Annotated in this window: 53 protein-coding genes (2 of these 53 cut by a window edge); 32 read left to right on the plus strand and 21 right to left on the minus strand. The window is 65.9% G+C overall.

What is annotated here, in order from left to right; translation table 11 throughout:
• Nucleotides 1–1,382: the 5' portion of a M14 family zinc carboxypeptidase gene (locus tag Rhe02_RS12180; RefSeq protein ID WP_373320623.1), read on the minus strand. The gene continues 526 nt to the left of window position 1, outside the view; the window shows 1,382 of its 1,908 coding nt (coding positions 1–1,382); its start codon is at nt 1,380–1,382; its stop codon lies off the left edge, out of view.
• 120 nt (nt 1,383–1,502) lie between these two features.
• Here Rhe02_RS12180 and Rhe02_RS12185 point away from each other — a divergent pair, with 120 nt between their 5' ends.
• The 8 genes from Rhe02_RS12185 to Rhe02_RS12220 all read left to right on the plus strand — a co-directional run bounded on the left by Rhe02_RS12185 (nt 1,503) and on the right by Rhe02_RS12220 (nt 10,071).
• On the plus strand, nt 1,503–3,083 hold the full coding sequence (locus Rhe02_RS12185; RefSeq protein WP_203908265.1) for an FAD-dependent oxidoreductase: 1,581 nt from the start codon (nt 1,503–1,505) through the stop codon (nt 3,081–3,083).
• A gap of 78 nt (nt 3,084–3,161) precedes the next feature.
• Complete coding sequence (locus Rhe02_RS12190) at nt 3,162–3,548, plus strand: hypothetical protein (protein WP_203908266.1); 387 nt, start codon at nt 3,162–3,164, stop codon at nt 3,546–3,548.
• A complete protein-coding gene (locus Rhe02_RS12195) occupies nt 3,545–4,672 on the plus strand; it encodes a hypothetical protein (protein WP_203908267.1) in 1,128 nt (375 codons plus the stop codon). The genes Rhe02_RS12190 and Rhe02_RS12195 overlap by 4 nt, the downstream gene beginning before the upstream one ends.
• The gene (locus Rhe02_RS12200; RefSeq protein WP_203908268.1) at nt 4,673–5,395 is read left to right on the plus strand and encodes a DUF3152 domain-containing protein; all 723 of its coding nucleotides are present in this window, start codon (nt 4,673–4,675) and stop codon (nt 5,393–5,395) included.
• A gap of 15 nt (nt 5,396–5,410) precedes the next feature.
• Nucleotides 5,411–6,949: a glutamine-hydrolyzing GMP synthase gene (gene guaA, locus Rhe02_RS12205; RefSeq protein WP_203908269.1), complete on the plus strand. Its 1,539-nt coding sequence runs from the start codon at nt 5,411–5,413 to the stop codon at nt 6,947–6,949.
• 61 nt (nt 6,950–7,010) lie between these two features.
• Complete coding sequence (locus Rhe02_RS12210; protein ID WP_203908270.1) at nt 7,011–7,958, plus strand: NUDIX hydrolase; 948 nt, start codon at nt 7,011–7,013, stop codon at nt 7,956–7,958.
• 37 nt (nt 7,959–7,995) lie between these two features.
• Complete coding sequence (locus Rhe02_RS12215) at nt 7,996–8,937, plus strand: NUDIX hydrolase (RefSeq protein ID WP_203908271.1); 942 nt, start codon at nt 7,996–7,998, stop codon at nt 8,935–8,937.
• Nucleotides 8,938–9,213: 276 nt separating this feature from the next.
• Nucleotides 9,214–10,071 carry a CDP-alcohol phosphatidyltransferase family protein gene (locus Rhe02_RS12220; RefSeq protein ID WP_239123698.1) on the plus strand — a complete coding sequence of 286 codons (858 nt, stop codon included), beginning with the start codon at nt 9,214–9,216 and terminating at the stop codon, nt 10,069–10,071.
• Between the two features lie 64 nt (nt 10,072–10,135).
• Here Rhe02_RS12220 and Rhe02_RS12225 read toward each other — a convergent pair whose 3' ends face one another.
• Genes Rhe02_RS12225 through Rhe02_RS12235 form a run of 3 tightly spaced genes read right to left on the minus strand, consistent with a single transcriptional unit; the run spans nt 10,136 to nt 12,977 of the window.
• Complete coding sequence (locus tag Rhe02_RS12225) at nt 10,136–11,377, minus strand: phosphatidylserine decarboxylase (RefSeq protein WP_203908273.1); 1,242 nt, start codon at nt 11,375–11,377, stop codon at nt 10,136–10,138.
• Between the two features lie 17 nt (nt 11,378–11,394).
• On the minus strand, nt 11,395–11,646 hold the full coding sequence (locus Rhe02_RS12230) for a hypothetical protein (protein ID WP_203908274.1): 252 nt from the start codon (nt 11,644–11,646) through the stop codon (nt 11,395–11,397).
• Nucleotides 11,643–12,977, minus strand: a complete 1,335-nt coding sequence (locus Rhe02_RS12235) for a PspC domain-containing protein (protein WP_203908275.1) — start codon at nt 12,975–12,977, stop codon at nt 11,643–11,645. Before Rhe02_RS12235 ends, Rhe02_RS12230 begins: the two co-directional genes overlap by 4 nt.
• 133 nt (nt 12,978–13,110) lie before the next feature.
• On the opposite strand from Rhe02_RS12235, the gene Rhe02_RS12240 reads away from it, so the two are divergent.
• From Rhe02_RS12240 to Rhe02_RS12275, 8 genes are all read left to right on the plus strand, one after another.
• Nucleotides 13,111–14,346 carry an ATP-binding protein gene (locus Rhe02_RS12240; RefSeq protein WP_203908276.1) on the plus strand — a complete coding sequence of 412 codons (1,236 nt, stop codon included), beginning with the start codon at nt 13,111–13,113 and terminating at the stop codon, nt 14,344–14,346.
• Nucleotides 14,339–14,983 carry a response regulator gene (locus Rhe02_RS12245; protein WP_203908277.1) on the plus strand — a complete coding sequence of 215 codons (645 nt, stop codon included), beginning with the start codon at nt 14,339–14,341 and terminating at the stop codon, nt 14,981–14,983. Before Rhe02_RS12240 ends, Rhe02_RS12245 begins: the two co-directional genes overlap by 8 nt.
• Before the next feature lie 248 nt (nt 14,984–15,231).
• On the plus strand, nt 15,232–16,875 hold the full coding sequence (locus tag Rhe02_RS12250; RefSeq protein WP_203908278.1) for a peptide ABC transporter substrate-binding protein: 1,644 nt from the start codon (nt 15,232–15,234) through the stop codon (nt 16,873–16,875).
• A gap of 113 nt (nt 16,876–16,988) precedes the next feature.
• Nucleotides 16,989–18,029: an ABC transporter permease gene (locus tag Rhe02_RS12255; protein WP_203908279.1), complete on the plus strand. Its 1,041-nt coding sequence runs from the start codon at nt 16,989–16,991 to the stop codon at nt 18,027–18,029.
• On the plus strand, nt 18,022–18,993 hold the full coding sequence (locus tag Rhe02_RS12260) for an ABC transporter permease (protein ID WP_203908280.1): 972 nt from the start codon (nt 18,022–18,024) through the stop codon (nt 18,991–18,993). The genes Rhe02_RS12255 and Rhe02_RS12260 overlap by 8 nt, the downstream gene beginning before the upstream one ends.
• 6 nt (nt 18,994–18,999) lie before the next feature.
• A complete protein-coding gene (locus tag Rhe02_RS12265; protein WP_203908281.1) occupies nt 19,000–20,037 on the plus strand; it encodes an ABC transporter ATP-binding protein in 1,038 nt (345 codons plus the stop codon).
• A complete protein-coding gene (locus Rhe02_RS12270; RefSeq protein WP_203908282.1) occupies nt 20,030–21,040 on the plus strand; it encodes an ABC transporter ATP-binding protein in 1,011 nt (336 codons plus the stop codon). Before Rhe02_RS12265 ends, Rhe02_RS12270 begins: the two co-directional genes overlap by 8 nt.
• Nucleotides 21,041–21,124: 84 nt before the next feature.
• On the plus strand, nt 21,125–24,130 hold the full coding sequence (locus Rhe02_RS12275) for an AfsR/SARP family transcriptional regulator (RefSeq protein ID WP_203908283.1): 3,006 nt from the start codon (nt 21,125–21,127) through the stop codon (nt 24,128–24,130).
• A 15-nt stretch (nt 24,131–24,145) separates the two neighbouring features.
• Here Rhe02_RS12275 and Rhe02_RS12280 read toward each other — a convergent pair whose 3' ends face one another.
• Together Rhe02_RS12280 and Rhe02_RS12285 are read right to left on the minus strand one after the other, a co-directional pair.
• Nucleotides 24,146–24,442: a chorismate mutase gene (locus Rhe02_RS12280; protein ID WP_203908284.1), complete on the minus strand. Its 297-nt coding sequence runs from the start codon at nt 24,440–24,442 to the stop codon at nt 24,146–24,148.
• Between the two features lie 196 nt (nt 24,443–24,638).
• Complete coding sequence (locus Rhe02_RS12285) at nt 24,639–26,480, minus strand: bifunctional metallophosphatase/5'-nucleotidase (RefSeq protein WP_203908285.1); 1,842 nt, start codon at nt 26,478–26,480, stop codon at nt 24,639–24,641.
• An 89-nt stretch (nt 26,481–26,569) separates the two neighbouring features.
• Here Rhe02_RS12285 and pcrA point away from each other — a divergent pair, with 89 nt between their 5' ends.
• Nucleotides 26,570–28,843 (plus strand): DNA helicase PcrA, encoded by a 2,274-nt coding sequence (gene pcrA / locus Rhe02_RS12290; RefSeq protein ID WP_203908286.1) that lies wholly within the window; start codon nt 26,570–26,572, stop codon nt 28,841–28,843.
• Nucleotides 28,844–28,983: 140 nt separating this feature from the next.
• Here pcrA and Rhe02_RS50510 read toward each other — a convergent pair whose 3' ends face one another.
• Nucleotides 28,984–29,766 (minus strand): M23 family metallopeptidase, encoded by a 783-nt coding sequence (locus Rhe02_RS50510; RefSeq protein ID WP_275412609.1) that lies wholly within the window; start codon nt 29,764–29,766, stop codon nt 28,984–28,986.
• A gap of 232 nt (nt 29,767–29,998) precedes the next feature.
• Nucleotides 29,999–30,706, minus strand: a complete 708-nt coding sequence (locus Rhe02_RS12300; protein WP_239123700.1) for a M23 family metallopeptidase — start codon at nt 30,704–30,706, stop codon at nt 29,999–30,001.
• Between the two features lie 297 nt (nt 30,707–31,003).
• Between Rhe02_RS12300 and icmB the strand changes: the two genes are divergently transcribed.
• From icmB to sucD, 3 genes are all read left to right on the plus strand, one after another.
• Nucleotides 31,004–31,405, plus strand: a complete 402-nt coding sequence (icmB, locus tag Rhe02_RS12305) for a coenzyme B12-dependent isobutyryl CoA mutase small subunit (RefSeq protein ID WP_203908287.1) — start codon at nt 31,004–31,006, stop codon at nt 31,403–31,405.
• A gap of 323 nt (nt 31,406–31,728) precedes the next feature.
• A complete protein-coding gene (sucC, locus tag Rhe02_RS12310; RefSeq protein WP_203908335.1) occupies nt 31,729–32,901 on the plus strand; it encodes an ADP-forming succinate--CoA ligase subunit beta in 1,173 nt (390 codons plus the stop codon).
• Nucleotides 32,902–32,908: 7 nt separating this feature from the next.
• Complete coding sequence (gene sucD, locus Rhe02_RS12315) at nt 32,909–33,790, plus strand: succinate--CoA ligase subunit alpha (RefSeq protein ID WP_203908288.1); 882 nt, start codon at nt 32,909–32,911, stop codon at nt 33,788–33,790.
• A gap of 57 nt (nt 33,791–33,847) precedes the next feature.
• Here the strand turns inward: sucD and Rhe02_RS12320 are convergent, their stop codons facing one another.
• Nucleotides 33,848–34,156, minus strand: coding sequence for a hypothetical protein (locus Rhe02_RS12320; RefSeq protein ID WP_203908289.1), 309 nt, complete (start codon nt 34,154–34,156; stop codon nt 33,848–33,850).
• A gap of 7 nt (nt 34,157–34,163) precedes the next feature.
• The gene (locus Rhe02_RS12325) at nt 34,164–34,412 is read right to left on the minus strand and encodes a hypothetical protein (protein WP_239123702.1); all 249 of its coding nucleotides are present in this window, start codon (nt 34,410–34,412) and stop codon (nt 34,164–34,166) included.
• 80 nt (nt 34,413–34,492) lie between these two features.
• On the opposite strand from Rhe02_RS12325, the gene Rhe02_RS12330 reads away from it, so the two are divergent.
• Entirely contained in the window at nt 34,493–35,797 is a 1,305-nt protein-coding gene (locus Rhe02_RS12330; RefSeq protein WP_203908290.1) for a cell division protein PerM, read from the plus strand.
• 50 nt (nt 35,798–35,847) lie between these two features.
• Here Rhe02_RS12330 and Rhe02_RS12335 read toward each other — a convergent pair whose 3' ends face one another.
• Both Rhe02_RS12335 and Rhe02_RS12340 read right to left on the minus strand, forming a co-directional pair.
• The gene (locus Rhe02_RS12335; protein WP_203908291.1) at nt 35,848–36,081 is read right to left on the minus strand and encodes a DUF4190 domain-containing protein; all 234 of its coding nucleotides are present in this window, start codon (nt 36,079–36,081) and stop codon (nt 35,848–35,850) included.
• 196 nt (nt 36,082–36,277) lie between these two features.
• A complete protein-coding gene (locus Rhe02_RS12340) occupies nt 36,278–37,294 on the minus strand; it encodes a DUF4190 domain-containing protein (RefSeq protein WP_203908292.1) in 1,017 nt (338 codons plus the stop codon).
• 102 nt (nt 37,295–37,396) lie between these two features.
• Here Rhe02_RS12340 and purN point away from each other — a divergent pair, with 102 nt between their 5' ends.
• Together purN and purH are read left to right on the plus strand one after the other, a co-directional pair.
• Entirely contained in the window at nt 37,397–38,002 is a 606-nt protein-coding gene (purN, locus tag Rhe02_RS12345) for a phosphoribosylglycinamide formyltransferase (RefSeq protein WP_203908293.1), read from the plus strand.
• Entirely contained in the window at nt 37,966–39,537 is a 1,572-nt protein-coding gene (gene purH / locus Rhe02_RS12350; protein ID WP_203908294.1) for a bifunctional phosphoribosylaminoimidazolecarboxamide formyltransferase/IMP cyclohydrolase, read from the plus strand. The genes purN and purH overlap by 37 nt, the downstream gene beginning before the upstream one ends.
• Before the next feature lie 87 nt (nt 39,538–39,624).
• Here purH and Rhe02_RS12355 read toward each other — a convergent pair whose 3' ends face one another.
• From Rhe02_RS12355 to Rhe02_RS12375, 5 genes are all read right to left on the minus strand, one after another.
• Nucleotides 39,625–40,635 (minus strand): ABC transporter ATP-binding protein, encoded by a 1,011-nt coding sequence (locus Rhe02_RS12355; protein ID WP_203908295.1) that lies wholly within the window; start codon nt 40,633–40,635, stop codon nt 39,625–39,627.
• Complete coding sequence (locus tag Rhe02_RS12360) at nt 40,619–41,647, minus strand: ABC transporter ATP-binding protein (protein WP_203908296.1); 1,029 nt, start codon at nt 41,645–41,647, stop codon at nt 40,619–40,621. Before Rhe02_RS12360 ends, Rhe02_RS12355 begins: the two co-directional genes overlap by 17 nt.
• Before the next feature lie 6 nt (nt 41,648–41,653).
• Nucleotides 41,654–42,625, minus strand: a complete 972-nt coding sequence (locus tag Rhe02_RS12365; RefSeq protein WP_203908297.1) for an ABC transporter permease — start codon at nt 42,623–42,625, stop codon at nt 41,654–41,656.
• 51 nt (nt 42,626–42,676) lie between these two features.
• Nucleotides 42,677–43,600, minus strand: a complete 924-nt coding sequence (locus tag Rhe02_RS12370) for an ABC transporter permease (protein WP_203908298.1) — start codon at nt 43,598–43,600, stop codon at nt 42,677–42,679.
• Nucleotides 43,601–43,761: 161 nt separating this feature from the next.
• A complete protein-coding gene (locus Rhe02_RS12375) occupies nt 43,762–45,381 on the minus strand; it encodes a peptide ABC transporter substrate-binding protein (RefSeq protein ID WP_203908299.1) in 1,620 nt (539 codons plus the stop codon).
• 429 nt (nt 45,382–45,810) lie between these two features.
• Between Rhe02_RS12375 and Rhe02_RS12380 the strand changes: the two genes are divergently transcribed.
• From Rhe02_RS12380 to Rhe02_RS12405, 6 genes are all read left to right on the plus strand, one after another.
• Nucleotides 45,811–46,683, plus strand: a complete 873-nt coding sequence (locus Rhe02_RS12380) for a bifunctional methylenetetrahydrofolate dehydrogenase/methenyltetrahydrofolate cyclohydrolase (RefSeq protein WP_203908300.1) — start codon at nt 45,811–45,813, stop codon at nt 46,681–46,683.
• A gap of 111 nt (nt 46,684–46,794) precedes the next feature.
• Nucleotides 46,795–47,745, plus strand: coding sequence for a malate dehydrogenase (gene mdh, locus Rhe02_RS12385; protein ID WP_203908301.1), 951 nt, complete (start codon nt 46,795–46,797; stop codon nt 47,743–47,745).
• A gap of 79 nt (nt 47,746–47,824) precedes the next feature.
• Nucleotides 47,825–48,100 carry a CopG family ribbon-helix-helix protein gene (locus tag Rhe02_RS12390; protein WP_203908302.1) on the plus strand — a complete coding sequence of 92 codons (276 nt, stop codon included), beginning with the start codon at nt 47,825–47,827 and terminating at the stop codon, nt 48,098–48,100.
• The gene (locus tag Rhe02_RS12395) at nt 48,087–48,509 is read left to right on the plus strand and encodes a type II toxin-antitoxin system VapC family toxin (RefSeq protein ID WP_203908303.1); all 423 of its coding nucleotides are present in this window, start codon (nt 48,087–48,089) and stop codon (nt 48,507–48,509) included. Before Rhe02_RS12390 ends, Rhe02_RS12395 begins: the two co-directional genes overlap by 14 nt.
• An 11-nt stretch (nt 48,510–48,520) precedes the next feature.
• Nucleotides 48,521–49,195, plus strand: coding sequence for a uracil-DNA glycosylase (gene ung / locus Rhe02_RS12400; protein ID WP_373320625.1), 675 nt, complete (start codon nt 48,521–48,523; stop codon nt 49,193–49,195).
• 42 nt (nt 49,196–49,237) lie between these two features.
• Nucleotides 49,238–50,218 carry a YncE family protein gene (locus Rhe02_RS12405; protein ID WP_203908304.1) on the plus strand — a complete coding sequence of 327 codons (981 nt, stop codon included), beginning with the start codon at nt 49,238–49,240 and terminating at the stop codon, nt 50,216–50,218.
• On the opposite strand, the gene Rhe02_RS12410 is transcribed toward Rhe02_RS12405, so the two are convergent.
• Nucleotides 50,215–50,973, minus strand: coding sequence for an MBL fold metallo-hydrolase (locus Rhe02_RS12410; protein ID WP_203908305.1), 759 nt, complete (start codon nt 50,971–50,973; stop codon nt 50,215–50,217). The two genes, Rhe02_RS12405 and Rhe02_RS12410, sit on opposite strands and share 4 nt — an antisense overlap.
• Before the next feature lie 64 nt (nt 50,974–51,037).
• Here Rhe02_RS12410 and Rhe02_RS12415 point away from each other — a divergent pair, with 64 nt between their 5' ends.
• Entirely contained in the window at nt 51,038–51,502 is a 465-nt protein-coding gene (locus Rhe02_RS12415) for a hypothetical protein (protein ID WP_203908306.1), read from the plus strand.
• A 117-nt stretch (nt 51,503–51,619) separates the two neighbouring features.
• Here the strand turns inward: Rhe02_RS12415 and Rhe02_RS12420 are convergent, their stop codons facing one another.
• Nucleotides 51,620–52,192 carry a hypothetical protein gene (locus tag Rhe02_RS12420; protein WP_203908307.1) on the minus strand — a complete coding sequence of 191 codons (573 nt, stop codon included), beginning with the start codon at nt 52,190–52,192 and terminating at the stop codon, nt 51,620–51,622.
• A gap of 68 nt (nt 52,193–52,260) precedes the next feature.
• The gene (locus Rhe02_RS12425; RefSeq protein WP_203908308.1) at nt 52,261–53,478 is read right to left on the minus strand and encodes an NADP-dependent isocitrate dehydrogenase; all 1,218 of its coding nucleotides are present in this window, start codon (nt 53,476–53,478) and stop codon (nt 52,261–52,263) included.
• A 129-nt stretch (nt 53,479–53,607) separates the two neighbouring features.
• On the opposite strand from Rhe02_RS12425, the gene Rhe02_RS12430 reads away from it, so the two are divergent.
• On the plus strand, nt 53,608–54,084 hold the full coding sequence (locus tag Rhe02_RS12430; protein WP_239123704.1) for a SigE family RNA polymerase sigma factor: 477 nt from the start codon (nt 53,608–53,610) through the stop codon (nt 54,082–54,084).
• The gene (locus Rhe02_RS12435; protein ID WP_203908309.1) at nt 54,081–55,229 is read left to right on the plus strand and encodes a hypothetical protein; all 1,149 of its coding nucleotides are present in this window, start codon (nt 54,081–54,083) and stop codon (nt 55,227–55,229) included. The genes Rhe02_RS12430 and Rhe02_RS12435 overlap by 4 nt, the downstream gene beginning before the upstream one ends.
• On the opposite strand, the gene Rhe02_RS12440 is transcribed toward Rhe02_RS12435, so the two are convergent.
• On the minus strand, nt 55,216–55,683 hold the 3' portion of the coding sequence (locus Rhe02_RS12440) for a CysS/YqeB C-terminal domain-containing protein (RefSeq protein WP_203908310.1). 726 nt of this gene lie beyond the right edge of the window; the window shows 468 of its 1,194 coding nt (coding positions 727–1,194); its start codon lies beyond the right edge, outside the window — the gene reads right to left on this strand; its stop codon occupies nt 55,216–55,218. The two genes, Rhe02_RS12435 and Rhe02_RS12440, sit on opposite strands and share 14 nt — an antisense overlap.

Raw genomic sequence — 55,683 nt, forward strand, 5'->3', positions numbered from 1 at the left:
CCACCCGTGGCGCTGTTGTTGAGCGTGACCGCGGTGCCGACCGCGGTCGTCTGGTTGCCCGGGTTGGCGACAACGGGTGCCCCTGGGGCGCCGCAGTATTGGGCTTCCTTGCCGATCGCGCGGTAGGGACAGTCCGCGTACTCGGACAGGATCAGCACCGCGGTCTTGTTCCGTGAGGTCTGCGCGGGGATCACCTCGTCGGGCGGGTAGAAGCCGCCGCCACCCGAAGCCGGGTACATCTCGAAGGTGTAGGTCCAGATCTGCTGGTTGCCCCACAGCCAGTCGGTGATGTCGCCATCGGTGATGTAAAGGTCGCTGCCCTGCATCGGGGTGTAGCCGTTGGTGTTGGCCATCTGGATGCCGATGGTGCGGAAGGTGGCCTCCTGGTCGGCGTTCAGGCCCGGCGCGGTGTTCGCCGTGGTGTAGCCGTAGGGCCAGAGCACCAACTCCGAGTAGGTGTGGAAGTCGATATTCGCTTTGATCTGCTGGACGCCGCCGATGCGCCGGCTGAGTACGAAGTCGCGGACGACCGCGGTCTCGGGCGCGGAGAAGGCGGACGGGCCGCGGTAGGTCTCCGAAGAGGTGCTGCCGCTGGAACCGCCGCAGCAGCCCCAGTTGTAGCCGAAGTTGCGGTTCAGATCTGTGCCCACATTGGACGATCCGGAGTTGGGCTGACGGTTCTTGCGCCACGATCGGTAGGAGCCGGTCGCGATGTCGTACTCGCCGCCGTCCGGGTTGAGGTCGGGCAGGATCCAGATCTCGCGGCTGTCCACGACGTTGCGCACGCGGGAGTCGGTGGCGTACTGGCCGGTGAAGGTGTTGAGCAGGTAAAGGGCCATCTCCACGGTCAGGTGCTCGCGGGCGTGGAGGTGGGCGTTGAGCAGGATTTCCGGCTCGTTCTCGTCGGTGGCGACGTTGTCCGAAATCTTGATCGCGTAGATGGCGCGGCCTTGGTAGGACTGCCCAATGGTGGAGACGCGCACCAGGTTCGGGAAGGCTGCGGCCACATTGTTGATCTCGGTGACCATCTCGGCGAAGTTGTGGTAGGCCGAGTCGGCCGAGGGGAAGTCCTGAATGCTGATGTCACCGGTGGTGGCCGCCGGCGGGATCAGTTCCAGGCCGAAGCCGAGCTTCTCGATGGCCCGCGCTTCGGTGCGCGTGGCGCTCACGTAGATCTTGCCGTGCTCGATGGAATCGATGGCTGCACCCGTACGGGCCACCGCGTTGCGATCGGCAAACGTCTTCGGCCCGATGATCATGTACTGGGCGGCGGTGTCGGTGCCGCCGTCCGGTGCGTCAGGCGCCCCCGTGGCCGGACCGTTCAGAACCATCGCCGCCCCGATGGCTATGACGGACACGAAAATCGCGACTTGTCGTCGCATTGAGACCTCCCTATTGGTGAAGCGAGTCCTCACCAGGGGATCACGAAGCTTTAGGTCATATCAATACATCAATTTTCAGCGATGGTTGCGCTAGGGTTACCAGCTGGTAATAATCACGACATGCGGTTTGACGTGGTCGTCATCGGTTCGGGGTTCGGTGGGAGTGTGGCCGCGCTCCGGCTGGCCGAGAAGGGCTATTCGGTCGCGGTGCTCGAGGCCGGGCAGCGGTTCGAGGACAAGGATTTCCCCAAAACCAGCTGGCGGGTACGCAAGTTCCTGTGGGCCCCCGCGCTGGGGTGCTACGGCATCCAGCGCATCGCCCTGCTTCGCTCCTCCACCAAGGGTGCCAGCGTCCTGGTCCTGTCCGGGGCCGGGGTGGGCGGCGGCTCGCTCGTCTATGCCAACACCCTGTACCGGCCATTGCCCGCCTTCTACGACGATCCACAGTGGAGGGACATAGCGGACTGGCGCGCCGAATTGGCTCCGCACTATGACACCGCGGAACGAATGCTCGGTGTCGTCACCTACAACCGGACCACTCCCATGGACGAGGCCATGCGCAAGGTGGCCGAGCGGATGGGAGTCGGGGAGAGCTTCCACCCCACGCCGGTCGGCGTCTTCCTTGGCACACCGGGTGTCCGCGTCGAGGACCCGTACTTCGACGGCGCCGGCCCGGCCCGCAGCGGTTGCCTGCACTGCGGCAGCTGCATGACCGGTTGCCGGCACAACGCCAAGAACACCCTGGTGAAGAACTACCTCTACTTCGCCGAAAAGCTTGGCGTGCAAGTGTTCGCGCGCACCGAGGTGACGTCGGTCAAACCGCAGGGGGCGGGTTATCGGGTGACCGCGAAACGTGGCCGGGTCTTCGAGGCCGACCAGGTGGTCTTCGCCGCAGGAGCCCTTGGTACACAACGTCTTCTGCACAAGATGAAGGCCTCGGGCGATCTTCCGAGGCTCTCCAGGAGGCTCGGCATGCTCACCCGCACCAACTCCGAGTCGTTGCTCGGCGCGACGGTGCTCCCGCGTGAGGCACGACGCCGCAAGCTCGACTACACCGAGGGCGTGGCGATCACGAGCTCGTTCCATCCCGACGAGCGGACCCACATCGAGCCGGTTCGCTACGGCAAGGGATCCAACTCGATGGGGCTGCTGCAGTCGGCGCTGACCGACGGGGGCAAAGGCCGCTTCGGGCGGTGGCTCAAAGCCATGTTCAGCTGGCCTTTTGTCTACCTTCGGGCGATCTCGGTCAGGCGCTGGTCGGAGCGGACCATCATCGCGCTGGTCATGCAGTCGCACGACACCTCCCTCAACGTGCACTACAAGCGGGGCCGGCTGCGCTCGGCGCAGGGGCATGGCGCACCGAACCCGACCTGGATTCCGGAGGGCAACACGGCCGCCCGGCTGCTGGCCGAGGAGATCGGCGGCGTCCCGGGCGGATCCTTGCCGGAGATGGCCGACATCCCGGTCACCGCGCACATTCTCGGCGGGGCGGTCATCGGGGCCGACCCTGAATCGGGCGTGGTCGACCAGTACCACCGCGTCTACGGTCATCCCGGCCTGCACGTCGTCGATGGCGCCGCGGTGTGCGCGAACCTGGGCGTGAATCCGTCGCTAACCATTGCGGCACAGGCAGAACGGGCCTTCTCCCACTGGCCGGCCAAGGGTCAACCCGATCCCCGGCCGAGCCTGCCGGTCAGCTGAGCGCGCAGACCTGTGGCTCAAACATGAAACTGGCCTGATCTTTACCTGAATTTGACTTTTGAGCCTCAGCCTGTGGGCATGTCCTCGCCGAAGGGAAACGTCGTTTTCGTCCTGCTGCTGGTGCAGGCGGCAACGATCTTATTGGCCACCGTAGGCGAGCTGCTCTTCATGAGCGGCCTGTTCTTCTACGCGCTCGTGCCGCTCGCGCGGGCCGTCCTGCTGATCACTTTCGGCTCGCTCGCCCTGCGCGGCCACCGTGGCGCGCTCATCGGGCTGGTGGTGCTGGAAGCGTTGTCGTTGCTGGGGTTTGTGCTCAGTGTCGGGGTGGGCCTGCTGCCCACGCTTGACTTCACGCCCACCCTCACCGGGCTGTTCACCACCGGCTTCCTGCCCATAGTGGTGATCGTGTACTGCGCGCAGATGCTGACCAGGCCCAAATCCAAGACGGTGGGGGTGGCCGCATGAAGACCCTCTTGGTGGGGATAGCACCGGAGCACGCGGCGGCCTTCGTAGCCGGGTTGCTCGCTCTCGTGATCGTGCCACTTCTCAAGGGCGGATCCCGTTCCACAGTGGACAGATGGGCGGCCGCGCTGCTGGGCTATTCGGCCGCGGTGCACCTCTTCCTTCCGCTGGGTCACCGCGACGGCGCGCTCCTCACGGCCGGGATGCTCGCCAGCGGGATCCTCTTCGCGGCGCTGACCTGGCGGGCCCACCTCGGCCGGGGATGGCGCATCGGCACCGCGATCCTGGCACCGGTCACCGTTCTCGCCTACCTGATCAATGGCGAGGACGCGGACCAGGTCGGCATCCTCACCGCGCTACTGGAGCTGACCGCTTTCGGGCTCGCGGTCGCGACGACCCGCCGGGTGGGCCGGGTCTTCGGGGCGATCGGGACGATATTCGCCGTCTTCTTGGCGGGCGCGGTGATCTGGGTCGAGTCCTTCGTCGCGCACCAGGCCGGGTCGACCGATGCGCAATCCCCGTCGGTGGGGCACAGCCACGAAGGTCAGCATGAGCATCTGGCACGCGCTCAGGCCGGTGTCATCATGCGCCCACTGACCGGCGACCATCATGCGACGGCGGAACAGACGGCGGCCGCGATCGCCCTGGCGAACGCGACCAAGGCGGCGGTGGCTCGGTATAGCAAGCTTTCCGCGGCTTTGGCCGCTGGCTACAAGTACCCGCTCGGATCCCGGACGGGCATGGATGTGCACATGGAAAATCCGGAGTACAAAAAGGACGGTCGGGCGGTCGATCCGGAACGCCCTGAGATGCTCGTCTATGCGATCGACGGCGGCAAGGCCACCCTCCTCGGCGTGGTTTACGTGATGGAGAAGGCCGGCGAGCCCGGGGTGGCGCCGGGCGGCCCGATCACGCGATGGCACGCGCACAATCTATGCGTCTCGCTGCTTCCGCCCGGGATAGGAATCGTCACCCCGTATGGCGGTTGCCCCTCTTTCTCCGTAACGATCACGATCGCGGAGATGATGCACGTCTGGATCGTGGAGAACAAGGACGGCCCCTACGCCGAGGGCTTGGATAAGAAGTGGGTGAGCGACTACCACGCGGCGCACGGTATCGTCCTGTAAATGCGTGTCCCCCTCGTGTTGTTGGCCTGCTTGGCGCTTGCGGCGTGCTCCCCGGGCAAGGGGGAGCCGGTCGCGTTCCCATCGGCATCGTCGACCGCTTCGGTCTCGGCGTCACCAGCGCCCGCGCCGTCGCCTTCGCCCATGCCGCCGGCCACTAGCCGCCCTCCGGTCAAAGCCAACGGCACGGGCGTCTTCACCCGCACAGCGGCGGGCGGGACAGGGGTGTTCGGGACGGCCGGGAGCTTGAAGAAATACTGCGTTCAGGTCGAGGAGGCCATCGACTTCTCGCCCGACGAGTTCGCGTCGGTGATCGATGTGGTGCTGGCCGGGGACAAGAGCTGGATAGCCAGCAAGAAGTGGATGTTCCAGCGGGTGCCCAGCTGCGATGGCGCCAATCTGCGCATCAAACTTGCCATACCCAAGACGGTGGACCGGCTCTGCGCGCCGGTGGCGCAGACCGTGGGCAAGTTCTCCTGCCGCAACGGCAGCAACATTTACATCAACCTTGACCGCTGGACGCTGGGCGTGAAACATTTCCCCGACCTTGGCGTCTATCGGCAGATGGTGATCAACCATGAGGTGGGCCATTTCCTCGGCCACTCTCACGTGGCGTGCGGAGGCGCGGGCCAGCTGGCCCCGGTGATGCAGCGCCAGAGCGACACCTTGGACGGCTGTGTGCTCAACCCCTATCCGTACCCAGATGGGGTCCATTACCTCGGCTGAAATATCCTTTGACCTATGACCACGCCGCGTCCAGTCCTTGTCGTTGACTTCGGAGCGCAGTACGCGCAGCTGATCGCCCGCCGGGTACGCGAGGCGCGGGTCTACTCCGAAATCGTCCCGCATTCGATGCCCGTCGACGAGATGATGGCCCGCAACCCGGCCGCCATCATCCTTTCCGGCGGGCCGTCAAGCGTTTACGAGCCCGGAGCGCCGCAGGTCGATTCCAAGCTCTTCGACGCGGGAACGCCGGTCTTCGGGATCTGCTACGGCTTCCAGGCAATGGCCGCGGCGCTGGGCGGCACGGTGGCGCACACGGGTTCCCGCGAGTTCGGCGGCACCGCGCTGGCCACGGTGGCCCAGGGCGGTCTGCTCTTCGCCGGGCTGCCCGACGCGCAGAATGTGTGGATGAGCCACGGCGACTGTGTAACCGTTGCGCCGGCTGGATTCACGGTCACCGCTTCCTCGGCCGGGGCGCCGGTGGCCGCTTTCGAGCATGTCGCCCAGGGCTTCGCCGGGGTTCAGTTCCATCCCGAGGTGGCGCACACCCCCTACGGTCAGCGATTGCTGGAGCGCTTCCTCTACGACGTGGCCAAGATTGAGCCCACCTGGACCATGGGGAACATCATCGATGACCAGGTCGAGGCGATTCGCGCGCAGGTCGGGTCCGCGTCGGTGATCTGTGGCCTGTCCGGCGGGGTCGATTCCGCGGTCGCCGCCGCGCTCGTGCACAAGGCCGTGGGCGACCAGCTGACCTGTGTCTTTGTCGATCATGGGCTGCTTCGCGCCGGTGAGGCGGAACAGGTTGAGCGCGACTATGTCGCCGCCACCGGCATCAAGCTCAAGGTGGTGGAGTGCTCCGATCGCTTCCTTGGCGCGCTCGCGGGGGTGACCGATCCGGAGGAGAAGCGCAAGATAATCGGCCGCGAATTCATCCGCGTCTTTGAACAATCCGTGCCTTCCGACGTCCGATTCCTTGTGCAGGGAACGCTTTACCCGGACGTGGTGGAGTCCGGCGGCGGCACCGGCACCGCGAACATCAAGAGCCATCACAACGTTGGCGGGCTTCCGTCCGACATGCAATTCGAGCTTGTCGAACCGTTGCGCACTCTTTTCAAAGACGAAGTTCGCTCTCTTGGTACGGCGCTCGGCCTGCCCCCGGCGATGGTGTGGCGTCACCCGTTCCCGGGCCCGGGTCTGGCCATCCGCATCATCGGTGAGGTGAATCGAGCCAACCTTTCCATCCTGCGGGCCGCCGACCTCATCGCGCGGGAGGAGCTGACAGCGTCCGGGTTGGACGGTGAGGTCTGGCAGTTCCCCGTGGTGCTCCTGGCCGACGTGCGTTCGGTGGGGGTTCAGGGCGACGGGCGCACCTACGGTCATCCCATCGTGTTGCGCCCGGTGTCCAGCGAGGACGCGATGACCGCCGACTGGTCACGCCTTCCCTATGAGCTCATCGCCCGGATTTCGACCCGAATCACCAATGAGGTCAAGGATGTGAACCGGGTCGTCCTCGACGTGACGTCCAAACCCCCTGGCACTATTGAGTGGGAGTGAACGGCATTCATGAAATCGGACATCTTGCCCTGATCTTCCCGGTCGGGGAGAATGATGATCTGTGACCGCGATCGAGCCTGGAGAAGCACTGCGGCGCATCGCGGCGTACGCAGTGATCAACGACGAGTCGCAGCAGGTGCTGCTGGTCCGAGCTTCTCCCCTCTCGGCAACGCCGGGGGTGTGGTCGCTTCCGGGCGGTGCGGTGGCGCACGGGGAACATCCGAATGAGACCGTCGTGCGTGAGACGGCGGCCGAAACCGGTCTGAGCGTTGCCGTCACGGGCCTCAAAGACGTGCTGGCCGACATGCGCGCGCTGCCCAGGCGCGGCCTGACCATCCACACCGACCGCGTGATCTACACCGCGCGCGTGCGCGGCGGAGCGTTGCGGGATCGGGTCGATCAGCCCACCGATCTGGTGCGCTGGGTCGACCTGGCGCAGGCCCGCGGGCTTCCCCTGCGCCCTTTCACCGCGAAAGCGCTGGGGCTTCCCGCGGTCGCCGAGCAGACGCCCGACGAGGTTCCCGAGTTCCCCTCGTTTCACGCCGCGCCCGGGCCTGACGGGCTGCATCGCGCACAGCGTTTCGCCGCCTATGCGGTGGCGGTCGATGGCCGCCAGCGCATCCTGCTCACCCGGGTCGCGCCCAACTACCCGGGCGCCGGCCGGTGGCACCTACCCGGCGGGGGCACCGACTACGGCGAGCAGCCGGGGGCGGCGCTGATCCGTGAGCTGGTCGAAGAGACCGGTCAACGGGGCCGGTTGATCGAGCTGCTCGGCGTGGCGAGCCATCGCGACCCGGCCTCGCTGGGGCCTGAGGGCTATCCGATCGACTGGCACGGTGTGCGGGCGTTCTACCGGGTCAAGGTCGATCGCGCCACCCGGCCGAAGGTCCACGACCGGGGCGGCTCCACCTCCGAAGCACGCTGGGTATCCGCGCAGGAAGTGGCCTCTTTCGGTCCCGATGAGGTGACTGAGGTCACCGCCGAGGCGATCAGGGCTGCCTTCCCGTAGACCTGCTCGCCTAGCTAAGGGTCAGTAGCCTTGCAGTGTGGAGAAACGTCGCCGGATAGGCGCCTACGGTGTCGCACGGGATGAGACGGGCCGTGTGCTGCTTGTCCGGTCCTCGCCGAGATCGAACAATCCCGGTCGATGGGCTCTGCCCGGTGGCGGGCTCGATCACGGCGAAGATCCCAACGTGGGTGTGGTACGCGAGTTCCGCGAGGAGACCGGCCTGGAGGTGGCCATCGCCGGCCTGCACGACGTCTTCTCCGACGTCGTCGAGTTTCCGTGGCGCGGCGTCCAGCTGCACCACGATCGGATCATCTTCGATGTGAAGGTGGTCGGCGGCGAGCTGCTCGCCGAGACCGACGGCACCACCGATCTGCCCGCCTGGATAGCCGAGGCCGACCTGCCCAACCTGAATCTGAATCCCTTTGTGGCCAAGGTTTTGGGAGTGTCCAAAGCGGAGCTTGGCGATGACGAGCGCCCCGTCCGTCCAGATGAGAACAACGAGGTCGGCGTCAAAGGTCAGGCGCTGTCGGGCGAGAAGCGGGTCACCCGCTTCGGCGCCTACGGGGTGGTGACCGATGCGAGCGGCCGGGTCCTTCTCTCGCTTGTCTCGCAGGGTTACCCCAGCGGGGGCAACTGGCATCTGCCCGGCGGTGGCACCGATTTCGGCGAACAGCCCGCGGAGGGCCTGCTTCGCGAGATCTACGAGGAGACCGGCCAGTCGGGCGAGGTCACCGGGTTGATCCGGGTGGGCGCGAGACACAATCCGGCCGCGATGGGGCCTGAGGGGGAGCCGTGGGACTGGTACACGGTCCGGGCGGTGTTCCAGGTTCACATTCCCGAGCCATCCGAGCCACGGGTGACCGAGGAGGCCGGCGGCTCGACCGCCGACGCGCGATGGTTCACGCGCACCGAGCTGACCTCGATCAAGCTGAGTGACCTGGCCCGTCGTGAATTGCTTCACATCGATCTACCAGGCTAGTCGGGTAGACTGCGGAAGTCCGGTCAGTTTCCTCTTAATGAGTTATGCGCGTAGTGTCCGCTTCTTGGCTATCGCCAAGGCACATGTTCTTGTGCGATGGTGTAGCCGCAAGAGCCGGACGGTCCGCTGAGGCGGCGGAAAGGAACCGAACCGGTCATGGAGGGACGACACGTGCCGAGAGCCATTTGGCGTCGGCGTCGATCGACGGACAGCCCGCGACCCGCGGGACGGCAGTGGACTGGCCGGCTCCGGGCCGGCGGCACCAAGGCACGGCAGATGTTGCTGGTGCCGGTCGGGCGGCTTCGCCGCCCCAACCACGGTCTCGTCGACACGCCACATGCTCTTCCCGGTCTAGACGCCGCCGAGATGCGCGAAATCGAGGCGGCCGCGACCTCACCAGAGAGTTCGCCGGCCACGCCGAGCACCATCCCATTGCTTCCCGGCGAGCGCACCATGTCGCGCCGCATCAAGTTCGGCCTGGTCCAGGCGTGCACCTTGAGCAGCCTGTTCCTCGGCATGACCGCGATCTTCCTGGCCGTGACCGGCACCGACCCCCGGGTCGGCGCCCTGTGCCTGCTCGCCTGCATCACCTTCGACGGCCTCGACGGCGCCCTCGCCCGTAAGTTCGGCGTGGCCAGCCCGTTTGGTGTCCAGATGGACTCGCTGGGCGATATGACCTCGTTCGGCATCGCCGCTCCGGTGGTGATCTATTCGGCGCTCGCAGGCAAGGTGGCGACGCCGATGCTGGTCCTCGCCTGCGCCATGGTGGCGGCCTGTGCCGCCATCCGGTTGGCCCGCTTCAACGTGTCGCCGAAAGACGGCCGGTTCTTCTGCGGAGTGCCAACCACTATGGCCGCGACGGTGCTCGCCATCAGCGTGCTCATCGGCCTCTCCCTGCCGCCGGCCATGATGGTCGTCGGCGTGGTGCTGCTGGCCGTGGCGATGGTCTCCAGCTTCCCCTACGCGAAGCTGGCCAAGGTCTTCCGCCTGCCGCTGTGGCTGCTGATCGTCCCGGTGCTGGGCATCGTGGCAAACCTCCAGCTCACCTTCGGCCTCATCGTGCTGGCCTACCTGGTAAGCGGCCCAATCCTCTGGGCCCGCGCCAAAGCAACCCGCCAGCAGATCGCTGTGTAGCTGAGCGCGCGCTAAAGCTGAAGCAACGTGGGCAGGCCGCCTTAGGCGACCTGCCCACGGCTTTTTAGATCCAGCGGGCGATTACGGTGGAGCCGCCTACTACCTTGTCGCCGGGGGCGACGGTGGCTTCGGCGCGGTCGGCGGGGAGGTAGACGTCGGTTCGGGAGCCGAAGCGGATGAGCCCGAAGCGTTCGCCCTTGGCCAGCAGCGCGCCGATCGGGGCGCGTTGCACGATGCGCCGGGCGATCAGCCCGGTCCGCTGGGCGACCACGACGCGGTGATTCTCCGGGGTGTCCAGGACGGTGTAAGCGGCGACGTTGTGCTCGGCCGCGGCGGTCATCGCGTTGGCGTAACCGCCGTCCTCCACGAAGTAGTCGACGACCTTGCCGGCCACCGGCGACCGGTTGACGTGCACGTCCAGTACCGAAAGGAAGACCGCGATACGCAGGAACTCCTCGTCGGCGAAGCGCTCGTCGTGGAGCCTTTCGACGCTTAGCACCTTGCCGTCGCTGGCGGCGACCACGGCGCTCGGATCGGCCGGGATCTCCCGCTCGGGATCGCGGAAGAACGCGGCCACGGGCGCGGCGAGCAGGGCCGGTACCAGCCAAGCCCTAGATCTTGGGCGCACCAACTTGAGTAGAGCGGCTGCACCCAGGGTGATCCCGGCCGCGGCCACGCCGTTGGAGTCGATGTTCATGGTGCCGAACAGCGGCACGCTGGAGGGCCGGAACGCGGGGGAGAGCTTGGCCGCGGTGGCCGGGTCGGCCTCGGAGAAGCGCAGGCGGTGAATCCGCAGCGGGGGAGTATTGCGAAGCACCAGGTCCGAGCCGACGCCCTGGCGGGCGGCTATCCGGTCGAGTTCGTCGGTGGCGCCGCGGGCCAGACCGGGCAGCGCCACGGCCGCGATGACCAGCAGACCGCCCTCGGCGACCACCTTGCTCAACTGGTCGACCGTGCCCCGGGCCTCCTCGCCCGAGCCCACTACCGGCTCGGCGACGATGACTATCTCGGCCGGCTCAGCCTCGGACAGATCGGTGACGACCTTGACCCGCTCCCGGATGAAGCTGCCCATGGTGGCGACCTGAGTCGCGACCGCGTTATCGGCGGCGACCACGGTCAGCCGGTCGCCGGGCATCATGGCGTCGAGCGCCTCGGTGAGCACCAGCGAGTCGGCTCCCGCGCCGACCAGCACAGCCGACTTAGGACCGGCGTGCCGGGCCAGCTCCGCAGTAAGCGCGCGGGCGGCCCGGTCACCGATGCTGATCTGGCCTAGCGGACCAAGGGGCGTGTTGGAAAGCTGACTCATTCCGCCAGCATATGCCGCTAGGGTCTGGGGTTCTCGTCGACCTCAACCGGGTCTTGGACGGGTGGGATTTCCGTGGGGTTCTGCTTGCGGTGTGGGAACAGGGCCGTGATCGCGATGACCCCGCCGAGCACCACCACGCCCGCGGCCACCAGAAGGCCCATGTCGGGCAGCTTCACATCGAAGGCACGGTTGGCGAGAAACGCCACGGCGATGAGGACGAACAGCATTCCAAAGGCGAGGGACAGGGCGTCGGTGCGATGCGCTTTCATCTCGTTACCTCCGCGTGGCCGAACTTCACGTCCAGGTTCAGCCGCAGGGTGCCCCCACCTGGGCCGTCAGATCCTTCGTTGTTTTCGGTGCGGTCCACTCCGGCGCCGCTGATGTTGTAGCCGAAGACGGTGGCGTCGCCGAGGCTGACGTCGGTGTCCACCACTACATCCACCTTCTCCGGCAGGATGACCCGCAGCTCGCCGAAGCTGATGTCCGCTTGGACAACGACGTCGTGACCGGCGAAGTCGACGTTGCTCAGGTCCAGCGTCGCCTCGCCGAAGCGGTGCTCGTAGGAGTCGGAGATCTCTTGCGTGGTCAACGGCACCCAGCTGACCGTGCCCGGCCGTCCGAAGCGCTCCCGGTCGTGCTCGTCGGCCGCGATCGGCAACATGAGACTCAGGACGATGCCGAGGATGATGAAGCCTCTGGCCCGGCCGAACCAGGCGCCGACGATGAGACCCAAGCCGGTCACGATGAGGGCGGCTGTCACGTAGTTCTCGAAGGGCATCGAGGCGTCGTACATGAGGTCGGCGATCGCCATCAGGCCGATGACCACCAGACCAAGGCCAAAGATCAACCGGCCCAGCCGGGAGGGCTCACGCTTTGGTCTGGCCACCCTTATCTGGGGTACCTGGATAGGCGCGCTCGCATACGGCCCGTGCGGAGCGAACGGGGGCTGATATCCGCCCTGCACCACGGGAATGCTGGCCGTGGCCGCCTGGGATGCGCCCGGATCCGATGGTGGCCTAAGCGGATCAGGCGGAATCGAGACCGGTTGGCGGGTTCTGGGGTTGGTGGCGAGGGCGGCGATCACCAGCCCGACGGCGGCGATCAGCGCTACCACGAAGCTGTCGGTGAGCGCGCCCAACAGGATGACGGCGACGACCGCCAAGCCGAGGGTGAGCCCGGTCGAGGTGCTGGAGTAGCCGCGTCCGAAGAGGGCTTCGATCGGCGACGCGGTGTCGCCCTCAGCGGGGATGAGCAGCCAGCCCGCGACGTAGAGCACGATGCCGACGCCGAAGATCGAGAGCACGCCGATGAGGACCCGCCATATCAGCGGATCGGTGTTGGTGGCGCGGCCGATGGCGGCGCAGACTCCGGCGACGACCCGGCCGTGGCGCGGCCGGACGAGGCCGAACCGGGCGGCCCAGGGCTGGTCGGCTCCGGGCGCGGTGGCCGGCGGCGGGTCGACCGGAGGCGGCGGACCGGCCGGCGGCGGGTCGACCGGAGGCGGACCGGTCGGCGGCGGAGATGCCGGCGGCGGATAGGCCGGCGGATTGTTCGGCGGCGGTGCCGCGGCTGCCGGTGGGGGAGGTGTTTCCTCGGTCATGCCTTGATAGTGCTGCCGACATGAGCTGAGATACCTCAGGCGCGGACCCTGACCGGACCCTGAGAAAGCTAGTGGTGCCGGGTCCGGGGGTTACCTGTGGGCGCTCAAGCGCCTGAGGTGGAACGATCTACCTGTGCCTGAAACCGTGCCCCGCGCCCGCCTCAGCCGCTCCCGGGAGGATCGCCTGGTAGCCGGGGTGGCTGCGGGCATCGCCGCCAACGTGAGGCTGTCGCCCACGGTGGTTCGGGCCTTATTCGTCTTGCTTGTCCCGGTCAACGGGCTGGGTGTCCTTCTCTATGCCGCCTTCTGGGCGGTCATGCCGTCGGCGGAAGGTCAGCAGACCAAGCGCCGCGAGTGGTACCGGCTGCTGCCCTTCGTGCTGGCCGCGCTGGGCTTGATGGCGGCCGCGGGCTTATTCAATCGGGAAGATCCGTTCTCGATGACGGTCGGCTGGCTGGTGGCGCTCATCGCGATCGGCGCCGGGATCATCTGGCATCAGACCCAAAGCTCCACCACCGCACCGTGGTTCAGCGTGCTGACCGAGACCAAGAACCGCCGCACCTATCTGATCCGCTTCCTCGCCGGCGGGGTGCTGGTGGTGGCCGGGGTAATAGGCCTGTTGGTGGTCTACTCGCCGCTGAGCGGGGTCACCTGGTCGGAGTTGTGGCAGGCGCTGGCCTTCGCCCTGGTGGCCCTCGCCGGCGTCGGGCTGGTCGCCGCGCCGCTGTTGTGGCGCACCCTGGCCGCCCTGCGTTCCGAGCGCGAGGGACGCATCCGCGAACAGGAACGCGCTGAGCTGGCCGCGATGGTGCACGACCAGGTGCTGCACACGCTCGCGCTGATCCAGCGCAACGCCGCGGATCCGGCCACCGTGGTCAGAATTGCCCGTGGCCAGGAAAGATCGCTGCGTAACTGGCTCTATCAACCGACGGGCTCACCGAACGAGCATTTCGCTGCCGCTCTGGAGCAGGCGGCGGTCGAGGTCGAGGACACCTACGGGATCGCGGTGGAGGTGGTCGTCGTGGGCGATCGCGCCTTCGACGACAAGGTGGCCGCTCTGGTGGCCGCGGCACGCGAAGCAATGGTCAATGCGGCACGCCACGCGGGAGTCAAGACAATCTCGCTCTACGCTGAGGCCGAGCCGGGCCAGCTGAGCGTTTTCGTGCGAGACCGCGGCGCCGGTTTCGATCTGGACTCCCTTGACGGTGAACATCGCGAAAACCTGAGGCACGGCGTGAAGGGCTCGATCGTCGGCAGAATGACAAGGCACGGTGGCGAGGCCGAGATCCGCACGGCGCCGGGCGAAGGCACCGAGGTCCGGCTGATCCTGCCGGTGCCCCTGGTTAAAGAGGAGTCGGGTCGTGACTGAGCGATTGAAGGTCTTTCTGGTAGACGACCACGGCATGTTCCGGGCCGGGGTGCGGGCGGAGCTTGGCGATCACGTGGATGTGGTGGGTGAGGCGGCCACGGTCGCCCAGGCGATCTCGATGATCGCGGCAACCCAGCCCGACGTCGTGCTGCTGGACGTGCACATGCCCGATGGCGGGGGCCGGGCCGTGCTGGAGGGGATTCGTCGATCCCATCCCCAGGTGAAGTTCCTGGCATTGTCGGTCTCCGATGCCGCCGAGGACGTGATCGGCCTGATCCGGGCCGGTGCTCGGGGCTATGTCACCAAGACGATTTCGCCCGAGGATCTGGTCGACGCCATCCGCCGGGTCGCCGATGGGGATGCGGTCTTCTCGCCGCGCCTGGCCGGGTTCGTGCTCGACGCCTTTGCCGCCCGCCCGGAGAGCGCGCTGGCCGATCCCGAGCTTGACCAGCTCACCAATCGAGAGCGTGAGGTGCTTCGATTGCTGGCCAGAGGGTACGCGTACAAGGAGATCGCGCGGGAACTCTTCATTTCCATCAAGACCGTTGAGACACATGTGTCTAATGTGCTTCGCAAGCTTCAGATGTCCAATCGCTACGAATTGTCACGGTGGGCGGCCGACCGCAGGCTGCTCTGAAACGATTGTTTCTCAATCCCTGGGACATGATAACGAGGCGTCACTGTGCTATTTGATCAAAGCAGGTGGCCACCCAGGCAAAGTTGCACGTCATTGCGGTGTCTTTCCATAAAGCGATCCGTTTTGAGCGGTATCGGGGATGGCCCGGGTAAGTAACGGGTTGGTATCAGGCCCTTCCGGTGCGTGGCCAGGGGTGTAACAGTGTTGCCACCTCACACCCCCTCGTGAGCGCCTGAGGAGGCATTCGCATGCGCGGGAAATCCCCCATGAAGGTGGCGGTCGCCGCGACCGCCATCGCACTATTTGCGGCAGGTTGCCAAACGGATTCGACACCGGAAGCCCCCGCCGCGGGCGGCACCATCCGTGTCGGTAGCTCTGAGGCGGCTGGCTTGCTGCCTGGTTTCGACGACAGCCCATCAATCGTGGTTCTCCGGACCATTTACGCGGGTCTGGTGGAGAACGACAACAACGATGGCAAGGTTGTCAACCAGATCGCCCAGTCGATCACGTCCGACGACAACAAGACCTGGACGGTCAAGCTCAAGAACAACTACAAGTTCCACAACGGCGAGGCGGTCAACGCCGACTCGTTCATCAACGGGTGGAACTACGTGGCATACGGCCCGAACGCGCAGCCGAACGCGCCGTTCTTCGGAAGCATCGTGGGTTGGAGTGACCTGCAGTCGGAAGACCCGGATGGTGAGGAAGGCCCGCAGAAGGCTCCCGAGCCCAAGGCCAAGACGATGTCCGGTCTTAAGAAGATCGACGACTTCAGCTTCACGGTGACCCTGGCCGAGCCGTTCGTCGGCTGGCCGGCGACTGTGGGCTACTCAGGCTTCTTCCCGTGGGCGAAGGCTTGCCTCGCGGACACCAAGGGCTGCAACGAGACCCCGATCGGTAACGGCCCCTACAAGATTGAGGGATCGTGGCGTCACAACGTCGGCGTGACCGTCGTTCGTAACCCCGACTGGGCCGGCGCTTCGAAGGGCAAGCCCGACAAGATCGAGTTCAAGATCTACGACAAGATCGACACCGGTTACGCTGACTTCGAGGCCGGCGAGCTCGACATCTGGGATGGCGTGCCGCCTGCGAAGTACAAGGAAGCCAAGGGCAAGTACGGCGAGCGGATGTTCGAGAACCCGAGCAACACGTTCACCTACGTCGGTCTGCCGCTTTACAACGACAACTTCAAGGAAGTCAAGGTCCGTCAGGCGCTGTCGCTGGCGATCGACCGTCAGGCCATCATTGACGCGGTGTTCGACGGCCGCTTCAGTGCCGCTCAGGGTGTCATCAGCCCGAACTTCGAGGGTTACCGCCCGGGCGCCTGCGCCAACTGCAAGTACGACGCTGCCAAGGCGAAGGCTCTGCTGGCCGAGGCCGGCGGATGGAAGGGCGGCAAGATCGTCCTGTGGGCCAACGCTGGTGCCGGTCACGACAAGTGGCTCCAGGCTGTTGGTGACGGCTGGAAGCGCGACCTCGGAATCGACTACGAGCTCAAGGTCGACCTGCAGTTCCCGCAGTACCTGGCGACGGGTGACGCGAAGAAGTTCACTGGTCCGTTCCGCCTCGGCTGGGGCCCGGACTACGCCTTCCTCGAGACCTACATCACCCCGCTTTACAGCACCACCGGTTCGTCGAACAGCAGCGGTTACTCCAACCCTGAGCTCGACAAGCTGATCAAGGATGCTGCGGCGGCCAAGTCGATCGCCGACGGCATCAAGTTCTACCAGCAGGCTGAGGACCTCGTGGTGCGGGACATCCCGGTCATCCCGATGTGGTTCGGCCGGACCGCGAACGTCCGTAGCGAGAACGTGAAGGACTACGTGTACAACAAGATCCACGGCACCGTGTACACCGAGATCACGCTCAAGGACCCCAACGCTGTTAAGTAGTTAAAAGCTTGGGTATCCCGAACAGATAGATCTGATCCGCCTAATCGCGGGGCGATGGCGGCCATCCCGACCGGAGGCCGCCATCGCCCCGATGGCTCCGAAAGGAGGACCAGATGGGTCGCTACATCGTGAGACGGTTGTTGCAATTCATCCCTACGGTCCTGGGAACTCTGTTCCTGCTGCACTACCTGACCACAGTGGGCATTCAGCTCACAGGCAACCCGATTCGGGCGCTGTTCGGCGACAAGAGGCCGGCGCCTGAGACGCTGGCCGCGTTGACTTCCAGGCTGCATCTCGACGATCCCTGCCTCAAGCAGAAGGGCAACCCGTGCTTGGGGTTGTTCCGGGAGCGGCTGGTCGACATCGGGCAGTTGGACTTCGGGACGAACTTCCGCTTCAGGCCGGTCTTCGACTGGCGCGGATTCTTCGATCGGGCGCACGCCAGCATCATCACCGACGCGCTGCCGTACACAATCAAGATTACGATCATCGCCTTCACCATCGAGGCCCTGGTTGGCGTCTTCATCGGTATGCGTGCGGGAATGAAGCCCGGCAAGAGCCTCGACTACTCCGTGAAGATCTCGACCGTGATGGTCATCTCTGTCCCGGTGTTCGTGCTCGGTATTCTCATTCAGCAGTTCATCACCCGGGACTTCGGCAACTTCCTGCGCGGGCAGGAATGGATTCCGGAGGTGATCTCAAGAGGCGTTTTCGGCTCCGCATACAAGCAGGAGTTCCCCTTCGCTAGCTTGATAATCCCGGGCATTGTGCTGGGCATGCTTTCGCTGGCGACCACGGCTCGGTTGACTCGCACCAGCGTCCACGAAAACATGCGGGCAGACTACGTGCGCACGGCGAAGGCAAAAGGCTTGACGCACAAGCGAGTGATAGGTGTGCACACCCTTCGCAACTCGCTGATTCCGGTGGCGACCAACCTGGGTCTGTCCATTGGCGGCTACATGACCGGCGCCATCATCACCGAGACCATCTTCAACGTGCCCGGTGTGGGAAACCAGACTGCGCGAGCCATTTTCCAAGGCGAGCCGGCTGTCCTCATTGGAATCACGACCATGCTTGTGCTGGTGTATCTGGTCGCCAACCTGTTGGTAGACCTGCTTTACGCCGTGCTTGACCCTAGGATCCGCTATGAGTGACCCCGTTACCACGGCTACTTCGGACAACCCGGCGGTTATCCCGGTTCAGGCCGGACCTGGGGTCAACCCACAGGGCCCGACCCAGGAGCGTGCGGCCAGCCTTTGGTCAGACGCGCGGCGCGAGCTGATTCGCAACCCCATCTTCCTCGCTTCGGTGAGCTTCATCCTCATCGTGTCGTCGATGGCGATCCTTCCGTCCATGTGGACCAGCAAGAATCCGCGGGACTGCGACATCAAGTTCGCCAAGCTGAGCCCGAGCGCCGAGCATTGGTTCGGCACCAACGTGCTGGGTTGCGACTACTACTCGCACGCCATCTATGGTGCTAGGCCATCGCTGTCGATCGCACTCATCGCGACCACTGGCGTCACCCTGATCGGTGTGGTGCTAGGCATGCTGGCCGGATTCTTCGGCGGCTGGGTAGACACCCTCATCTCTCGCATCATTGACATGATCTACTCGCTGCCCTTCCTGCTGGGTGCGCTGGTCATCCTTGGCGTGCTTCGCCAGAGCGATCTGCTGCACAGCGACCAGTGGTGGCCTCCCGTGCTCGTGGTGGCCATCGTTCTGATCATCCTGGGCTGGGTGGGTGTCGCGCGCATCATGCGCGGAAGCGTGCTGTCGGCCAAGAACCTCGACTACGTCCTCGCGGCGAAGTCACTGGGCGCCTCCAACAGCAGACTCATGTTCCGGCACATCCTGCCCAACGCCATCGCACCGGTGGTCGTGGTCGCGACCATCTCCCTCGGCGGGTACATCGGGGCGGAGGCCACGCTGACCTTCCTCGGCGCCGGTCTGCAACCGCCGGCGGTGTCCTGGGGCACGATGATCGCGGGAAACATCGACTACTTCAACGAGTACAAGTACCTGGTGCTGATCCCGTGTGGCCTGCTGGTTCCCACCGTTCTGTCCTTCATCCTGGCCGGCGACGCCCTGCGCGACGCCCTCGACCCGAAGCTGAGGTGAGCTGAGATGAGCGACGTATCGGTGGACATGAGCCCGAGTCTGGCCGGCGTGAAGATGACCGCTCCGCTTTTGGAAGTGGAGGAGCTGAAGGTCGAGTTCCGCACCAGGGCCGGCATCGCGAAGGCCATCAACGGTGTCTCGTTCGAGGTCAACTCGGGCGAAACCCTTGCCATTCTTGGTGAGTCGGGTTGCGGGAAGTCGGTGACGGCGCAAGCCATCATGGGCATCCTCGACACCCCGCCCGGATACATCACCGGTGGCCAGATCCGGTACCGCGGAGTGGATCTGCTGAAGCGCACCGACGAGGAGCGGCGGCTGGTCCGCGCCAACAAGATCGCGATGATCTTCCAGGATGCGTTGTCGGCTCTCAACCCGGTGTTCACGGTGGGCTTCCAGCTCGCCGAGCTTTTCCGCAAGCACCGCGGGATGAGCCGGGCAGACGGCAAGAAGCGCGCTGTCGAGCTGCTGGATCTGGTGAAGATCCCGGCCGCGCGGCAGCGGGTCAGCGACTTCCCGCACCAGTTCTCGGGCGGCATGAGGCAGCGCGTGATGATCGCGATGTCGCTGGCGCTCGACCCGGAGCTGCTGATCGCCGACGAGCCGACCACCGCGCTGGACGTGACGGTGCAGGCCCAGATCATGAGCCTGCTCGCGGAGCTTCAGCGGGAAAGGCAGATGGGCATGATCCTGATTACCCACGACATGGGTGTGGTGGCCGACGTGGCCGACCGCATCAACATCATGTATGCGGGCCGGATCGTGGAGAAGGCGCCGGTGTACGACATCTATGCGAAGCCGTCGCATCCGTACACCAAGGCATTGCTCGAATCCATCCCCCGGGTCGACCTGAAGGGCCAGCAGCTCAACGTGATTCGCGGGTTGCCACCGAACCTGACCCGGATCCCCGCCGGTTGCGCCTTCAACCCGCGCTGCCGTTATGTGCGCGACGCTTGCAAGGTGGATCCGATTCCGCCGTTGTACGAAATCAAGCCGGGCATCAGCAGCGCCTGTCACTTCTGGAAGGAGGTGCGGGGCGATGACTGACGTGGTTCTGGAGACCAGAGATCTGGTCAAGTACTTCCCGCTCACCCGCGGCATTCTGCTCAAGAAAAAAATCGGCGACGTCAAAGCCGTGGATGGCATCAACATCCAGCTGGCGCGCGGGGAAACCCTTGGCGTGGTTGGTGAGTCCGGTTGCGGCAAGTCCACTCTCGCCAAGTTGCTGGTGGGTTTGGAGAAGCCGACCAGTGGTTCGATCGTGGTCCGGGGCAAGGACATCAGCAAGCTGAGCGGTGAGGCGACGCGCAAGGCTCGGCGCAACATCCAGCTGGTGATGCAGGATCCCTACACCTCGCTGAACCCGAGAATGACCGTCGGCGACATCGTGGCCGAGCCGTTCCAGATCCATCCCGACGTGGCCCCCAAAGGCGCGATCCGGGGCCGGGTACAGGAGCTGATCGACCTCGTAGGCCTGAACCCCGATCACATCAACCGGTACCCCCACCAGTTCTCCGGTGGGCAGCGGCAACGGATCGGCATTGCGCGGGCGCTGGCGCTCAAGCCGGAGATCATTCTGTGCGACGAGCCGGTTTCCGCGCTGGACGTGTCCATCCAGGCCCAGGTGATGAACCTGCTGGACGAGCTGCAGCGCGAGCTGGGGCTGTCGTACATCTTCATCGCCCACGACCTGTCGGTGGTGCGCCACATCGCCGACCGGGTGGCCGTGATGTATCTCGGCAAGATCGTCGAGATCGGGTCGGACATCCAGATCTATGAGCAGCCGACTCACCCCTACACACAGGCGCTGCTTTCGGCGGTGCCGGTTCCCGACCCGACTCTGCGCGGGCATCGCGACCAGATCGTGTTGCAGGGCGATGTTCCTTCACCGGCCAACCCGCCATCGGGTTGCCGTTTCCGCACCCGCTGTTGGAAGGCGCAGGAGATCTGCGCCACCCAGGAGCCGTTGCTTGAGATCAGGCAGAAGTCGGCGCATCCCAGCGCATGCCATTTCGCTGAGGTACGCGACGTCATTCACGCCACTCAATAAAGACGCCCGTGTGGCGGGTGGCCGGTCGGGTGAGCCTCCGGCTGTGCTACCCGCCACCCGGGTCCCTGATAGCGTGATCCGTTAATGAATAGGGTGCAGTTCGGCGTTCTGGGCCCGCTCTCGGTGTATCGCGGCGGAGTGCTCCACGATTCTCTTGCGCCCAAGCTCCAGCGCCTGCTGGCTCTGCTGCTGTGCGATCCCGGCGCGCCGGTTCACCCCGAGGCGATCGCCGAAGCGCTCTGGGAGGGCAATCCACCGCCGTCGGCCCGAAAAACGGTTCAGATCTATGCGCATCGGCTGCGCAGGATCGTTGGCGCACAACGCCTTCGGCGCGGTCCCGGCGGTTATGTGCTGGAGGTCGGGCCGGAGGAGCTCGACGCGCTGCTCTTCGTTCAGCTGGCCGAGCAGGCGAAAGCGGCCCAGCTGGCCGGCGATCTGGCGACGGCGGAAGCGCTTTTCGGCGAGGCACTCGTGCTGTGGCGTGGTGAGCAAGCCTTCGCCGATGTGTGTGATCTGCCGGCGGTGAGCGCGGAGCGCTCACGCCTGGAGGAGCTGCGTCTCAACGCGATCGAAGGCCGGGAAGCGATCGGCCTCGAGCTGGGCCACCATCGGGAACGCACGGCGGAGCTGGCCGCGATCGTCGGCCGTTACCCCTATCGAGAAGGCTTGCGCGCGCAGCTGATGCTCGCGCTTTACCGCTCGGGCAGGCAGGCCGAAGCGCTTGAGGTCTACCGCCAGGGGCGGCAGCTGCTCGCCGACGAGCTCGGCATCGACCCCGACCCGCAGCTGCAGCGGCTACATCAGCAGATGCTGCGCAACGATCCCCTGCTGGATGCCCCGAGCGCACAGCCCACGGGAGGCGGGCGCCGCTTTCTTCCACACGGCCCGGCGGATTTTGTGGGCCGGCAAGACTATCTGCGATGGCTGGATGCGAAGTCCGCCAACGCGACGCCTGTCCTCGTGACGGCGATCGCCGGCATCGGTGGCGTTGGCAAGACGGCGCTGGCCTTGCATTGGGCCCACCGGGAACACGGCCGGTTCCCCGACGGCCAGCTCTATGTCAACCTTCGTGGCTATGATCCGGGGCCGCCCATGCGTGTCATGGATGCGCTCGGCCATCTGCTGCGGTGCTTGGGCCTGTCGCCCCAAGACCTTCCGGTCACGCTGGACGACACGGTCGCGCGCTATCGCGCTGTCCTGGCGGACAAACGCGTGCTTGTCGTGTTGGACAATGCCAATACCGCCGAACAGGTGCGGCCCTTGCTGCCCTCGTCGCCGGGAAGCCTGGCGCTCATCACCAGCCGGGACAAGCTGTCGGGCTTGATCGCCCGCGAGGGCGCGGTAAGGCTGACGCTTGACCTCATGTCACCCGAGGAATCCCGAGAGCTGTTGCGCCGCATCGTGGGTGACGCGCGCATCGACGAGGACGCGGCGGCGGCCGATCGGCTGCTGGTGCTTTGCGGAGGTCTGCCGCTGGCGCTGCGCATCGCCGCCGCACAGCTCACCGACCGTCCCGACCTTCGGCTCGCCGACTATGTGGCCAAGCTGACCCGCGAGGGGCCGGTGACCGGGCTTGCTCTGGAGGGCGATGAAACCTATGCGGTAAGGGCGATTCTCGACGGGTCCTACGAAGCGCTGCCAATCGAAGCGCAGCGCGTCTTCCGCTTGTTCGCGGCCGCGCCCGGCTCCGACCTGAGCGCCGAATCGATTGCCGCGCTTACGCAGCGGGCCGTGTCCGAGGTACTGACCACATTGGACATTCTTACCGGTGCGCATCTGGTCTATGCCGAGGCGGGCCGGTACTCGCTGCACGATCTCGTTCGCGAATACGTGGAGCTGCGCGCTCGCCAGGACCCGCAGGAGGTCGATGCCGCTTGGCGAAGTCTTGCTGGGTACCAGATGAGAGCCAGCAAATTGGCGTTGTCCTTCATGGTCGGGGGCAAGCCGTATGAGCCCGAGCCCGGTCTTACGCCCCAGATTACGAGCGCCGGAAGTGCGGTTGCCTGGCTGGAGGCAGAGCAGGGCAACCTTTCGGCGTCGGTGGTGGCCGCCACGGCAGCCGGGGACAGGGAGCTGATGCGGGAAGTCGCCCAGCCGTTGTGGCGATACTTCTTCTTCGCGGGCCGCGTCGGCGACTGGGCGGCGACGTTCGAGAGCGCCCTTGAAGCGGCGCAACACCTCGGGGAGCGTCACCCGATCCGGGTGGACATCCTGAGCCTCCTCGGCAGCGCCTACGCGGTCGGGGGCCGGCACGACCTGGCGGTCGCCGTGCTGACCGACTGTGTGGAAGCCCGCCAGGCCTTGGGCGATCGGGACGGTGAGACCAAAGCGCGCATCAACCTGGCTATCTCCTATGAACGGCAAGGGCTTTATCCCGAAGCGATGGTGCAGATGGAGAGCGCGCTGGCCAGTTGCCAGCACAGCGAGGACCGCACGCTGGAGATGCTTCTGCTCGGGGGAAACATGCCGGTGGCGCTGAACAAGATGGGCGAGCACGCCCGGGCCCGGGATTGCCTCCTGAAGGGCGTCGCCCTCGCCGACCAGGTCGGGTCGGAGTTTGAGATCCTGCGCGCGAAACAGAATCTGGGGGACACCTACGTGCTGCTGGGTCAGCCGGAAGTGGCGCTGCCCCTGCTGCAAGAGTCGATGGAACTCGCCCAAAAGATCGGTAACGCTCGCACCGTCGCCATCGCGATGGCGACGATAGCTGATGCGCTGCGCGGGCTGGGAGACTTCAAGGCGGCGGTCGAGATGGCCGAGCGGGCCTACGACAGCATCCGGGTGATGGGGCATCAGACCACCGAGTGCGAGCTGCTGAATGCCCTGGCCTGCAATCAGCTGGCGGCTGGACAGATCGAGGAAGCGAGGCGTTCCTACGAAACAGCCCAGGAGCTGGCCGTCGCGACCGGCTCAGCGCACGAACGGGCTCGCGCGTTGGTGGGGCTGGCCAGGCTGACCGGTGCCAGCGACCCTGAAACCGCCAAGGAGCACCTCACCGAGGCGCTGCCGCTGCTGGCCGCCTCCCCCAAGGAAGCGGAGGAGGCGCGGCGGTTGCTGGCCGCGCTGACCGATCATCGCTCAGCCAGCTGACCCGGTTTCCTTGCGCTACAGCGGCCCACGGCCCGCGCGCAGGATCAGCAGGGCCAGCTGGGTCCCGTCCGGGCCGAGCTGAGCACGGAAACGATCCATGATTTCGCGCTCGCGGCTGAGAACCAGCCGAGTGCCGCCGGAGGCGACCCGGGTCTTGCCAACCTGCTGGGAAATCGCCGCGCGCTCCTGCCAGAGCTGGATCAGTAAGGCGTCTATCTCGTCTATGCGCTCACGCATTCCGCTGATCGCTGTTGACGCCTCTGGTGCCTCGGTGCCGGTGTCGCTGCTCTTCTCGGCTGCCATTGTGCTCATCGCTTTCTTCTCCTTGGCCAATTGTGGCTCCTGCGTGCCCGGGAGAAGGCGAAAGCCCCGGGCTCTTTGGGAGCCCGGGGCTTTCTAGGTCTATGTGCTCAGGCGCGACCTATGGCTGCCGGACTTCCGGGGCCATAAAAATAAAAGCGCACGCGCTGGGTCACGGGAGCAAGTATGCCCCACGGGACAGGCACAATCAACCAGCCTTCGTAATCCGGTTTGCCGGGCCTGGCGCTACAGGCGCGCCAGCGCCGAGGTGGGCCACCAGCGCGTCGACATCGAAGCCCGGTGCGGTGACGCGATCCGTGCCCGCGGTCAGTGTGGTGAAGCCGTCACCGCCGTTGGCCAGGAAGTCGTTCGTGGTTACCCGGTAGCTCGCGGCCGGATCGATCGCCACCCCGCTGATCTGGATCGAGGTGATGCGGTCGCCCAATGCCCTGGTCGTGTCGTAGGTGTAGCGCAGCTGGTCGGAAATCTGCAGGATGCGCGTCACCGTTTGACCCGCCTGGCCCGCGAACTGCTGCTCAAGAACCGCCTTGAGCTGTGCTCCGGTGAAGGTCTGGGTGACCACCAGGTTGTTGAACGGCTGAACGGTGAAGCACTCGCCATAGGTGACATCTCCGGCAGGCTCGCCGCCAGGGGAGGCGCCGTAGCTGAGCGCGGCCCGGATCCCGCCCGGGTTCATCAGCGCCAGCTGAGCGCCGGCTCCGGTGGTGTAGGCGAACTGGGCATCGGCGATGACATCGCCCAGCGGGCTCTCGCCCGCCGCGTTGTTGTCCCGCGGGATGTCGGCAGTGATCTTGCCGACTACGCGGTTGGCGATCGGCGCGACCGCGGTGCGGTACTTGTCCGCGATGACCTTGGCGGCCGGGTCGATCAGCGCCGGGTTGCGCAGGAAGTTGCCGGCCGCGTCCCGGGCCCAGGTGCCGTCGGGGTTGCGGATGCCGTTTTCCACGATCACGTTGTGCGCCTCGACCGCGGAGAACCGGCCGTTGCGCTTGTCCAGCGTGAACGAGATGTCGGTGACCAGCGTGCCGTTGCTGCCCGCGCTGGTGACCGCCACCGGCACGCCGGCCGCGTTGGGCAGCGAGCACGAGTAGAAGCGGTGCGTGTGACCGGAGACGACCACGCCGAACTCGGGGCGCAGCCCGGCCACGATGTCCTTGATCGCCCCGGTGAAGCCCGAGCAGCTCGACGGCTGGCCGGCGCTGTCCTGCAGCCCACCCTCGTGGATGAGCAGCACCTGTGCCTTGATGCCGAACAGGCTCAGCAGCTTCGACCACTTGTTGGCGGTCTCGATCTCGTCAAGGAACTCGATGTTGCTGATCCCGGGCGCTCCCGGGTTGATGATGCTGCGGGTGCCCTCGAGGGTCATGCCGATGAAACCGACCGGAACCCCTTGGATCAACCGCACCGACACCGGCAGCAGGACGGGAAGCTGCGTCCTTTTATCGACGACATTTGCCGACAGGTACGTGTAATCCGCCCCCGCGAATCCGTCGCCGTCAGCGCATCCGTCGACCGGGTGGCAGCCCCCGAACTGCAGCCGCCGCAACTCCGGCAGGCCTTCGTCGAACTCGTGGTTGCCCACCGAGGTGATTTCGAGGCCCAGCGAGCTGAGCAACTCGACCGACGGCTCATCGTGGAAAGCCGCGCTGACCAGCGGGGTAGCGCCGACCATGTCCCCGGCGCCCACGGTGAGCACTTTCTGGCCGGCCGCTTCGCCTTCAGCGCGAAGCCTTTTCACCCAGGTGGACAGGAACTCGACACCGCCGGCCGGGGTGGTGCCGACCAGGCCGCCACTTCCGGTGGGTGGATCGATCGCCCCGTGGAAGTCGTTGAAGGACAGCAGGTTTCCCTGTGCTTGGTGAGCTTGGGGAACATCGGTCAACTGGAAGGAGACCGGGCTCAGAGGGTTCCATGAATCCGCTGGTGCTGCCTGGTTTGAGCGGGCCAACGGGATGGCCGCTATGACAGCTATCGCGAGCGCCGGCACCGCCAACGGGCGAAGCCGCCGCGCTAAAGGATAGAGGGACATGGACCCCATCCTGTCAACAGACGTACCCCGATTCCACTGAGGGCTGGTGACGGTTGGGTGTCGTACCGGCGGCATAGACTGGCTCACCGATGAAATCTCTCCTGGACGGCCTCAACGAGCCGCAGCGAGCAGCGGTGACCCACGTCGGCGCCCCGCTGCTCATTGTCGCGGGCGCGGGTTCCGGCAAGACCCGTGTGCTGACCCAACGCATCGCCTATCTGCTCGCCGAGCGCAAGGTGCATCCGGGGGAGATTCTCGCGATCACCTTCACCAACAAGGCCGCCGGCGAGCTCAAGGAACGGGTCGCCCATCAGGTCGGCGGCCGGGCCAAGCTGATGTGGGTGTCCACATTCCACTCCGCCTGCCTGCGCATCCTTCGCGCAGAGCATGAGCATGCGGGCCTCAAGTCGAGCTTTTCCATTTACGACGCCGATGACTCGCGGCGCCTGATGCAGCTTGTGTCGCGGGAGCTTGACCTCGACCCCAAGCGCTATACGCCGCGGGGCCTGGCCGCCCAGGTCTCCAATCTGAAAAACGAGCTGGTTGACCCCGATGACTTCCAGGCCAAGGGCCCGACCCAGCGTGTTCTCGCCGAGGCCTACACGCTTTACCAGCAGCGCTTGCAGCAGGCGCACGCACTCGACTTCGATGACCTCATCATGCGCACGGTCCAGCTGTTGCAGGGCAAGCCGGAGGTGGCGGAGAAATACCGGCGGCGCTTCAAGCACGTGCTCGTCGACGAATACCAGGACACCAACCACGCCCAATACGTGATGGTCAAGGAGCTGGTCGGCCAGACCGGCGAGCTGTGCGTGGTGGGTGACGCCGATCAGTCGATCTATGCGTTCCGGGGTGCGACGATCCGCAACATCCTGGAGTTCGAGCGCGACTATCCGCAGGCGACCACGATTCTGCTCGAGCAGAATTACCGCTCGACCCAGACGATCCTGTCCGCCGCCAACGCGGTGATCGATCGCAACACCGATCGCAAGCCCAAGCGGCTCTGGAGCGACCAGGGCACCGGCGACAACGTGGTCGGCTATGTGGCCGACAACGAGCACGCCGAGGCCGATTGGGTGGCCCGCGAGATCGATCGTCTGAGCGACGCGGGTCAGGCCCGCGCGGGTGACGTCGCGGTCTTCTATCGCACCAATGCCCAGTCCCGGGTGTTCGAGGATCGGTTCATTCGCTACGGGCTGCCCTACAAAGTCGTTGGCGGCGTTCGGTTCTACGAGCGCAAAGAGGTGCGGGACGCGCTGGCCTATCTGCGGGCGATCTCCAATGACGACGACACCGTCAGCATGCGCCGCATCTTCAACACCCCCAAGCGCGGGCTCGGCGACCGATCAGAGTCGATCATGGAGGCTTTCGCCGCGCGGGAGCGGATCTCCTTCGGCGCCGCGCTACGCCGGGCGGGCGAGGCCCCGGGCCTGGCCGCCCGTGCCGTGCACACCATCGCCGATTTCGTGGCCATGCTCGACGAGGCTCGTGAGCGCGCGGCGCAGTCCCCGCCCGAAGAGGTGCTGGAGCTGATCCTGACCCGCTCCGGGCTGCTCTCCGAGCTGGAGGAGAGCCTCGATCCGCAGGACGAGGGCCGGGTGGAGAACTTGCAGGAGCTGGTGAGCGTGGCCCGCGAGTACGCCGAACGCGTCGCGCTCGCCGAGGAGGAGCCGAGCCTGGCGGGTTTCCTGGAGCAGGTGGCTCTGGTGGCCGACGCCGACGATCTGCCCACCGACGACCCCGATCACCAGGGCGTGGTCACCCTGATGACCCTGCACACCGCCAAGGGCCTGGAGTTCCCGGTGGTCTTCCTGACCGGGCTCGAAGACGGCGTCTTCCCCCATCTGCGATCGCTCGGCGACGTCAAGGAGCTGGAGGAGGAGCGCCGGCTCGCCTATGTCGGCATCACCCGGGCGCGGCAGCGGCTCTACATCTCGCGTTCGGTCACCCGGTCGGCGTGGGGGCAGCCGCAATACAACCCGGCATCGCGCTTCCTGGAGGAGTTGCCCCCTGAGCTCATCGACTGGGAGCGCACAGCCGACGCCTACACCTCGTGGAGCGGTGGGGGCATTGGCGGGCGTGAGCGTGGCGCTGAGCGGGCCGCGAGTGGGTTTGTGGGCGGCACCAGCCGCGCCGCCGCGCTCGCCAGCAAGATCGGCATTGATCCCAGTCGACTTGCCACCGCCAGCGACCTGGCCGCAGTCCCCACGGTGGAGGTGGGAGACCGGGTCAATCACCAGCGCTACGGCCTGGGCCGGGTGCTCGCCGTACAGGGGGTGGGGGCTCGCGCTCAGGCCCAGGTCGACTTCGGCGACCAGACGCTCTGGCTTGTGCTCCGCCATGCGCCCATAGAAAAGATCTAGAGGTGCAAAATCCGCGTTGGCGGATTTGCCGCGCGTTGCTTCGCACGCGCCAGAATTGCTGACTGTGGCCCGGATCAGGTGATCCGGGCCACAGCCATTTGGGGGGATGGGTTGAGCACTGGGATGGGTGGAGCGGGGTTCTAGCAGGCGACGTCGATGCCGTGGTCACGCAGCCACGGGGCGGGGTCGATCTGGTTCCACATGCCCGCGTGCACCTCGAAGTGCAGGTGCGGGCCGGTCGAGTCGCCGGTCGAGCCTTCGTAGCCCAGCAGGGTGCCGGGGCCGACCTCGTCGCCTTCGCTCACCGCGGTCTTGTTCATGTGGGCGTAGTGGGTGAGGATCCCGTCGCCGTGATCGACCACGACCGAGATTCCATAGCCGCTGTAGACCCAGCCCGCGGCGACAACGGTGCCCTTGCCGACCGAGACGATGGGCTCGTTCTCGTCGGTGAAGAAGTCGATGCCGGCGTGCATGGTGCCCCAGCGGGGGCCGTAGCAGGAGCTGATCTCGCCGCGCGGCATCGGGTTGACCCAGTCGGGCGCCTTCGCGGGGGCGGGAACCTGCTCGATCGGAGCGACCGCTTCGACCGTGGGGGTGGGGGCGGTCTGCGGCGCTTCCGATCCGGTGACGGGGGTGTCCCGGGTTGAGCGGTCGTTCTGCCCGGCGGCCTGCTCGCGCTGCTTGTCAGCGTTGGCGGTTACCGAAGTCAAGTTGGGGGTAGGGGAGTTGTCGAGGGATGCGGCCGCGAGGCCGATACTGGCGACTCCAGCGAGCGTGGCCAGAGCAACCACTTGCCGGGAACGCCCGGCGAGGCCCTTGCGAACTCGGTCGTTCACGGCGTTGGCACCGATCCGGCCGTTCTTCAAAAGTTTGTCAATCTTGGCATTCAGCACGAGGTAAACCTCCGTTGTCTCCGTTGACACGGGCGAAGGCCATAGTGCCTGCTCAAGCCAGGGGTGGCCAACCGTTGGAGGAGGGGGATGCGCGCAAAACGGTCAATTCGGCCAACCCTTATGTCCTACTTTCGTAGTGGCATCTCCGGGGTGTCCCCTAGGGCTAAACGTGATCTGAGTCACCTAGCACGCTTAAGTTGAGGCGGGAAACACGAAAAAAACGCCCACTTCACCTGGAAGCGGGCGTTTCTCGAGAAAAGAATCAGCCGGTGCCGTAGACGCTCTCGGTTTCGAGGAAGAAGTCGACGCCGCGTTCCTTGAAGAAGTTGATCGGGTTCACCGGCTCATCGTTGACCCGGATCTCCAGGTGGCAGTGCACACCAAAGGAGTGCCCGGTGTCGCCCGCGAGGGCGATCACATCTCCGGCCTTGACCACGTCGCCGACCTTCACCAGCAGCTTGCTGTTGTGGCCGTAGACCGTCACCAGGCCATCGCCGTGGTCGATGCGCACCGCATTGCCGTAACCGCCGTCAAAGGTGGACAGGATCACCTTGCCGTCGCGGACAGCGTTGATGGGCGTGCCGAGACGGATGCCGCCGAGGTCGATGCCCGCGTGCAGCTTGCCCCAGCGCTGGCCGTAGAGCGAGGTCACCCGGTAACCACGAACGGGAAGCACCCAGACGTCGGTGGGAGCCTGGTTGATGGAGCTGTTGAGCCCCTTGTCACCACGGCTCGGCGTGTTAGCCGCCTGCGCACGCAGGGTGTCGGCGGTGGCGATGTTTCCAGCGTCGGACGTCAGGGCATCGATCTTCGCGTCGTGCAGGCTTGCGCCCGCTCCAAACGCGACGATGCCAGCTCCTACAACGGCTGTGGTGATGACAGCTGCATAGCGGCTGCGAGGCGGGGTAGGCGCCCTCCGACGACCGCGATAGCGGTCGCTCTCTCTCAGCAACTCTGGCCTGTATTGCACGCACACCCTCCGTAATGGTCGACATCGTTCGATGTCGAAGCAAGGAGCAATGAAGCACTGCGAGACAACCTAACGAACCCCTAGGGGTCGGCACAAGTTCCGCGCCGTCACCAGCTTGTTATTTAGTGCGACTGTGCGGTCCGAATTGAACCGATGAATCATGGTTGAAAGACATTTGTGTAAAACACTTTCTGTAACTGGGCGCGATCACTATGTAATAGGTCTCTCCGATCCCTGCCTCGCAGCTCGAGTCCAGTGGGTTACCGTTCGTTCAGGAGACTGAGAGGTGGCACTTATATGAGCAGCCGTATTCGCGTGGTTGTCGCTAAGCCCGGTCTGGACGGCCACGACCGCGGCGCGAAGGTGGTGGCTCGGGCGCTGCGCGATGCCGGCATGGAGGTCATCTACACCGGCCTGCACCAGACGCCGGAGCAGATCGTCGAGACCGCCATCCAGGAAGACGCCCACGCGGTCGGGTTGTCTGTGCTCTCCGGGGCGCACATGACCCTTTTCCCGAAGGTGGTCGAGATGCTGCGCGAGCGCGGAGCGGGTGACATTGTCGTCTTCGGCGGCGGCATCATTCCCGACGCGGACATCCCGGAGCTTGAGCGGCTCGGCGTGGCAAAGGTCTTCACACCCGGCGCGACTACGCAGTCGATCGTGGAGTGGGTAAGAGGCCACGTCAGCCAGCCCGCATAACGCAAAAAGGGAGGAGCCGGACTCACCCCTCACAAGTCCGGCTCCTCTATGCACGACGCCCCGCCGCCACCCCTCGACCGACAGGGCATCGGCCGTTTATGTCGTTCCGCCTCAGCTTTTCGGCTTGCAGCATCCTGACATCACACTCAACGACACCAGCTGGCCGGGGTTACGCGGTTTCTTGGAAACTTTTCGAGGGCGTCTGTGGCTTCCTGCACAACGCGCGCCCCGAGCGCAATCCCGCTCCAGACGGGACCGATAGGCTGCGGCCATAGGTGCCCGCCCATCCATCATCGGATGCGGGAGTGAGCGAAGAGGTACTAGTGGACCTGTACGAATACCAGGGGCGGGATGTCTTCGAGAAGCACGGCCTGCCCGTGCTCGCCGGAGGCGTCGCACAGACCCCGCAGGAGGCACGAGCCATCGCTGAGCGGCTGGGCCGCGTCGTGGTCAAGGCTCAGGTGAAGGTCGGTGGCCGCGGCAAGGCCGGCGGCGTGAAGCTCGCGGACAACTCCGATGAGGCCTTCGAGCGCGCGAACGACATCCTCGGGATGGACATCAAGGGGCATACCGTGCACCGGGTGATGCTCGCCGAGACGGCCAGCATCGCCGAGGAGTACTACTTCTCGTACCTGTTGGACAGGGCCAACCGCACCTTCCTGTGCATCGCGAGCGTCGCCGGCGGCATGGACATCGAGCAGGTGGCCGTGGAGAGCCCGGACAAGGTCGCCAAGATCGCTATCGACGCCGTGCAGGGCGTGGACGAGGCGAAGGCGCGCGAGATCGTGACCGCGGCCCAGTTCCCGGCCGAGGTCGCGGACCAGGTCGTCGACATCGCGGTGAAGCTCTGGCAGACCTTCGTCGCCGAGGACGCCACCCTGGTAGAGGTCAACCCGCTCGCCAAGACCGACGCCGGCCGGGTGCTGTGCCTGGACGCCAAGGTGACCCTCGACGAGAACGCCGGCTTCCGCCACGCCGATCACGAGGCCATGGAAGACAAGTCGGCCGTGGACCCGCTGGAGCAGGCGGCGAAGGCGAAAGACCTCAACTACGTCAAGCTCGACGGCGAGGTCGGCATCATCGGCAACGGCGCGGGCCTGGTCATGTCCACGCTTGATGTGGTCGCCTACGCGGGCGAGGCCTTCGGTGGGGTCAAGCCCGCCAACTTCCTCGACATCGGCGGCGGCGCGAGCGCTGAGGTGATGGCCAACGGCCTGGAGATCGTGCTTTCCGACCCGGCCGTGAAGAGCGTCTTCGTCAACGTCTTCGGCGGCATCACCGCCTGCGACGCGGTCGCCAACGGCATCATCAACGCCTTCGCCCTGCTGGAGAGCAAGGGCGAGACCGTGAACAAGCCGCTGGTGGTGCGGCTGGACGGCAACAACGCCGAGGCCGGCCGGGCGATCCTGGACGGCGCCAACAACCCGCTGGTGGAGCGGGTAGACACGATGGACGGTGCCGCGAAGCGCGCTGCCGAGCTCGCGGCAGGGAAGTGATCACGAAATGGCTATCTGGCTCACCAAGGACTCCAAGGTCATCGTTCAGGGCATGACCGGCTCGGAGGGTTCCAAGCACACCCGGCGCATGCTGGCCGCGGGAACCCACATCGTGGGCGGGGTCAACCCGCGCAAGGCCGGCACCGAAGTCGAATTCGACGGCACCAGCGTTCCGGTCTTCGGGTCGGTCGCCGACGCGATGGCCAAGACCGGCGCTGACGTGACGGTCATCTTCGTGCCCCCCGCGTTCACCAAGGACGCGGTCCTGGAGGCCATCGACGCGGGCATCGGGCTCGCCGTGGTCATCACCGAGGGCGTGCCGGTGCACGACACCGCGGTCTTCTGGGCCCACGCCGTGGCCACCGGCAACAAGACCCGCATCGTCGGCCCGAACTGCCCCGGCATTGCCTCGCCAGGCGCGAGCAACGCCGGCATCATCCCGGCCGACATCGCCGGGTCGGGCCGCATCGGCCTGGTCTCGAAGTCGGGAACGCTTACCTACCAGATGATGTACGAGCTTCGCGACATCGGGTTCTCGACCGCGGTCGGCATCGGTGGTGACCCGATCATCGGCACCACCCACATCGACGCGCTCGCCGCCTTCCAGGAGGACCCGGAGACGGAGGCGATCGTGATGATCGGCGAAATCGGCGGGGACGCCGAGGAGCGCGCCGCCGAGTACATCAAGGCGCACGTGACCAAGCCGGTCGTCGGCTACATCGCCGGTTTCACCGCGCCGCCCGGCAAGACCATGGGCCACGCCGGTGCGATCATCTCGGGCTCGTCCGGTACCGCAGAGGCAAAGAAGGTCGCCCTCGAAGCTGCCGGAGTGAAGGTCGGCAAGACCCCTTCCGAGACCGCGCGGCTCATGCGCGAGATCATGGGCTGACCGTCGCCTGTAAAGGAAGGGACTCCACCACGGTGTGGGTCCCTTCCTTTGTCTGTGTCAGCGGTTTAGCCAGGCGCCGGTGCCGCCGAGACAGGCGAAGATGATTCCGCTGACCACGCTCAGCGCCAGAATTCCTATGCCGAGCCAGAGGGCCACCTTGCCCAGGGTCTCGTCCTTGCCGAACTTTCGTGACTCCTGCATGGACAGGTAGCCGAACAGAATGCCCAGCAACGGACAGCAGAAGATCGCCGTGATGATGCCGATCCAGCCGAATACCTGGGCGTTGTCCCGGGTCGGGACAGCGCCAGGCTGAACTGGGCCCACCGGCTCCGGCGGCTGCATGGGTGGTGGCAATGACTCAGACATGGGTCATCTACCTGTTCACGTTCCAGATGAAGCCGCCGATGATGTTCAGCACTCCAATGACGATGGCGATCCATCCCAGAACCGGGGACTTGCCCCACTTCTTGGCCTGCATGATCGACAGAATGCCGAAGATCAGGCCGAGGATGCCGCAGCACAGGCCACCGATAATGCCGATCCAGCCGAATAGGCCGGTGTTGTCCTTGCCCACCGGCTGGACTGGCTGAGCCATCGGCGGCGGAGGCGGTGTATAGGTCATGAACGCAGACTAACGGCGCAAAAAGGGCGGCGCGGCAACTTCGTAGTTATCCAGGGCTCTTTGTGGTTGAGTGATTTACGATGACCACCCCGCACGACCTAATTGGCCCCCAGCCTCGTCCGAGCGACGAAGAGCTCGCGGCGATGCCCACCGTTCGCATTCCGTGGCAACGGCCCTTGCCGCGCAAGGCCCCGCGTCCCGGCGCGCCACTGGTCGTCGCCGCGCTCATCAACACCGGTTGGGCCACGCTCATTTCTGTGTCGGCGATGATTTTGTTGGTACTGACGGCGAGGTTCACGCTCGGCCAGAAGCCCAACGGGGCGGAGGTGACCGTCGCGCTCGCCGGATGGCTGCTGGCGCACGGAGCCCCGCTCACGGCGCCGATCGGCAAGCTCGCGGTGGCGCCCCTTGCCGTGACACTGCTTGCGGCGTGGCGCCTGAGCCGCGCCGGGGTGCACACCGCGCGGGGCATCGGAGCGCGCGGCAGCGGATCGGTCCTCACCGCCGCCTACGTGGCGGGTGCGATCGGGATCGTCTACGGCGTCATCGGATTCGCCGTCGGGCTCGTCGTCGACCGGCCCGGTCTGGCCGTGACACCGTGGCGGGCCGGTTTGCATCTGCTCGTGGTGGGCGCGGCCGCTGCGTTCATCGGCTCGCTGCGCATCACCGGCGCGGTGCGCACGATCGCGCGGGCCACCCCACAGCTGTTTCGCGATGCCATCCGGACAGGAGTTGTTGGCGCGCTGATGGTTCTGGGCGCGGGCGCCGGGCTGTGCGGGCTCGCGGTGGCGCTCAACGGAAGCGACGCCTTGGAACTGTTCCGCGCGTTCCCCTCCGGTGTCGCCGGACAGGCCGGAGTCACCATGGTCTGCCTCGCCTTCGCGCCCAACTTCGCCGTTTGGGCGAGCGCGTACCTGCTCGGGCCGGGCTTCGTCATCGGCTCAGGGACAGTGGTGCGCGCAGGCGGAGTGGTGATTGGAGAAATGCCACCGCTTCCCGTGCTCGCGGGGATTCCCCATGCGCCGCTGGACAATGTGCTCTCGTCCATGCTCGCGGTGCCGTTGCTGCTCGGATCGGTGGCCGGTTTTCTCCTGGTACGCAGGCGGTTGCGGCCGCGCCGGACGCGGGCCGGGGACACCGTGCTGCCCACTCCCAACTGGTGGCGGATGCTTGGCTCGGCCGCGGTCGCCGGTCCGGTGGCCGGTCTGGTGATCGGGGCGATGACGCTCGCGGGCAGTGGCAGGCTCGACGGCGGCAAACCCTTCCCGGTGGGCGCGGTCGCCTGGCAGACCGCGCTGTCGGCCGCTGTCGCGATCGGACTCGGTGCCGTGCTTGCGGTCGCGGCGGCGTGTGGCCGGCGCTGGATCAGCGATCGTCCACATTGAAAAGAGAAGCCACACCCATGGGTGGGTGTGGCTTTCTTGAGTGGGGCTGATCAGCTCCCGAAGTAGCCGTTGCCGGTAACGGTGAGGATGAGGTTCACCACGATGACAAGTCCCGCGAGGGCAAAGGCGACGTAGGCCAGGGTCGGCTGCTTGCCGCTCTTCTTGGCTTCCATCATGGAAAGCACGCCGAAGACGATGCCGAGCAGGGGGCAGCAGAAGAAGACGATGCCAAGCACGCCCCAGAGGGTGGTCTTGTCGTTCGGAACCGCAGCCGGTTGAGTCATGAATGTTCTCCTTTTGAGGGATGTGCCCGCGGCGCCGCCTCGGCGCGCGCTCAGGCGTACATGTTGTCGACCCTGGTGCAGATGGTCAAGTCCCGACCCCCGATCGATCGACGACACGCGGAGTGTAGTGGTGAACCCGGACATACGCATGTGGAGGGAAGTCCGGCGGGACCTCCCTCCACATTGGTGGCGGCTGTTACTGGTCTACGTACTCGTTGTATTGATCCGTGATGCGGCTGTCCCAGTCTGTGGTTAGGCCGCAGATCGCGCCGATGATGGCGAGAACGCCGAGAACAATGCCCACCCACGCCAGCCACTTGTGGCTCGCCTGGCCCTTGTTGACCCGCATCAGGTGCATGACGCCGAGGATGATGGCTGGAATGCCGCCGATGAAGGGCGCGCCGTTGAGCCATGGGCAACAGCAACATCCGGTGCCGATGATGCCGAAGGCCAGCGATAGGTAACCAAGCAGGTTCATCCGGTTGTTGTTGCCGCGGCCGTAGACGGCGCCGGTCGGCGGGACCGGCGGCGGGGGCGCGCCGACGGGCGGCACCGGCGGAATTGGCACAGCCGGCGGCTGGGTGCCCGGGTCCGGGACTTGTGGCGGCGACATCCCGGGGATGGTGTCGCCGTCGGGTGGCACCGGCGGCCTTGGCATCTCGGTGACCGGCCCGGGCGGCGGCACGGGCGGCACCGGCACCGGCGGCGGCGGGACGGGTGGCGGCATGGGCGGTTCGGGGGGCATTGGTGGCGCGGGCGGCATGGGCGCGGGTGGCTCGGGCGGTGTTGGCGCAGGTGGGAAAGGTGGCTCCGGCGGCACCGCACCAGGCGGCGGGGTCGGCTCAGGGGCGGGGTAACCCTCGCCGTTGCCAGGTTCCGGTGGTCCGGTCGGCCCGGTGGCCATGGCCGGCGGCGGGAAGGGGGTGACCGGGTCGGGCGGCGGGGTTGGGTAGCCCTCGTCGTTGCCGGGTTCCGGTGGTCCGGTCGGCCCGGTGGCCATCGGCGGTGGCGGGAGGGGGGTGACCGCGCTGGGCGGCGGAACGCTGGGAATGGTGGGGGCGGGCGGAACCGGTGGCGCCGGGGGAACCGGCGGTGGGGGAGGCGGGACCGGGGGCGGTGGAGGCGGTGGGATGGTCGCGTCAGGGAACCCCGTCGGGGTGGGTGGCTCAGGAATCTCCGGCACGTCGTCCGGGGTATTTGGCGGTTGCGTCATGGTCCCAATATCCACTTATATGGTCCCTTTGTCCCGTAAAACACCCGAATACCTGTCGTACCCCAGCTCAGAAGCTGAATGCACGCCGGATAGGGTGCTCTCGTGACCGCCCGCCTCGTCGTCCTGGTCTCCGGCTCGGGCTCGAATCTCCAAGCGCTTCTGGACGCGTCCCGCGATCCCTCGTACGGTGCGAAGGTGGTGGCTGTCGGAGCGGACCGCTTCGAGATCGCCGGCTTGGCCCGCGCCGAGGCGGCCGAGGTGCCGACCTTTGTCTGCCGGGTGGCAGACTTCGCCACCCGCGATCTCTGGGACAAGGCGCTCACCGAGGCGGCCGTCCAGCACCAGCCGGACCTCGTCATCTCGGCGGGCTTCCTCAAGCTGGTCGGGCCCGAGTTCCTGCGCGCCTTCGGCGGTCGCTATCTCAACACCCACAACGCTTTGCTGCCCTCGTTTCCGGGCATCCACGGCCCGCGTGATGCCCTCGCCTACGGTGTGAAGGTGAGCGGGGCGACCCTGTTCATCGTCGATGAGGGGGTCGACACCGGAGCGATCATCGCGCAGGTCGCTGTCCCGGTTCTCGACGAGGACACCGAGGAGACGCTAACCGAGCGCATCAAGGTGGTGGAGCGGGAGCAGCTCGTCGAATACGTTGGCCGGATGGCCCGTGATGGATGGACCCTCAACGGAAGAAAGGTCACTGTTCCGTGATTAGACGTGCGCTGATCAGCGTATACGACAAAACCGGACTCACTGAGCTCGCGTTAAGGCTCGCTGAGGCGAAAGTGGAGATCGTGTCGACCGGGTCCACCGCGGCGCACATCGAGTCGGCCGGCGTACCGGTGACCCGTGTGGAGGAGCTGACCGGGTTTCCCGAGTGCCTCGATGGCCGGGTCAAAACCCTTCACCCGAAGGTGCACGCCGGTCTGCTAGCCGACATGCGTCTTGACACGCATCGGGCGCAGCTGGCCGAGCTGGGGATCCAGCCCTTTGAGCTGCTCGTCTCCAACCTGTACCCGTTCCAGCAGACCGTCGCCTCGGGAGCATCCATCGAGGAGTGCGTCGAGCAGATCGATATCGGCGGGCCGGCCATGGTCCGGGCCGCGGCCAAGAACCACGCCAACGTCGCGGTCGTCACCTCCCCGCTGCTCTACGACCTGGTGGCCTCGGCGCTGGAGCGAGGCGGCTTCAACGACGAGGAACGCCGCATCCTCGCCGCGCGGGCTTTCGCTGACATCGCCGACTATGACGTCGCTGTCGCGCAGTGGTGCGCGCAGGAGCTCGCGCCCAGCGAGCAGTGGTGGCCCGAGTTCGCCGGTCTTGCCGTGCGCCGTTCCGCTGTCCTGCGCTACGGCGAGAACCCCCACCAGAAGGCGGCTCTCTACACCGAAGCCGGTGGACGTGGCCTGGCCCAGGCGGATCAGCTTGGCGGCAAGGAGATGTCCTACAACAACTACATCGACGCCGACGCCGCCTGGCGCGCCGCGCACGACTTCGATCGGCCGGCGGTGGCCATCATCAAGCACCAGAACCCTTGCGGGATAGCCATTTCCGACGGCGACATCGCGGAGGCGCATCGCAAGGCGCACGCCTGCGACCCGCTGTCGGCCTTCGGCGGCGTGATCGCGACCAACGCCACGGTGACCGTCGAGATGGCCAAGCAGGTGGCGGAGATCATCACCGAGGTCATCGTCGCGCCGTCCTATGAGGACGGAGCGGTGGACATCCTTTCCGCCCGTAAAGCTCTGCGCGTGCTCAGGGCCCCCGCGTTCGAGCCGAACATGGTGGAGTTGCGCCAGATTTCCGGTGGCTACCTGACGCAGACCCGCGACGACATGGCCGCTCCCGGCGACGACCCCGCCAACTGGACCCTCGTGGCAGGCGCGGCGGCGTCGCCGGAACAGTTGGAGGACTTGGCTTTCGCGTGGACAGCGGTGCGGGCGGTCAAGTCCAACGCCATCCTGCTCGCCTCGGGCGGCGCCTCGGTCGGGGTCGGCATGGGTCAGGTCAACCGGGTCGATTCGTGCCGCCTGGCGGTGACCCGCGCGGGCGATCGCGCCAAGGGCGCGGTAGCCGCCTCCGACGCCTACTTCCCTTTCCCCGACGGCATTCAGGTGCTCATCGACGCCGGAGTTTCAGCGGTCGTCCAACCCGGCGGCTCGATCCGCGACGAGCTGACAATCGAAGCCGCGCAGGCGGCCGGAATCACCCTCTACCTCACCGGCTCCCGTCACTTCTTCCACTGAGTTTCTAAAGCGCTGGAAGCACGGAGGGGTCGTTCGCCGCATGGGAATTGCGGCGAGCGACCCCGACGGACCGGCGTATAAAAGGGTTTAAGCCACCACGTGCCTCAGCTCGGCGAAGTGGCAGGCCGAGGGGTGGGGCTCGACGGCGCGGCGGATGAGCAAAGGCTCCTCGGTGGCGCATTTCTCTTGGGCTTTCCAGCAACGGGTGCGGAAACGGCAGCCCGACGGCGGGTTGGCCGGGGACGGGACGTCGCCTTCCAAGCGGATGATGTCGCGGTGCAGGCGAGCGTCGGGGTCGGGCATCGGGACAGCCGATAGCAACGCCTGGGTGTAAGGGTGCGTCGGGCGTTGGTAGATCTCGTCTTCGGTGCCGATCTCGACAATCTTGCCCAGGTACATGACGCCGACCCGGTCGGAGATGTGGCGCACCACCGACAGGTCGTGCGCGATGAAGATGTAGCTGAGCGCCAGCTCGTTCTGCAGCTTCTCCAACAGGTTGATGACCTGAGCCTGGATCGACACGTCGAGGGCGGACACCGGCTCGTCGCAGACGATGATCTCGGGTTTGAGCGCGAGCGCGCGGGCGATGCCGATGCGCTGGCGCTGCCCACCGGAGAACTGGTGCGGGTAGCGGTTGATGTGCTCCGGGTTCAGGCCGACCAGCTCCAGCAGCTCTTGGATGCGCCGGCTGCGGTCGCCCTTCGGGGCCACCTCGGTGTGAATGTTGTACGGCTCGCCGATGATGTCGCCGACCGTCATGCGCGGGTTGAGCGAGGTGTAGGGATCCTGCATCACCATCTGCACGTTGCGGCGCAACCTGCGCAGCTCCCCGCCGGACATCTTGAAGATGTCCTTGTCGTTGAGGATGGCCCGGCCGGAGGTCGGATGCTCAAGGCGCATAAGGAGTTTGGCCAGAGTCGACTTACCGCAACCCGACTCGCCAACGATGCCAAGGGTTTCGCCGCGGTGCAGCTCGAAGCTGACCCCGTCGACCGCTTGCACGGCACCGATTTTCTTCTTGAACAGGATGCCCTGCGTGATGGAGAAGTGCTTGACCAGGTTCTCCACCCGCAGGATCGGCTCACCCAAGGTTGCCATCGAGCATCTCCTTCGCGAAGTGGCACGCGCTGGTGCGGCCGTTGCCCAGGTTCAGCGACCGCGGTTCCTCGTCTACGCAAATAGGCTTCTGCACGTAAGGGCAGCGGGGGTGGTACTTGCAGCCGGTCGGCAGGCGCATCAGGTTGGGCGGCAAGCCTTTGATGGTGGCCAGCTCGGTGCCTTTGTGGTCCAGCCGCGGAATCGAGTCCAGCAGGCCCCGCGTGTAGGGGTGCGCCGGCTGCTTGTAGATGCTGTGCACATCGGCGTGTTCGATGATGCGGCCCGCGTACATGACCGCGATCCGGTCCGCGACATCGGCGACCACACCGAGGTCGTGGGTAATGAGGATCATGCCCATGTTCAGGTCGCGCCGCAGATCGGCGAGCAGGTCCATGATCTGGGCCTGCACGGTCACGTCCAGCGCGGTGGTCGGCTCGTCGGCGATCAGCACCTTCGGGTCCATCGCCAGCGACATCGCGATCATGACGCGCTGCCGCATGCCGCCGGAGAACTGATGCGGGTAGTCCTTGACGCGGGTCTTGGCGCCCGGGATCTTCACCAGGTCCATCAGCTCGATGGCCCGCTTCATGGCCGCGTCCTTGGACATCTCGGTGCGGGTGCGCAGCGTCTCGGAGATCTGCCAGCCGACCGAGAAGACCGGGTTCAGCGCTGAAAGAGCGTCCTGGAAGATCATGGAGATGTCCTTGCCCCGGATGTCCCGGCGCCTGTTCTCCGCCATCTTCAACAGGTCGTCCCCGTTGTAGAAGATCTGCCCCTTCGGGATCTTGGCCGGGGGCATGTCGAGGATGCCCATGATCGCTTGCGCGGTCACCGACTTGCCGGATCCTGATTCACCAAGCACTGCCAGTGTCTCGCCGGCATCCAGGTGGTACGAGACCCCGTTGATCACCTTCGCGACACCGTCGCGGGTGTGGAACTCGACGAACAGGTCCCGCACCTCGAGCAGGTGCTGCCCGGCTGGCTGATCCCCACCGACTTGTAGGTTGGTCATCGATCGTCACCGCAACTTCGGGTCGAAGGCTTCACGGATGGTGTCGCCGAGGATGATGAACGCCAGCACCGTCAGCGCCAGGAATGCCGAAGGCACCAGCAGGGGCACGAAGTCCTCGCGCTTGTAAGGGTTGGCCTCGGAGATGGCCAGACCCCACGACTGGCTGGGCGGCACCAGACCGACACCGAGGAACGACAGCGTCGCCTCGGCAGCGATGAAGGCACCCAGCGCCATCGTGATGATCACAGTGAACGGCGCGATCGCGTTGGGCAGGATGTGCCGCCACATGATGCGGCCGTTTCCGGCGCCCAGCATCCGGGCCGCCTGCACGTAGTCCTGCTGTTTGGCCGTGATGACCGAGGCGCGGATGACGCGGGCGGCGGTGGTCCAGCCGAGCAGGCCGAGAATCGCGATGAGAGCGACGATCCGGGCGGTCTCGCCGCCACCGGCGTTGCTGACGCGCTTCATGAAGACGATGCCGGCGAGCAACAGCGGCAGGCCCAGGACGATATCGATGATCCGCGAAACTATCCCGTCCCACCAGCTGCCGAAGAAGCCGGCCGTCAGGCCGAGCAGCATGCCGACGACGCCGGCCAGCAGCGCCGCGCCACCGCCGATCATCACCGAGTTCTTCGTGCCGTAGACGGCTTTGGCGAAGACGTCGCAGCCCTGCACGTCGTACCCGAAGATCGCCTCGCCGCTCGGGCCGCCCATGCGCCGGCTCAGCGGGCAGACAGTCGGGTCGGCCGAGGTGAAAAGCGAAGGAAAAGCGGCCATGACCACGACCACGGCCGCGATCGCGACGCCGATCCAGAAGAGCGGCTTGCGGCGCAACTCGCGCCACGCATCCGCACCCGCGCTTCGCGGTTTCTGGGTCTCCATGGTGTGCGGCTGACCGGGCGCGTTCGGCTCGCCCTGCGGGCCGCGGGTGGCCGTGTGCAGCTCGGTAGCAGCCACAGTCTCGAAGTCGCTACTCATCTGCCCTGGCCTCCTTTGCGGTCGGCCGCACGACCGGGGCCGAAGATGTGCTTACTCATAACGGATCCTCGGGTCGAGTACGGCGTAGAGCAGATCAACCACGAGACTGGCCACCAGAAAGATGATCACCAGAACGCTGACGATGCCGACCACCAATGGCGTGTCCTCTGTTCGCAGCGCTCGCGCGAGCTGGAAACCCACCCCGTTGATGTTGAAGACACCCTCGGTGACGATCGCCCCGGCCATCAGCGCGCCCAGCTCGATGCCGAGGAAGGTCACGATCGGGATCAGCGAGTTGCGCAGGATGTGGACGCCCACGACGCGCCGGGTCGGAAGACCCTTGGAACGCGCCGTGCGTACGTAGTCCGACCGCTGGTTCTCGGAGAACGAGGTGCGGGTCAGCCGCATCGCGGTCGCCACCGAGAGCGCACCCAGCACAATGCCTGGCAGCAGAAGCGCGTAGAGGTTGCCCTCACCGGCGGTGGTCGGGAACCACGGCAGCTTGATCGTGAAGACCAGCTGAGCGACCGGAGCGAGCACCACCGTCGGCACCCCGATGATGATCAGGGTGAGGATCAGCGTGCTGTTGTCGAAGATTCCGCCGCGGCGAATGGCGGCGATGATGCCGGCCGTGACGCCGACCAGGATCGTGGTGAGAATCGCGATGACGGCCAGCTTGGCGGTCGTGGGCAGCGATTCGGCGATGATGTCGTTGATGCTGCGCCCGGTCAGGGTCTGGCCGAAGTCGCCGTGCAGCAGATCGTTGAGATAGTCGAGATAGCGCTTCCAAAACGGTTGGTCGAGGCCGTACTCCTTGACCAGCTGAGCGCGCTGGGTGGGGCTGACCGGCCGCTCGCCGGCCAGGGCCTGGATGGGGTCACCACCGGTCGCGTACATCAGCGCGTACACGATGAACGTGGTGGCGATGAACACCAGAATCATCTGGAGGAATCGCCGCACTAGGTAGCGGAACATCGCCGTTCTCTCTTAGCCGGAGCAGCCATTATGGGTAGAAAGATCCGTATTCTTCGTACCATGCCGCTGAGGTCGACGGAGCGGTTGTGGGCAAACCTGGTGGTGGCCGGCGCTCACCCCGTTAGGGTTCGCGCCGGCCACCGCCGTTCTGCTATCGATCGTTAGCTGACAACTTCGATCTTGTTCAGGTCGACGCGGTTGAACAGGTCCATGGACACGTTCTTCACCTTGGTCGAGTGACCGAAGTTGTTCTGGCCGAAGCGCAGCGGAAGAACCGGCATGTCACGGGCGAGGAGATCCTCGGCCTGCTGGTACTTCTTGATGGCCTCGTCCGAGGTGGCAGCGGCGGAGCCCTGCTTCACCAGGTTGTCGAACTCGGCGTTGCTGTAGCCGTAGTAGTTCGACGAACCGTTGGTCGAGTACAGCGGGTTGAGGTAGTTCTCCATGGACGGGTAGTCCATGACCCAGCCCATGCGGAACATGCCGACGTCCTTCTTGTCCTCGACGTTCTGCAGCAGGTCAGCGAACTTGGCCTCGGGTGTACCGACACACTCCACGCCCAGGTTGGCCTTCAGCTGGTTGCAGGTCGCGTCGACCCACTGCTTGTGGCCACCATCGGCGTTGTAGGAGATGTTCAGGCTCTTCGGGCCACCGGCAGCCGCGTAGGCAGCCTTCGCCTCGGCCGGCTTGAAGTCACACGCCGCGCCACAGGACTTGTCGCGGTATCCCGCGACCACCGGGGAAACGAACGAGTAAGCGGCCTTCTGCGAACCCTGGAACACCGCGTTGACGATCTCTTCACGGTCGATCGCCTGCGAGATGGCCTTGCGAACCTCGGGCTTGCTGAAGCGAGGGTCGAAGGTCGGGAACGCGAGGAACTGGAAGGTCGAGGCCGGGGACTGCTGGAAGCGGTCGCCCAGGTCGCCCTGAACGGTCGACAGAGCCTCGGTCGGGATGGTCTTCACCACGTCGAGGTTGTTGGCCTGCAGGTCGGCGTACTCGGCCTGGCTGTTCTGGTAGATCGGGAAGGTAACCCCACCGATCTTGGGCGCGGCGCCCTTGAAGTCGGCGAAGCGCTCAACCTCGATCTTCGAGTCGTGCTGCCAGGCACCCTTCATCTTGAAGGGGCCGTTGCCGATCGGGGCCTGCTCGAAGTCCTTCTTCAGCACCAGCGGAGACGCGGCCGGGTCCTCGAACGCCGCCTTCGGCAGCGGGTAGAACGCGGTGTAACCGAGCAGCGCCTTGAACTCGCTGAACGGCTCCGACAGCGTGATCGTGAAGGTCTTGTCGTCGACCTTCTTCAGGCCGCTGAGGGTCTTCGCGGACGGCGTGGCGTTGGCGTCGCTCGGGTTGAGGTCCTTGTAGCCCTCGACCCGCTCGAAGAAGAAGCCGTTGTCCTGCTTGTTCGGACCATAGGCGGCGTAGTTCCACGAGTTGAGGTAGCTGTCGGCGTTAACCGGCTCGCCGTTGTGGAAGGTGCCGTCCTTGAGCTTGACGGTCCAGGTCTTGTTGTCCGTGGTGGTGATGCTCTCCGCCGCAACCTCGTAAGGCTTGTTGGCCTCATCGAAGTCGACGAGCGGGGAGTAGAGCGCCGCCAGGACCTGAGAACCACTGGTCTCGTTGGTGTTTCCTGGAAGTAGGTGCTGTGGTTCGGCGATGCCGATGGAAACCACACCGTCGGGGTTGGTGCTACCCGAGTCGCCTCCCGTGCCGCAGGCCGATAGACCCAGCGCGACTGTGAGCGGGAGCGCGGCCCAGGCAGCCAGCCTGCGGACCTGCATTGAGCCTCCTAAAATCTGTGTCTCACCAGCGAGCACCGGCACGAGGATCTGCCCATGTCACTCAGTGCAACATTGCGGCAAAGGTAGGACGAACTTTGGCCAGACGCCAAACCTGATGTCACGAAATGGCAAGCAATTGAGGCATCCCTACTTGCCAATAGTCCTACCATCCTGGTATTGCATCCGGCGCAATTTAGAACCTATTAGCGGCATTATGCCCGATCTCTAGTTTCGGGACGGGGCAGCGTGGCCGAGATGGCTGGCAAGAACCTGAGAGAAGTTTCGCCCAATTTGTCGTCTCGTATATTGGAAGCCGGAGTCGATGCGTCCGATTCGTGAGGCATCCCACTGTTACTCAAAGTGATTGCGATCGGAAGGTTAGCCCGGCCGTTTGCAGGTGATTCGAAGGCGAATGGGAAACTCGATTTCATGACGGCGACTGTTCTGGACGGCACCGCAACCGCGGCCGAAATCAAGTCCGACCTCCGTGAGCGCGTGGCGAAGCTGCGGGAACAAGGAGTCGTGCCGGGCCTGGGCACCATCCTGGTCGGCGATGACCCGGGCTCGGTCTGGTACGTCAACGGCAAGCACAAGGACTGTGCGGAGGTCGGCATCGCCTCGATCCGGCGCGATCTGCCCGCCACGGCGTCGCAGGAGGAGATCGAGCAGGCGGTCGCGGAGCTCAACGAGGACCCGGCCTGTACCGGGTACATCGTCCAGCTGCCGCTGCCCAAAGGGCGTAACGAACAGCGGGTGCTCGAGCTGATCGACCCCACCAAGGACGCGGACGGCCTGCACCCGACCAACCTGGGCCGGCTCGTGCTCAACGCCCCGGCGCCCCTGCCCTGTACCCCGCGCGGGATCGTGGAACTGCTGCGCCGCTATGACATCGCGCTCAACGGGGCCGACGTCGTGGTCATCGGGCGCGGGGTGACCGTGGGCCGCGCACTGGGCCTGCTGCTGACCCGCAAATCGGAGAACTCCACCGTCACTACCTGCCACACCGGCACCCGTGACCTCGCCGCGCACACCCGTAACGCCGACATCATCGTCGCCGCGGTGGGCGTGCCAAGGATGATCACGCCGGACATGGTCAAACCGGGAGCGGCCGTCATCGATGTCGGGGTGTCCCGGGAAATCGACGAAGATGGCAAGAAGCGGGTCGTCGGCGACATCCACCCAGGCGTCGTCGAGGTGGCGGGATTCATTTCCCCCAACCCCGGCGGCGTGGGCCCGATGACGCGGGCCATGCTGCTAACTAATGTCGTGGAAATTGCGGATCGGCCGGCAGTGACATCCTGACGATCTTTGACGGCCGAAGGCTGTCAAGATCGGGCTTGGATGTCGCTGCCTCGAAGGGGCGATCTGCCGCGCGTTGCTTTGCACGCGCCAAAATTCTAGAAGGGCAGTTGGATGGGTAAGAAGGTCACCGTCGTCGGCGCCGGCTTCTACGGGTCAACCACCGCGCAGCGGCTCGCCGAGTACGACGTCTTCGAGACGGTTGTGCTCACGGACATCATCGAGGGCAAGCCGGAGGGACTCGCGCTGGACATGAACCAGTCCCGCCCGATCGAAGGCTTCGAGACCAAGGTGGTCGGGGCCACCACCGGCACCGGCGGCGAGGGGTATGAGGCGATCGCCGACTCCGACATCGTCGTGATCACGGCCGGTCTGCCGCGCAAGCCGGGCATGAGCCGGATGGACCTGCTCGGGGTCAACGCCAAGATCGTCCGTGGGGTTGCCGAGCAGGTGGCCAAGTACGCCCCCAACGCCGTCGTCATCGTCGTGTCCAACCCGCTCGACGAGATGACCGCGCTGGCCCAGATCGCCACCCAGTTCCCGCGCAACCGGGTGCTCGGGCAGGCCGGAATGCTTGACACCGCTCGCTTCACGCACTTCGTGGCCGAGGAGCTGGGCGTGCCGGTGAAGTCGGTCAGGACGCTCACCCTGGGCTCACACGGCGACACCATGGTCCCGGTGCCGTCCCAGTGCACCGTGGATGGCAAGCCGCTCTCCGATCTTCTCTCGGCAGACAAAATCGAAGAGCTTGTGGTGCGTACCCGTAACGGCGGCGCCGAAGTGGTAGCCCTGCTCAAGACCGGCTCGGCCTACTACGCCCCTTCGGCGGCGGCCGCTCGCATGGCCAAGGCCGTGGCGGAGGACAGCGGCGCGGTCATGCCGGTCTGCGCCTGGGTCGACGGCGAGTACGGCATCAGCGGTGTCTACCTCGGTGTCGAAGCCGAAATCGGCGCCGGTGGAATCAGGAAGGTGGTCGAGACCAACCTGACCGACGCCGAGCTGGCCGAGCTCAAGGTGGCGGCCGAGGCTGTTCGCGCGAAGCAGGCAGACGTCGCGAATCTCTGACATTCGCAGCTCAAAGGGCCCAGGCATCAATATGTCTGGGCCCTTGACATATTGATGCTTGGTCAACTAGCCTTTTTCTATGCGAACCACGGTCCGGCTCAATGAGGACCTGCTCGCGCGTCTGAAACACTATGCGGCCCAACGCAATCGCACCATGGCATCAGTCTTGGAGGACGCGGTGCGCCAGCTTCTTGACCGGCAAGAGTCCCTTCCGCCACGCCAAACCATCGACCTGGTGACTTTTGGTGGCGACGGCCTTCAGCCCAACGTCGACCTCAGCCCGCACGGCCTCAAGCACATCCTCGCGCAGGAAGACGAGACGACATTCCTCGGATTGCTCGATGCGTCTGCATGACGTCAATGTGCTCATCTATGCGCATCGGCCAGAGTCCCAAGGCCATGAGGCATACCGACAGCTGATCGCCGACGATATCTCAAGCGAGCAGAGCTATGCGGTCAGCGATGTGGTGATCAATGGCTTTCTGAGGATCGCTACCGATCGGCGGATCTACCGCACGCCGACCCCGTTGAGCCTGGCGCTCGCGTTCGCCGAACAGATGCGGCATCAGCCCACTGCGGTGACCGTGGCGCCCGGCCCACGGCACTGGTCGATAGTTACCAGGCTGTGTCACGAGATCGGCGCCACTGGCAGGGACTTTCCCGATGTCTTTCTGGCGGCGCTCGCCATCGAGCACGGCTGCGAGTTCGTCACCGCAGACAAGGGATTCAAGCGCTTCCGTGGGCTTAAGGTGGCCGAGGTTTAGGCTGTGTCTCCGTGACTATCGATTTGCTGGACCTGCTGCCTACCGAGTGGCGTGACGTGATGAAGCCGCACCTCGACCTTGAGGTCGTGGCGCGCCTGTCGTCGTTTGTGGAGGCGGAATACGCCGCCGGCCCGGTTTACCCGCCGCGCGAAGATCTCTTCTCCGCGTTCCGGCTGTGTTCTCCGGCGCAGACCCGAGTGCTCATCCTCGGCCAGGACCCTTACCACAAGCCGGGTCAGGCCCACGGGCTCAGCTTCAGCGTGCGGCCGGGTGTCGCCGTGCCGCCGAGCCTGCGCAACATCTACAAGGAGCTGCAGGACAACCTGGGCGTGAAGCCACCGTCCAATGGCGACCTGACCGGCTGGGCAAGCCAGGGGGTGCTGCTGCTCAACGCGGTGCTCACCGTTCGCGCGGGCCAGCCCACCAGCCACGCCGACAAGGGGTGGGAGCATTTCACCGACGCGGCCATCAAGGCGGTCAACGACTCGCCCTACAGCGTCGTGTTCGTGCTCTGGGGTGCCTACGCCCGCAAGAAGGCCGCGTTCGTGACCAACGCCCAGCACACCGTGCTGCAAGCCGGTCACCCGAGCCCGATGAACCCGCGCGGGTTTCTCGGCTGTGGCCACTTCACCGCGATCGGCGAGGCGCTCGGCAAGGCGGGCCGCGGCACTATCACCTGGTCATAGCCGCGCCGCCAACCTAAGGCGGCCGCAGCGCGTCTCTTGTCCATGAGTCGGCTGTGGGTTTTCGCGGTAGCGGCAACGCTTGTTCTGGCTGGATGCACGGGCACCGCCGATCCGGTGCCCACCAAGTCGCCGGGCAAGGCCGACCTCGACCCGAAGGCCGAGCTCTGGAAGGTCGACATCAAGACCCCGATCGGCCTGGCCGTGTCCAACGGTCTGGTCTGGGTCGCCAGCGCCGACGGCGACGAGATCCGTGGCATCAACCCGCAGAACGGGCTCGTCAGCAAGAGCATCGACGTGGGCAAGACCCCGCTGCGCATCGCCTCCTTTTACGGTGGGGGAGTCGCGGTCTCGCTCTTCGGCGACGGCACGGTCAGCTTCTTCGACCCCAAAAGCGGGGCAAGCACTGGCGGGTATCCGCTCACCGGCGGCCCCGAAGGGGTGGCGACGAACCTTGACTACCTGATGGTGGTGCGCCAGGACGCGGGCGTGGTGACGCAGATCCAGCACGGCCAGCCGCCCTCCCGCGACATCCCGGTGCCCGGCACGCCCAGGCTCGTGGCGCTCACCGGGCAACACGCCTTCGTCACCTCCTACGCCGCGGGCACGCTGACCCGCATCCAGCTTGAGGGGGCCGAGGTGGTCACGTCGGAGAAGCTTTGCGAAGGCGCACAAGGGGTGCAGACCCTCGGCGAGGTGGTGTGGGTGACGTGCACCCGGGCCGACGAGGTGATCGCCGTCGACCAGAAGACGCTCAAGGTCGTCGGCCGGGTGGCTGTTCCCGGTGAACCGGACGGCCTCACCATTTCCGGTGGCCGCATCTTCGTCGTCGCTTCGAAAGGCCCGACGCTTTCCCAGATCTCCAACGAACCCACAGCGCCGAAGGTGCTTTCCTCCCGTGCCGTCGGCAAGGCCAGCGCCCTCGCCGATCGCGCCAATGTCGATGTCATCGTCTACGGCGACCGGGCCTGGGTGTCCTCCTACAAGGACAATGCTGTCTACGGCGTGCTCCTGCCGCCCGCCTAGCGAAGGTCGGTGAACGCTTCGGTCAGATGTGACGTGCCGAGCGTTTTCGCTTGTGCCAGAAGGGAAACGCGCGACTCCCGGGCCCTGTCCGGATCCATCTCGAGCGCATAGCGCATCTCGGGCAGCACCAGCTGGATGGCGTGCACGAGCAAATCGCCGGTCAGCGCCAGCACCTCGTCGCCCTCGGTGACCAGGCACGACTGGTGACCCGGCGTGTGTCCCGGGGTCGCCACCACCTGAACCGGGCCGGCGAGTTTGCTGTCGCCATCCAGCAAAACCAGCCGCTCCTTGGGCATCAGCCCGTCCAGCCGAGGCGTGATCCACTCCAGCTCGGTGCGCTGCAGCAACACCTCCGCCTGAGGGAACAGGCCGCCGAACCACCATCCAATATGGTCGGTATGCAGGTGGCTGATGATGATCTGGCTGATGTCGCCCGGGTCTATCCCCGCCTCGGCCAGCGACTCCGGCAAACTCCCCGGCACGGGCGCCCACGATGCGGCCGGCGAATCGGCTGGCCCTATCCCGGCATCGAACAGGATCGTCCGGCCATCATCGAGTCTGATCGCAAACGTGCGAAAACGAAGCCGCCATTGCCCTTCCGGCGCCGCCGCCCCCGGGTCGAACCCGTCCGCCAGCGCCCACGCCCGCTCGTCGGCGTCTGGAAACGCCTGCGTCCGGGGCTGGAAGAAGAGGCCTTCTCCATCAGAAAGCGCCGTCACCGTCGCCGTACCTATACGCCGCGAAATCACCGCCATCGCCCGATCCTACGTTTTGCGGAACGGGGCAGTGGAGCTTGATTGTGCCGGGCACAATGGCGCAATGCTCAGCGAACGTGATCAGCGGCGTCTTGAGGAGGGCCGCAAGGAAGCGGCCGCCAAGATGGCGCAGGAGCGCCGCCGGATTGAGGAGCGCGAGGAGCTGGCGGCCAAAGCCGAACAGGACGCCGCCCAGCGTCGCCGGGAAGCGGGCATCGTCGATGTGGTCGACCCCGACGGGGTGGAGGTCATGCTCCATGTCCAGCGCACCGGCATCGTTGCCTGGGCCTCCTTCGATGGCGGGGACATCCTGGGCTTTCTGCTGATGCTCCCGATCCTCGCGGTGGCGTTCGGTCTCTCGTGGATTGCCCACCTGCTGTTCTTCACGGGCAGCCACACCGTCCACGTAACGGTCCTGGGCAGTCACACGGTGAAATTCCGGGAGCCGTCGGAAGAGGCCGCAAAGCAACGCCTGCAAACAATCGCCGCCGCCATCAAGCGCGACGGCGTCAGCGCCCTCCAGAAATAGAAGCCGACGATCTTGGTGGGTCGGCGGCGGAGCCGTCGGGGGCCGGGCAAGCACGTAGGGATGTGCCGCGCGGGAGCTGACGGTGAGGGACCACGACGTAGCGGCGCAAAGAAAGGGTTAAGTCAGGATGAGGGTGGCGAGGGTGCTGCCGACGGCGAAGAGGATGATGCGGGAAGCGTTGCGGCGCAAGGCGATCAGGATGTCGTCGGTGGGGGTGGTGGCGGCGGACCGGGCGAGGGTTATCACGCAGGAGATCACGAAGATGATGGCGGCGGCGAGCAGTGCGTAGGCGGCTAGCTGGGAGGCGGCCACGAAGTCCGGGTTGATGGCGAGCTTCCAGTCGGCGGTGGTCGTCGCGCGAGGGCGGCTCATGAGGGCGGTCATGACCAGGGCCGGTGGGAACACCAGGTAGGCCAGCACGCGGAGGAACGGCCTGGAATAGGGAGAGAGGATCTTGGTGAGGGCCAGCAGGGGGAGGGCGTAGGTGGCCCAGCCAACCAGGCCCGGCGCGATGCCGCGAGCCGAGAACCATTGCAGGACTTTGGCTTGCGTGGCCATGGAGCCGCCGAATACGCCGAGGGCGGCCACGACGGCGACCGTGAGCAGGATCGAGGCGGCGATACGGAGCAGTTGCGGCGTGGTGAGGGTGCGCCGATGCCGCGCCGACGTGGTCATGACCAGGGGGTGCATGGCGCAGAAGACTACTACCAGGGAAAACGCCCGCCAACTGGTAGCCGGCGGGCGTTACCCGAAAGTGATCAGGCGGCGAGTCGCTCCGACAGCGCCTGGTCGAGCGTGTTCATGAACTCCTCGGTGCTCTGCCACGGCGCGTCGGGGCCGATGAGGAGCGCGAGGTCCTTCGTCATGGCGCCGCCCTCGACGGTGTCGACGACGACCTTCTCCAGCGTGTCGGCGAAGTTGGTCACCGCGGGGGTGCCGTCGAGCTTGCCGCGGTGGGCAAGGCCCCGGGTCCACGCGTAGATCGAGGCGATCGGGTTCGTGGAGGTCTTCTGGCCCTTCTGCCACTGCCGGTAGTGCCGGGTGACCGTGCCGTGCGCGGCCTCCGCCTCGACGGTCTTGCCGTCGGGGGTCATCAGCACCGAGGTCATCAGGCCCAGCGAGCCGAAGCCCTGCGCGACCGTGTCGGACTGGACGTCGCCGTCATAGTTCTTGCAAGCCCACACGAAGCCGCCTTCCCACTTGAGCGCGGCGGCGACCATGTCGTCGATCAGCCGGTGCTCGTAGGTCAGGCCCTTGGCCTTAAACTCGGCGGCGAACTCGGCCTCGAAAACCTCGGCGAACAGATCCTTGAACCGGCCGTCGTAGGCCTTGAGGATGGTGTTCTTCGTCGACAGGTAGACCGGGTAGTTGCGGTCGATGCCGTAGCGGAACGAGGCGCGGGCGAAGTCGCGGATCGAGTCATCGAAGTTGTACATGCCCATGGCCACACCGCCACCGGGGAAGTCGGCCACGTTGAACTCCATCGGCGCGCCGCCATCGGAAGGCTGGAAGCTGATGGTCAGCGTGCCCGGGCCGGGAACGACGAAGTCGGTCGCCTTGTACTGGTCGCCGTGCGCGTGGCGGCCGATGATGATCGGCTGGGTCCAGCCCGGCACCAACCGGGGGACGTTGCTCATGATGATCGGCTCGCGGAAGACCACGCCACCGAGGATGTTACGGATCGTCCCGTTCGGGGACCGCCACATCTTCTTGAGGCCGAACTCCTCGACCCGGGCCTCGTCCGGAGTGATCGTCGCGCACTTCACCCCGACCCCGTGCCGCTTGATCGCGTTGGCGGCGTCGATGGTCACCTGGTCATCGGTAGCGTCCCGGTGTTCCATCCCCAGGTCGTAATAGTCCAGCTCGACGTCGAGGTAGGGCAGGATCAGCTGCTCCCGGATCTGCTTCCAGATGATCCGGGTCATCTCGTCGCCGTCGATCTCGACGACCGGGTTATTTACCTTGATCTTCGCCATGTCGATAGCGCTCCTGTTCCACGGCATCCTGTTCCTTGGCGGCTTAGCAGTACGAGCGTACTGCATGAAAGATAGCTTGCAACCCAGGGGCCTTACGCAACCTGAGCGGCGGCATAAACGTGTTGTGGCGTGGACCGAGACTTCGGTGAGTTTTACAGCACCCACTTCCACGGCCTGACGCTGCAGCTCAACGCGTACTTCGGCGACATGGAGCACGCGCAGGACGTGGTGCAGGAGGCATTCGTGCGCGCCTTCGACCGGTGGGGCAAGGTCTCCGGATATGAGGATCCGCATGCCTGGGTACGAAGAGTCGCCTGGAACCTGGCGACGAGCCATTGGCGTCGCAGGCGGATCGCCATCGCGCATGCGCTGACCCAGCGGGAGCCGGTGGTGCAAGGCCCGGAGCCGGATCGGGTGGCGCTGGTGACCGCGCTGGCGGGGCTGCCCGAGAACCAGCGCCGAGCGATGATCCTCTTCTATCTCGCCGACATCCCGATCGCGGAGATCGCGTTGGAGGAACGCGTCCCGGTGGGGACGGTCAAGTCTTGGCTGTCGCGGGGGCGAAGCGCCCTGTCGGCACAGCTGTCGATGGGGGAACAACGATGAACACCGAACTGGGCGATGACGATGTGCGTGCGCTCTTCGCGCAGTATCGGGGCGCCGAACAGGCGCGGGTCAGGGCGGCGGGTGTGGCCGCGGCACAACGGCGGGGGCTGGCCAGGCGCAGGCGGCGTCACGCGTTCCTTTCCGCGGCGGTCATCGCGGGGATGCTCGTCCCGGCGGCCGCCGTGGGGCTGACCGCGGGTGGCGGCCCGATCGGAGGTGACCTGCCCCGGCCACAGCGGACCGGCGGCGAGATCCCGGCGGGCGGGCTGACCATGGCGCAGCTGCTGACTTCCTCCGTGCAGATGCCGGTGTTCGAGGCGGACACGGCGGGTGTCTGCCCACACGGCGAGGTGGGTTTCGCCGACGATCGGCTCAACCTCTATGTGTGGCCGGACACCGGCCAATACATGTCCTATGTGGACATCGACCGGGATGGCTCGTTTGAGACCGTGCTGCACGTTCGCTGCTTGGCCAAGGAAAAGGTTGTCGCAGAACAGGTTCTGGTGGTCGCGCCGGGCACCTCGGGGGCGAGCGTCAGGCTGGTGGGCCGGGTGATCGGCACGGGCGGCGCCATCTCGGCCGTGGACCGGATGGCGATGGGCGCCGACGGCACTGTCGCGGTCAAGGTGGCCGGGGCGAGGACGTGCTGTGGAGCCTTCTATAGCGCGGTTGAGCACCAGTGGCGCGTCTACGCCTGGGACGGGAAGGCTTTTAGGCAGCGAGACGGTTCCGATGCCTTCTGGCGAACGCCGGGAGACCTCGTGGTCGCCGCGCAAGAACTGCGTCTCAAGGCAGGCGTGGGCAGCTTCCTGGTGACGATCACCAATGCCGGAACCCAGGCGGTGGACAGCGTGATGCTGACGTTGGTGGCCAAGGGAATGCGGGCCACCGACCCGGAATGGAGGACTACCGCGCCGGGGGTCGATCCGGCCACGATCGAGAACACGCTTCTCGTCACCGGCCTGGAGCCAGGTCAGTCGCGCAGCATTGAGGTGCACGTGCGCCTGGCCAGCCTGGACAGCCGATCGGGCAGCCTGTCGGTCACCGCGCTGGGGATCCTGGGTGGGGGCGAGGTCTATGACGAGGCGGCCGACGCGAACCCGGGGGACAACGAGAAAATCGAAGTGGCGCTTAGGTTTGACTGAGGGTCCACTGTGGACCTTCGGGGGTGTCTCTGACCTCCACGCCGCCATCGGCCAGCGCGTCGCGAAGCTGGTCGGAGGCGGCGAAGTCGCGTTTGGCGCGGGCTTGCTCACGCAGCTGCACGAGGGTCTGGATGAACGGAACGGCAGTGCCCGCAACTGTTCCCAGGCGCACCACCATTCCGCGCAGCATGCCGCGGGCGTGGTCGGCGTCGTCGGAGGCGAGGGTGTCGGCCGTCCAATCGGTGATGGCCTGTTCCAGCTCGAGCACGGTAGCCACACAGCCGTCCAGGTCGCCTGCAGACAGGGCGGTGGAGAACTTGGCATCGAGGTCGTCGGCGACCGCGCGCACCGAGGTCAGCGCAGGCTGCGGTGGCTTTTCGGGCTGTGCCGGAGCCGCGAGCGCGACCCCGGTCGGGGAGTCGAGAGACAGCGGCAGCACCGAGCCGGACTCGTA

It is taken from the genome of Rhizocola hellebori (assembly GCF_016862955.1).
Taxonomy (GTDB): domain Bacteria; phylum Actinomycetota; class Actinomycetes; order Mycobacteriales; family Micromonosporaceae; genus Rhizocola; species Rhizocola hellebori.

Excerpts from the sequence above, each read along its gene's own strand:
- Rhe02_RS12425 (WP_203908308.1), bottom strand. The coding sequence starts at position 53,478 with ATGGCGAAGATCAAGGTAAATAACCCGGTCGTCGAGATCGACGGCGAC.
- Rhe02_RS12230 (WP_203908274.1), bottom strand. The coding sequence starts at position 11,646 with ATGAAAGCGCATCGCACCGACGCCCTGTCCCTCGCCTTTGGAATGCTG.
- Rhe02_RS12410 (WP_203908305.1), bottom strand. The coding sequence starts at position 50,973 with ATGGCGGTGATTTCGCGGCGTATAGGTACGGCGACGGTGACGGCGCTT.
- Rhe02_RS12265 (WP_203908281.1), top strand. The coding sequence starts at position 19,000 with ATGAGCGACGTATCGGTGGACATGAGCCCGAGTCTGGCCGGCGTGAAG.
- Rhe02_RS12220 (WP_239123698.1), top strand. The coding sequence starts at position 9,214 with ATGTTGCTGGTGCCGGTCGGGCGGCTTCGCCGCCCCAACCACGGTCTC.
- Rhe02_RS12270 (WP_203908282.1), top strand. The coding sequence starts at position 20,030 with ATGACTGACGTGGTTCTGGAGACCAGAGATCTGGTCAAGTACTTCCCG.
- Rhe02_RS12260 (WP_203908280.1), top strand. The coding sequence starts at position 18,022 with ATGAGTGACCCCGTTACCACGGCTACTTCGGACAACCCGGCGGTTATC.
- pcrA (WP_203908286.1), top strand. The coding sequence starts at position 26,570 with ATGAAATCTCTCCTGGACGGCCTCAACGAGCCGCAGCGAGCAGCGGTG.
- sucD (WP_203908288.1), top strand. The coding sequence starts at position 32,909 with ATGGCTATCTGGCTCACCAAGGACTCCAAGGTCATCGTTCAGGGCATG.
- Rhe02_RS12335 (WP_203908291.1), bottom strand. The coding sequence starts at position 36,081 with ATGACTCAACCGGCTGCGGTTCCGAACGACAAGACCACCCTCTGGGGC.
- Rhe02_RS12415 (WP_203908306.1), top strand. The coding sequence starts at position 51,038 with ATGCTCAGCGAACGTGATCAGCGGCGTCTTGAGGAGGGCCGCAAGGAA.
- Rhe02_RS12380 (WP_203908300.1), top strand. The coding sequence starts at position 45,811 with ATGACGGCGACTGTTCTGGACGGCACCGCAACCGCGGCCGAAATCAAG.
- Rhe02_RS12275 (WP_203908283.1), top strand. The coding sequence starts at position 21,125 with ATGAATAGGGTGCAGTTCGGCGTTCTGGGCCCGCTCTCGGTGTATCGC.
- Rhe02_RS12250 (WP_203908278.1), top strand. The coding sequence starts at position 15,232 with ATGCGCGGGAAATCCCCCATGAAGGTGGCGGTCGCCGCGACCGCCATC.
- Rhe02_RS12225 (WP_203908273.1), bottom strand. The coding sequence starts at position 11,377 with ATGAGTCAGCTTTCCAACACGCCCCTTGGTCCGCTAGGCCAGATCAGC.
- Rhe02_RS12185 (WP_203908265.1), top strand. The coding sequence starts at position 1,503 with ATGCGGTTTGACGTGGTCGTCATCGGTTCGGGGTTCGGTGGGAGTGTG.
- Rhe02_RS12365 (WP_203908297.1), bottom strand. The coding sequence starts at position 42,625 with ATGAGTAGCGACTTCGAGACTGTGGCTGCTACCGAGCTGCACACGGCC.
- Rhe02_RS12435 (WP_203908309.1), top strand. The coding sequence starts at position 54,081 with ATGAACACCGAACTGGGCGATGACGATGTGCGTGCGCTCTTCGCGCAG.
- Rhe02_RS12355 (WP_203908295.1), bottom strand. The coding sequence starts at position 40,635 with ATGGCAACCTTGGGTGAGCCGATCCTGCGGGTGGAGAACCTGGTCAAG.
- Rhe02_RS12195 (WP_203908267.1), top strand. The coding sequence starts at position 3,545 with ATGAAGACCCTCTTGGTGGGGATAGCACCGGAGCACGCGGCGGCCTTC.
- Rhe02_RS12280 (WP_203908284.1), bottom strand. The coding sequence starts at position 24,442 with ATGAGCACAATGGCAGCCGAGAAGAGCAGCGACACCGGCACCGAGGCA.
- purH (WP_203908294.1), top strand. The coding sequence starts at position 37,966 with ATGGACCCTCAACGGAAGAAAGGTCACTGTTCCGTGATTAGACGTGCG.
- Rhe02_RS12235 (WP_203908275.1), bottom strand. The coding sequence starts at position 12,977 with ATGACCGAGGAAACACCTCCCCCACCGGCAGCCGCGGCACCGCCGCCG.
- Rhe02_RS12420 (WP_203908307.1), bottom strand. The coding sequence starts at position 52,192 with ATGCACCCCCTGGTCATGACCACGTCGGCGCGGCATCGGCGCACCCTC.
- guaA (WP_203908269.1), top strand. The coding sequence starts at position 5,411 with ATGACCACGCCGCGTCCAGTCCTTGTCGTTGACTTCGGAGCGCAGTAC.
- icmB (WP_203908287.1), top strand. The coding sequence starts at position 31,004 with ATGAGCAGCCGTATTCGCGTGGTTGTCGCTAAGCCCGGTCTGGACGGC.
- Rhe02_RS12330 (WP_203908290.1), top strand. The coding sequence starts at position 34,493 with ATGACCACCCCGCACGACCTAATTGGCCCCCAGCCTCGTCCGAGCGAC.
- Rhe02_RS12320 (WP_203908289.1), bottom strand. The coding sequence starts at position 34,156 with ATGTCTGAGTCATTGCCACCACCCATGCAGCCGCCGGAGCCGGTGGGC.
- Rhe02_RS12285 (WP_203908285.1), bottom strand. The coding sequence starts at position 26,480 with ATGTCCCTCTATCCTTTAGCGCGGCGGCTTCGCCCGTTGGCGGTGCCG.
- Rhe02_RS12390 (WP_203908302.1), top strand. The coding sequence starts at position 47,825 with ATGCGAACCACGGTCCGGCTCAATGAGGACCTGCTCGCGCGTCTGAAA.
- Rhe02_RS12360 (WP_203908296.1), bottom strand. The coding sequence starts at position 41,647 with ATGACCAACCTACAAGTCGGTGGGGATCAGCCAGCCGGGCAGCACCTG.
- Rhe02_RS12405 (WP_203908304.1), top strand. The coding sequence starts at position 49,238 with ATGAGTCGGCTGTGGGTTTTCGCGGTAGCGGCAACGCTTGTTCTGGCT.
- Rhe02_RS12200 (WP_203908268.1), top strand. The coding sequence starts at position 4,673 with ATGCGTGTCCCCCTCGTGTTGTTGGCCTGCTTGGCGCTTGCGGCGTGC.
- Rhe02_RS12395 (WP_203908303.1), top strand. The coding sequence starts at position 48,087 with ATGCGTCTGCATGACGTCAATGTGCTCATCTATGCGCATCGGCCAGAG.
- Rhe02_RS12375 (WP_203908299.1), bottom strand. The coding sequence starts at position 45,381 with ATGCAGGTCCGCAGGCTGGCTGCCTGGGCCGCGCTCCCGCTCACAGTC.
- Rhe02_RS12325 (WP_239123702.1), bottom strand. The coding sequence starts at position 34,412 with ATGACCTATACACCGCCTCCGCCGCCGATGGCTCAGCCAGTCCAGCCG.
- Rhe02_RS12190 (WP_203908266.1), top strand. The coding sequence starts at position 3,162 with ATGTCCTCGCCGAAGGGAAACGTCGTTTTCGTCCTGCTGCTGGTGCAG.
- mdh (WP_203908301.1), top strand. The coding sequence starts at position 46,795 with ATGGGTAAGAAGGTCACCGTCGTCGGCGCCGGCTTCTACGGGTCAACC.
- Rhe02_RS12340 (WP_203908292.1), bottom strand. The coding sequence starts at position 37,294 with ATGACGCAACCGCCAAATACCCCGGACGACGTGCCGGAGATTCCTGAG.
- Rhe02_RS12255 (WP_203908279.1), top strand. The coding sequence starts at position 16,989 with ATGGGTCGCTACATCGTGAGACGGTTGTTGCAATTCATCCCTACGGTC.
- Rhe02_RS12370 (WP_203908298.1), bottom strand. The coding sequence starts at position 43,600 with ATGTTCCGCTACCTAGTGCGGCGATTCCTCCAGATGATTCTGGTGTTC.